Below are 57,671 nucleotides of genomic sequence, written 5' to 3' on the forward strand. Positions count from 1 at the left end.
ATAGAAAAGATAGAAAAGAGTTTATTCTATGGTACTTGTTCCTCAAGAATAAACAAAATGGCAATAGGTTTTCTTAGCCATATTTGAACTCTACCATGAATAAAAAAAGCCGGACTTTCGTCCGGCCATGGTATCGTTCGCAAATATTATTGCTGGCAGGTTGCACCTCTGCAGAGCCTGGGTACTCTTATATCTGCATTTGCTATATACTGCTTTTTTTAACTAATTCCACCAACTATTTTTGGCATCATTACCAAAAATAAATGGCATGGTCGCACAAACAGGCCTTTGCCTGGTATGCTTCGACAGGCAACCCATGACATGTTGAATTTTTGAAGTGCGCAGGCCTGACACCCTGAGCCTGTCGAAGGGTCGCGCGGAGAGGCCTTTGCCCGCTATGCTTCGACAGGCTCAGTATGACAACGCTCTTTAGTATCTAATTTCCCCTTCAGAGTTTCCTTGTGCCACCTGTTTGGCCGGCAAAAGGACAAACATTTGGGTATGCTTAAGTTGTGTAAAACATCAGTTTAGTGTTAACCATGATAAAACACAAAATATTTATTATCAAACAGTTATAAAAATAAAATCCAAAATGTGTTAAGTTATGTTAACCCACTTTACATGAGTCGCCCTGCTCCTAAACTACTTCTTATTCAACGTAACACCCGGCCATTCATCAGTACGGAACGGCGACGCAGGCAGACCCGCGGCATTGTACAAATTACATACCGGGTTAATTCCCCAGGCGTACCTAACTGCTACCGGGTTGCTTACCTGTGTACTGCTTACTACAACTTTATCGCCAACAATCACAGCATCCGCCCAATAAAATTTCTGGTCGGCACCGGCAATGGCAAACCCTTTTAGCGGCTGCCCGTCGGTGGTTTTAAGGCCGTCTCCAAATTTAAAGGAAAGCGTTACTTTATCATCTTTGATGGCATACTTTTGAAATATAGGCCCCGAATAATCAATTTTTTCACCATAGGTTTTAGCAAGGGCGGCCAATGCCAGCCTGCGTCCTACTTCCTGCTTGTTTTTTGGGTGAATATCGTACCCGCCCAAATCAATAGCAACGGCCATGCCTGTATTTGGCAGCGAGCGTGTTTTAAGTTGGGCTTCCCGCAATTCGGCCCAATCTGAGGCTGAGGGCTGCGGTTCGGTGATGTAGTAATTGGCCAGTTGCACAAAATAAAAAGGGAAGTTACCCTCGCCCCACCTGGCACGCCAATCGTTGATCATGGTGGGGAACAATTGACGGTATTGATACGCCCTGCCCGAATTTGATTCGCCCTGGTACCAGATCGCGCCTTTAATAGCGTACTGTATAAAAGGGTTAATCATCGCATTAAACAATACCGAAGGCCGGTTGGGGCTTTTGGGATCGGTTGGAAAAGGCGGCATGTTTTTCATGTTCATACCTATACGATACTGCCAGGCATTGTTTAACGGAATTTGCTGACCATTATCATTAGCCAGGTATAGTAATTTGGCATCACTGTAAAGGCCTCCATTGCCCATGCCATCAAACACGCGGATGGTAATTATATTTTCGCCGGCTTTAACCAGGTTACCGGGTATGGTATACATCCTTGGCGTATTATAAACTGCGGTTTCGCCTACTTTTTCGCCATTGAACCAGGTGATATCGGCATCATCAACCGCGCCCAGGCTTAACTTAACAGGTTTGCCCGCCCAATCATCCGGAACAACTATTTTTTTATGTAACCAAATAACGCCATCAAAATTTGGCAAGGTTTTCTCTAAAATAGATGGCAAAACCATATCGTGCCATTTAGAAACATCCAGATCTGCCGCCAGCCAAACCGGCTTGCCCTGGTTATACCCCGAATCCTTTTCGGCAATAAGGCTTTGCCATTGCTGCGCCTTAAGCACATAAGCTTTTTGGGCTTCTTCTTTATTCTCTGTTTCAACGGTGGTTAAAGGTTCAACAAACTCGGGCATAGTTCGTAAAGCAGTGCCGCTTGTCCAGGCCTCGGCAATAGTTCCGCCCCATGAGGTATGGATTAAGCCTATGGGTATATTTGTTTTACTATAAATTTCCCTTGCAAAAAAATAGGCAACCGACGAAAATTCGGCCACATTTTCGGGTGTGCAGGGCACCCACCCACCTTTGGTTACTTTTGCATCGGCCAAGGGTATACTGCTGGTTATATGCTCAACCTGCAACAGTCGGATATTGGGGTAATTGGCCCCGGCTATTTCTTTTTCATAATTATTAATTTTTCCCCATCCCGCCACCGGCATTTCCATGTTCGACTGGCCAGAGCATAACCACACTTCACCTATCATCACGTTCTTCAACTCCAGCGCCTCTCCATCCGAAATGGTGATGGTAAAAGGCCCTCCATATGATGGGGTTCCAACTTTTATTTTCCAGTTTCCGTCGGGGTCAACGATGGTGCTGTATTTTTTGCCGGACCAGGTTGTTGTTATCACTACCTTTTTACCGGCTTCGGCTTTCCCCCAAATAGCAGCTTTGGTTTTTTGCTGCAAAACCATATTATCGCTAAAAACAGATGGCAGGCTTACTTTGGCACTGCTTAACTGCGCAGCAACCAAAAATGAAAACACGGTTAACAATAATGATTTGAACATAACTTGATTTATGGGAGGTTTACTTTTCCTTGCGGATAAAAATAGCACCTTAATTCAAATTATTTATCAATCGTTAACTTTATTACAAAACAACTGATTGGTATCCTGAAACCAATTCAATCCACCTACGATTAACCATCTGGCGTTTAGCTTATCTCAGCAATTTGTTCTCCCCCTCTATTTCCACGTTTTCCTGTTGTACTATGGCTTTATACTCATAGCTACCTTTCAGGGGTAGTGTAAGTTGAAAGCTGCCATCGGGCTTAATGGGCACCCAGGCGCTGGCAGTCCATTTACCGGCGTATAGGGTTTCAACCTGGCCACGGTAAGGCCTGTAATCAAAACGGGCCAGTTTAACCAAGGGTGTTTTATAGTTTACTATCCGGCCTTTTAATACCACCGGGCCTTTCGCCAATGTAGTACCACCGGTTTCAACAATAACCGCTTCTTTAAAAGCGGGGTTTACATTATCCAGCTTAATAACAACCGGGTTTGGCCAGCGATGATCGTCATAAATACGTTGCGCTTTCACAACCGATACTTCCAATCCTTTACCGGTTTGGGTATACCTGCAGCTTACGTCATCACTTTTATATTCAATTACCTGGCTATTTTGCCCCAAAACGCTTATTCTGGTATCGGGCGTACTGATTGCCGAGCGAATAGTGAAAGTTTTACGCGTACCTTCCTTCCATTCGGCGGCATCGGTTACTATGGCGTAAAGTGTGTGCCCGTCTTTTTGGGTAAACCAAATATTTCCCTCTTTGCTTACAACCCAACTCCGAACATCGTCAATACATTCGCGGTTTATAAAATACCATGCCGACATTTCGCGCAATCGTTCTTCCTGCTCTAATGGTAGTTCGCCGTTAGGTTTTGGGCCAACGTTCAGTAACAGTGATCCGCCTTTAGCCCTGGCTTCTGTCAATAAACCAATCAGCTGGCTGCCCGATTTATAACGCTCATTAGTTGGCTGGTAGCCCCATGCGGTACCCATGGTAATGCATGATAACCATGGTTCGTTGATCATTGCCCCCGGCATAATCTGCTCGGGCGTTTTGATAGCCCCGCGGGTGATCAGCAAATCGGGCTGCAATTTCCAGCAGGTTTGCTTTACAATTTCTTTGGGGTCGCCATCAATAAAAAGGACATCTATTCTGCCGTATTTGGTCATCAGTTCTTCGCATTGCTGCCGGGTATAATCATCATAGGCTTTGCGGGTGGCTGCATCCATTTTAACATCCGTCCGGCTTATTGTAATGTGATGGTCATGCAAAAAACTAAAGTCTTCCGGCGAAAAATAAAAACCCACCTGCAGACCGACCTCGCGCGTGGCATCAACAAATTCTTTCAACAGGTCTTTTTTATAAGGAGTATGGGTGATATTAAAACCGGTAGTTTTGGTATCCCACATGCAAAAACCCGAATGATGTTTAGTGGTAAAAACAATATACTTCATGCCGGCAAGCTTAGCCAATACAGCTATCTGGTGCGGGTCGAATTTTGATGGATCAAAGGTCTTCGGCAATTCGGTAAAATACCGGTTTACATAGTCATCACTTGCCCCTACCAGCGAGTGGCTGATAACCAGGCCTAACTGCCCATCCATACTAAAATGGATAAACAAACCCAAGCCTGTGTTTTTAAGCCAAAGCTCCCGTTCGGGCTTGTTCAGGTTATAATTACTGGCATTGTCGTCTTTCACCAGGTCGTTTTGTGCAATGGCTCCATTGCAACATATCACCAGCACTAACAAATAAAAATATCTTGTCATCAGTAAAAATTAAAAAAGGAAGGGCAACCAAACCCTTCCTTAAACCAATCTATCAATTTATTAACACGAATGCATTATTTATCCCACCACATCCTTGTCAGGAAATCATCTGCACCCTGCCGCGCAATTGCAGCTGCGTACGATGCGGCATTAAGATTTTGCTCGGATATAGGGTACAACATCCTCCTGAATATTTTGCCGCCGGTGGCATTACCTACATAATTAWTAGGCACCAAAGCCGGGTATCCTGTACGCCTGTAAGTAGCAAATACTTCCTGCGCATCCGGGAAAATACCAATCCAAAACTCAGTATATATCTGCGCCAGTTTTTGATCAAGGGTACCGGTAGCGTTAAAAGGATGGTAATTGATGTACGTATTAATCTGCACGTCGCTGATTGCACCTGCGCTGCCGCCTATAACCGCCCACTGGCGCATGGAGGCTGCTATACCATTTTGGTACAATGAAGCTGCCGTAGCAGTGCTATACCATCCTCTTGATGCAGCCTCGGCCAACAGAAAATAGCTCTCGGCCGCGGTAAACACCAAACGGGGAGAATTTAAAAGTAATATTGTTTTTGGATTAGGTTCAGAATAGGTCACAAAGTCGGCCGGTTTGGCGTTCAATCCTGACGACATCCCTTTTTGTATAGCTGATGTAGTATCGGCAGCCCCGCTATTGTACACAATTGATATTACGCCCAGCCGGGGGTCTTTATTGGCTTTAAGGTAGTTGATAAAAACATCCTGATATTTACCGCCTTCGGTATTGGTTGTTCCGTTCTGGGCAATATAGTCATTGTTCCACAGGTCATTTGCCATTGGATTTTTATTGATATCCTGGCCAGAACCAACATAAGGAACTTTGGCGATATCCGCATCGTTTAATATAACACCACCGGCAATAGCTTTAGTTGCCCATGATTGCGCCGAAGTTAAATCAACCTTGGTCATGCGCATAGCACACCTTAACATCAGCGAATAAGCGAATTTTTTCCATTTATCAGTGCTTCCACCGTAAATCAAATCGGCGGCGCCAAAAGTTGCTTTGCTGGCATCAAGCGATGTGGCAGCCTGGTCAAGTTCTTTCAGCATGTCGGCATAGATATCCTTTTGCGCATCATAGGCAGGCTTGTAAATTGATCCGTTATAACCTTGCGCTGCCTGGGAATATGGGATATCGCCATACAAATCAGTAAGCCTGCTAAAGCAATATACCCGCCAGATACGTGCCTCGGCAACCAGGTTAACCTGCGATGCATCAGTACCTGCCGCTTTAATTACTTCAACCAGCTCATTGATCTCGTTAGGATAAGCACTGCTGAACGCGGCTGCGGATTGCTGGCTTTGGGCTAAAACGTATTTACTTCCAAAACCGGCAACATCATTAAAGCTGGTGGTATACTGCATGGTACCCAATAAAAGATCGAGCATCCGGCTTGTGCCATCATATTCGGCTTTAGTGAATATATATTGAGGAACAGCTTTCGACGACGCGTTGGGGTTAACATTAAGGGTATCGAAATTTTTGGTACACGATTGTATAGCGATAATGCCGAGCATGACCAGTAAACAATGGGTATATTTTGTTATATGTCTTTTCATCGTATTCAACTTTAATATTAGAATTTAACTGAAAGGTTTACACCAAGAGAACGGGTACGCGGCAAACCAATGGATTCGAACCCCTGGGTATTGCTGTTGGTAAAACTTTCTTCCGGGTCGAAATTTTTTGTCTTTTTATAGATAGTCCACAGGTTACGTGATACCAGCGAGATACTTGCCGACTGAATATGCACGGCCTTTAAATCGATAGCAGGCAGATTGTATGATAATATAACCTGGCGAAGCTTAACAAAGCTGCCATCATGCAAAAACAAATCTGAATACGTTTTATAGTTGTCATAATAGGTACGCAGGCCGCTAACGGGTACTGTGCGGGTATACGGTGCCCCCTTTTGGTCAACACCATTTAGAACCAGGCCATTTTCGCGACCGGGCAATGTTGATTTCATCAAACCTAAACGGGTTGCATATACTTCCATTACCGAAAACACTTTGTTACCGAATTTACCGTCGAGCAGGAAGCTTAACGAAATCCGTTTGTATCTGAATTCGTTAGTTAAACCCATAGTAAGCGGCGCAACACTTTTACCAAGCGGGGCGTATGGTGCTACAACCGGTAAACCTGTAGTGGCATTAAAAACCACGTCGCCGGCACTGTTTCTTAACATATGGGTACCATATATGGTTCCGAATGACATTCCTTCGGTATTATTTAAAAGCCCCCAGTTGCCCACAGAATTTGCAAGCTGTATGGTAGATAAGCCCGGTGCAAGTTTTACTACCTTGTTATCATTATAAGCAACGTTGTAACTGGTATTCCAGGTAAAGTCCTTTGATTTTATTGGACTGCCGTTCAGCAATACCTCAATACCTTTATTGCTTACCTCGCCTACGTTAAGGATTACATTGTTATAACCCGATGTTGATGATATGGCCGTATTAACAATATCATTTGTGGTTTTACGGTCATACACTGTAACATCCAACCCTAAGCGGTTTTGCAGCATTTGCAGTTCAATCCCTCCCTCTAAAGTTGTTGAAGTATAAGGTTTAAGGTTACTATTTGTAATATTATTGCTTGTTACGTTTTGTAAAGGCTGGCCCGCACTTGGCACGTTACTGTAAGTGAGGTTAATAACATAAGGATCAGGAGCGCCGCCGCCTACCTGGGCCCATGATGCCCTTAATTTTGCCAGGTTAAAAAGCTCTGGCAGTTTAACAGCATCCGAAAGGATGAAACTACCACCTACACTTGGATAAAATATGCTGTTGTTTTTAGCGCTAAGCGTCGAAAACCAATCTTTACGACCGGTAAACGATAAAAACAACAGGCTTTTGTAATCAAAATCGGCCGAACCGAATACCGAATTGGTTACTATTTGAGCATTATAAGGTGTGGTTGACACCGTAGAAAGATTGGTTGAGCTGTAAAAATAAGGTATCACAAACTGCGATCCGTTTAAGGTTTGCTGATTGGTGATATTTTTACGGCTGTTAACACCTCCTAATACCCCTACATTTAAATCACTGATGATTTTGGTTTTATAAGTAGCGGTTACCAGTTCATTTGTTTCAGATACATCCGATTTAATGGCCTGGTATTGCCCGTTTGGCACATAAAGCGTTCCCGTAGGCAGTACGTTAGAATAATTGTAGTTAAAAAAGTCTCTGCTTAGGGTAGCTTTAAATGTAAGGTCCTTTATAGGGGTATAAGAAACAGATCCCTGGCCAATAAAGCGGTTTTTAACATCGTCTTCCTTATACTTATTAATAACAAAGTATCCGTTTGATGCGATGGCCGCGTCATTCCAAACCATCTCATTGCCACTAGCATCGTATCCAGGTTTAAGCCAGCGTACATCAACGGTGTTGGCAACTTCAAGTGGTGTCCAGTTAGGATTACCTAAAGCATCGCCCGCACCTGTTCGGTTATGGCCGGTTTCAATATTGTATTGCGCCAGGGCCTCGATAGAGATTTTATTACTTAGCTTGCTGGTTAATGCCAGGTTAAACGTCTTCCTATCGTAGGTTGTACCCGGCAAAATACCTTTACTGCTCAGGTCGGCTGCCGAGAAACGGTAAGTGATTGCCTCATTGCCGCCTAAAAATGCAAGACTATTGGTATAGGTACTCCCGGTTTGATAAAAGTTTTTAAGGTTATCTTTTTGAGCCGAGTACGGGTGTATTTTACCATCAACGGCCACATAATCTGTCGAACCATCAATTTTTGAGCCCCACGAACGCCTGCCGGTTCCTTGCGCGGTTGCGAGCGTGGTTGGTTTTACACCGCCATCTCCTTGCCCGTATTCATACTGGTAATCCGGAAAAACTGCTACATTATCATAAGTAGCAGTTGAATTAAACTCGATTCCTACTCCTTTTTGAATCCGTCCCTTTTTAGTAGTGATAAGGATAACACCATTTGCTGCCCGCGAACCATATAAAGCCGCTGCCGTACCTCCCTTTAACACACTGATAGACTCGATGTCATCAGGGTTTAAGGCAGCTATACCATCGCCACGGTCAACGTTATTGGTAATACCGTTTACAGTTGGTGCGCCACCGGGTACACTGTTGTCAATTGGCATGCCGTTTACCACGTACAGCGGTTGGTTATCGCCTGCAAGGCCGCCATTACCACGTATAACTATCCGGCTTGAACCACCCGGACCTGTTGATAAACCAGCGGCGTTTACACCGGCGACCTTGCCAGTCAGCGCGTTAGCCACGTTATTTTCGCGGGCCTGGGTAAATTCTGTTCCTTTAACCTCGGTAACCGAGTAGCCTAATGATTTTTTTTGCTTACTAATACCAAGCGCGGTTACTACAACCTCGTTAAGCGTACTGCTATTCTGTTTCAATTTTATTTGAACAGGCGATGTTAAATCAGTTACCGTAACTTCCTCTTTATTATAACCAATATAAGCAACCAATAAGGTTAGTGGTTTCCCTGTAAATTTATCCGGAACTACCAGTTTAAAATTACCCAATACATCAGTTGATGTGCCAATTCTAGGATCGGCTTTCAGATATACCGATGCACCTATAACCGGCAAGCCGTCTTTTTCGTCAACCACCTTACCTATTAACACAGCGGCAACTACAGGCGCCGTATTAACGACAGTTTCTTTTACCGAATAAATAGAGATCTGGCTGTTACTGATTTTACGGTATTCCAGCTGAAAAAATGATAATAATTGTTTCAGGTTATCATCAAGGTTAAACTGCTTAGCGTTGTTAAATAAGCTTACCGGTATAAATTTATTATCCAGCAACCCTTCCTGGTAAGCAATTTGCACATTGAATTGCTTTTTGATATTTTCAAGCGCATCCTTCAACAGCACTTTATTTTCGGCAACCTGCTGCATGGCATAGCCCGGGGCTTTTGTATGAAACCTGTTATTGCTGGTAAGCGCCAGCTGGGCATAGCCGTAAACCGACTGGCCGAGCAACACCAACAAGAAACAGCAACATTTTAAAAAAGTTGAAAAGTCAAATTTTCGCATAAATGAGTTGTTTAGGGGTTAATTTTTTGTGATTGTGATGTTTTTGTCTGTTTGGGTGACCTTTACCGATAACGTAGTTGAGATTGTTTCCAAAAGTTCGTCAACGTTTGATACACTTATCTCTCCTTCAATTTTCAGGTTGGCAATAGCCGGGTCGGTATAATCAATGTGATATCCATAATCGTCGGTCATGACCTCGCCGATTTGTGATAACGTAGCATTGTTAAAAAGTAATTGGTGGTTTGTCCACTGTGTTAATTTCTCGGGCACAGCAAGCTTCTTTTGGGTTACCACCTTCCGGTGGGCGTATTCCACATAATCGCCCGGCTTCATCACCAGCAACTTGTTGTTATGCGATGCCAGGTCAAGGTATTGGAGCATAATTTTACCGCTTACCAGGCCCACATTGGTTTTATTGTGCCTGTTACGTACATTAAAGGAGGTACCTAACACCTCGATATTAACATCGTTGCAATGCACAATAAATCTTTCGGTAGCTTTTATATGGCGGGGATCTTTATTAATATGTTTTACACTAAAAAAGCCTTCACCGCTAATCCAAACTTCTCTCGCCTTTTTATCCCAGTTGTTTGCATATGATAATTTGGAGTTACCATTAAGTATCACTATCGAATTATCGGGCAGGGTAACGGTACGCAATTCGCCAAAAGCGGTAACAACTTCATTTTTTGAGTTGTATTTCAGCATCCAGAAAACTATCCCTGCTGATGATACCAATAAGATCATCGCTGCTACGCGTAGGAAGGTGTTTAAGCGGAATACTTTTTGTTTTACTGCTCTTTTACCGTGTAAAGTACCTTCAATACGGTTCCAAACTTTTTGTTGATTTGCTTCGTTTGTAAAAACATCCTGCTTACGGTAAGCTAATATAATTTGGGCAGCTTCATCAATAATTTCCTTTTGAGCAGGATACATAGCTGTAACCGATTGCCAGAAGTTGGTGTTATTTTTAGTGGGGCTGATAACAAACTGAAGAAAATCGTCATCATCTAAAAAATCCTGTAGGGTATAAGTGCCGTATTTTGCAATCTCCATGCTATATAAGTTTCTGATTTAAACCTTATATACATGAGCATACGGGAATTATCCCTCCTAAATAAAAATAAATTTAATTTGAGTGAATATGGGTACCTAAACAACTGTAAAGGCCAATAACGATGACCAGTTTTGAAGTTTTTAGCGCACCCTGCAGGTTGTTGAATGCTTTATAAAGCAGTTTGTAGGTAGAGTTGATGTTGATTTCCATAATATCGGATATCTCTTCATAGCCCAGCCCTTCGTAAAAACGCAGATAGATGATTTCCTGCTGCCTGGCCGGCAACGTTTTTACTACTGTTTTTATTTTATGCTGAAGTTCGCGTTCCTCTTCATTCGCAATAATCTGGTGATCAAAGGATATCTCGAACGAAAAATTATAATCGGTTTCCGATTCTAAATCGACAAAACGGGATTGTCCCTGCATTTTGCGAAAAATAATACCACGCAACGATTTATACAGGTAATTTTTTACCGATGCCGGCGTGCCAAGCGTTGCCCTGTTTGTCCAAAGTTTAATAAACAAGTCATGAATAGCATCTTCAATAATATTTACGTCGCGGGTAAATTTGTAACCGTAATTATTGAGTACTTTAAAATGGTTGTTGTAAAGCTGTGTGTAGGCATCCCAGCTGCCCTCTTTAAAGGCAAGCCATGTTGCAACATTGTCGTCGTAAATACCTACAATACTTTCGGACATAATTAAGCTAAAATCATCTACTTTTTAAAAAATGAATTTAAGTACAATGTAATAAAATATAACAATAATTTTACAGAAACAACCTATTTAGTTTATTTGCTTATTGGGCTAAGCCAAGGTTTTGACTGGTATTGATAAATTTTGCGAAAATGTAGCCGGGGGAGGGCAGCGCGTTTAAGATATTTTGCTATCCGCCTATTATTACATTAAAGGCGCCTAACATTATTTGGCCACCATGCGCGGTTTTATCACCAAGCCTCGCGGCCGGACTCCCTCCTATAATTACAGAGGCCGACCCTGTAACAATGGAGTCTGGCGGGCCAACGCAAAGTGCCATATCACCTACCCTTGCAGCAGGCACTCCACCAATTAAAACTGTTGGTTCGCCGGGGCCAATAATCGGCCCGCCCACATGTGGTATTGGCACAGCCGCCGGTGTAAGCATGGGGCATTCATGAAAATCTGTAAGTCTGGCAGCTGCTGGCATGTTAGTTAATCATTATCATGGCACTTTTCAGCGTCAGTTGCATTCCGCCCATTAACTCAGCAGTCTCTGCGCCGGTTGCCGAATATTGCATGTCTGCAATTTCTTTAATGTTCATTCCATTCACATTCACATCTCCGCCAGATGCCTGGATATTTATTCCCTGGGTACCTTTTATATTGATTTGCTGACCGGCCTCAAAATTTATATTTTTTTCACTTTTAATCGTAATCCCACCTTCCGCCATAATAATACTATTGCTGTTTTGATCTTTTATAGTTACTTGTTTATCTTTATCACTAATCACCACATTGTTACCGGCAGGGGTAGATAATGTTAGCACCTCATTTTCATCGTCAAACTGTATAGTTATACCCGACCGCGATTTCAGGCCTTTAATAGAATTAATTTGATCGGCGGCAAAAGGGGTTTTTAACTTAGGATTGCTATACATGCTTCCTAAAATAACTGGGTAACGGGGATCTTCATTTAAAAAACCTAATACAACCTCGTCGCCAACCTCGGGCAAAAAGAAGGCACCGGCATCGCTGCTTGAATAAAAATTGGATAATCTTGCCCATAGGCCATTTTCACCTTGATCAAACATAGGTACATTAACCAGGATTCTGAATTGGTTGTCCGGATCGGCACCGATTGCTTTTACCGTTCCGTTAAGCAGGCCATGTGTTGCGGGCAAAAGGCCAGACGCCGACGGCGCTATTACATCGGCTTTTTCGATAAGCCAATCTGCCGGCAGTCCGACAGCAACTTCTGTGAACCAGTTGCCGTCGTTGATATTGTGAGTAACGCCTGAAATAATATGATCACCATTAAACCTGTCACCTAGACCCTGAAGTGTAATATATTTACCAGGCTCCACTAAACAAGTTCCCTGGAATTTAGCGTTGCCTAAAATTTTGGCATAAGCGCTTTTAATAACCTGCGCGTTTGACCAGATTGTTAATTCGGTCGTATTTAGGGCAGCTGTTGTTTGTTGTCTATAGTCAGCTAACTCAACTACCTCAGATAATGCTTTCGACGTAAGGTTACCCGGACCGGCAATACTGTTTACCACGTTGGCCGTATTAACTATCTGCTGTGCATAATCCCATGAATTTGATGTGATACTGCCCAACTGCGATACCGAATTTAAACTGGCATTAAATTCCAATAAGCTTTCTCCGTAACCAACAGTAATAATCGGTGTGGTATCGGCATCAGGTTTTACTACCGATATTTTTCCATTTAAAGCAACCACCAGCAAGCCATTTGCCTCTGCCTGCGAAACAATGTAAGCCCAATCTGTTACATAATACTGAACCTGTTGTGGCCGCACAACATTGGTGGCCGTGATATTGGCCGAGAGGCCATAGCTTGATACAATGGAAGCAATTATATCACTATCTTTTTTATCAACGAAGGTTACGCACTTTCTGCTAACAGTCATTTTAACAGCCACATCCATGCATTCAATTTCCAGTGCCGATCCTACTAAACTGTCTACACGAATTGTTTGCTTTGTTATAATACCCTTAAATATTAAGCTATTGCTCAAGTCATAACCGGCTTCGATAGTGATGGAAGCGCCGGGAACAAAGGTACTTGATGAGCTGGCGTCAAATGTGCCGGTATCTGCCCTGCCATCTAATATTATGATCCTGGCTATCGGGATGCAGTTCACTTTCTTTTCTACGTTAACGGATACTATCATTAATGCATCAGCAATAGGCTTCGCGTCAACATTAATCGCAAACGAAACTATAACACCGCCTGTAACTGCGCTTGAGGTTGCCATTGGCTATTTAATTTAGGTTTTGAGGTAGTTTTGTGATTTTTAAAAACGCTGCAATATAAGATTTTATGTGATGCTTTTTTATGACAACGTCTACCTTGCAATAAACTTTGCTTGCTTTTAATAACGATAATAGCTTTTTCTTTCCACCCCTTTTAATAAATTAAATATCCATAAATATTTAGGTTAGTTATTATCAGCATTACCTCCTCTGCAATGTCTCCCCAGCGCCATCAGCTAACAATACCAACAGTATAAAAAAACTCCGACCTGTTATTCAAGGGCGGAGTTTTTTATTGAATGATATTTTGGTTTAATTATTAAGAGGCCTTTGCCAGTTTGTAACCAGGTTCGGCAGTTAATGTACGCTTTACAGTTGGGATAGCAGGTTCCCGGTATTTTTCTTTCAGTTTTTTAAATATCTGGAAACTAAAGGCGTCCTTCATGGGTAAATTCCATTTGGCAATAGACGCCGGGTGTAATTGTAAACTATCCGTTGGAACCCTTAAGTTCATATGATTGATGTGCGTAAGACCGGTAATTTTATCGGTATCAAATATCACAAAGGTATCAACTGTGTTGCCCCGCGCATCGGTGTAAATTACTGACTCATGTTCGTTAAAAGTTTTCATAGTGTTGGTAGATATATTTTGATAACAAGAAAACAAAGCAAAGGTTTTATAACTATTAATTAATTTAATTTTAAACAAACTTAATTAATTAAGGATACAGTATTAAAACCGTTATCCTTCATCAAAATAAAACAGCTCTTTTCGCATACTGTTGGCGCCCCCTTTGCAACACCTTTCATGCACCTTTATATTACCTTACAGCCGCCTTTTATACACCTGACAATAAACTTAGTGCGGCGGAGATATTTCTGCTATTTTTGTTTAAACCGAAAAACGCAGTTATGAAACGTATTTATTCCCTGGCACTGGCTATTTTTTTTGCCATGAACCTGTTTGCCCAGCAAAGCAAACCTGATACGGCAAAAGAAGACTTTAAAGACGATTGGGCTGCCCTATCGCACTACAAAAAGGAAAACCAACAGTTAGGCGAACCCAAACCCGGCGAAAAACGCGTGGTTTTTTTAGGTAGTTCGATATTTGAGTTCTGGAAGGCCAGGGTGCCCGAATTTTTTTCCGGCCGACCATATCTCGACCGCGGCATTGCCGGTCAAATTTCGCCGCAGTTGTTAATCCGTTTCAGGCAGGATGTAATTGATTTAAAAGCCAAAGCGGTTATTATACTGGCCGGCAGTAACGATATTGCCGCGAATACCGGGCATGTGAGCAACCAAACTATTATGGATAATGTACGCTCGATGGCCGAATTGGCTAAGCTGCATGGTATCAAAGTAATCCTTTGCCAGTACCTCCCGGTATTTGATTATCCATGGCGTAAAGGCCTTAAACCAGCCGATAAGATTATCAGCTTAAATAAAGAAATTAAGGCCTATGCCGAAGCTAATAACTTTACCTTGCTCGACTACTTTTCGCCACTGGCCGACGAGCGCAACGGGCAAAAGGCCGAATTAACAACCGATGGTGTACACCCCAATGTGGCAGGTTATAAAATTATGGCAAAGGTTACCGAAGAAGCCATAGCCAAAGCCTTAAAATAAACACTTGTTTTATAGCCGCTTGCAAATATAATGGCATTTGTGTAGTTTAGAACCACCGGTTGTACTACCGGCAGTTTTAAATACATTGCTACTTACCCTTAAAACATCACATTATGCCTAATCACCTGTCTCCACTCGGAATTTTCCACACTGCTATCAGTATCCTTGCCGTACTTGTTGCACTTTATGCTTTATTTCGCCAGGGGAAAATCGATCCGAAAAGCGGTCCCGGTAAATTATATATCTTGTTTACTATTATCGGTTGCCTTACAGCCCTGCCCATCATGAAAACCGGGCACTTTACCGCGGGCCATGGTTTGGCTGTTATCGTTTTAGCAGCGTTACCTTTGGGCATTTACGCCAAATCAATTAGTTTTTTAGGAAAATCGGCCGAATATGTACAGGTTTTCATCATGTCGCTCACCTTGTTTTTTTCCATGATACCAGCTACCATCGAAACCTTAACCAGATTACCCATCAGTCATCCGCTGGCCGCAGATCCTAATGATCCCGTGGCTAAAATGGGCTTAATGACACTTGTTGCCGTATTTGTAATCGGCGTTTTATACCAGTTATTGAAAATCAGGTCAAAAAGAAAAGCAGCCGGAACACCCGATGTCAATTTAAGCTGATAGCGCAATTTACGCTTGCCTAAACGCAATATTCCTTTCGGCCATTAATGCTTTAAGTATTTGCAGGCCCTTTTTGCCTGTGCCATGTAGTTTCATAAAATCAGCTTCGTGCCAGGCCGACAACTGGTTTATATCCGTTATTCCGGCGTTGGCTAAGGCGCGCTGTGCCGGGCTCGAAAGTTTTTGCAATGGGTTGCTGTTGTTCTTCTCTTTCATCTCCATTAGGTTTAATAATCAAATTTAACACCTGTATTTCTTTACAACACGGTACCGGCGCGACAAATTATCGGGCTGGTTGCGACTATCCGAAATTAATACCCATATTGTAACATGAAAAAATACTACCTGTTAGTGTTCCTGTTTTTTGCCGGCTTAATAGGCTCGGCCATATATCCGCATGATTATTTCACCTGGATATTGGAAGTTTTTCCGGCAATTTTAGGTTTTATCGCCCTGGTTTTAACATTCAACAAATTCAGGTTCAGCTATTTTACCTACATCATGATACTGGCGCATTGCTATGTTTTGTTTATAGGTGGCCATTATACCTACGCGCTGGTGCCACTGTTTGATTGGGTAAAGGATATTTTTCACCAGGCACGTAATAACTACGATAAAGTTGGCCATTTTACCCAGGGCTTTGTACCTGCCTTGATAGCCCGGGAATTATTTATCAGGAAAAATATTATCCAAAAACGCGGTTGGCTGGCCGTACTAACGGTTTGCGTTTGTACCACCATCAGCGTATTATATGAGTTTATAGAGTGGTTTGTATCCGTGGCTTCCGGTTCATCCGGCGATTCATTTTTAGGCACCCAGGGCGATATCTGGGATACGCAATCAGATATGCTTTTCGCGATGATTGGCGCAACCTGTATGGTTATATTTTTTGCAAAACTACAGGATAAGCAGATAAGGGATTTAGATTTGGCAAAGTAAAGGCAACCACAGCTTATTTAATATTTAACCCTAACGGTTGCTATTATTAACGGGCTAACCAGTGTAGGTTGCTTAACATTGCCAGCCTCAAAAAGAAACTAAGCTTAACTACTAATTAAGCGGCGCGTTTTAAATAATGATCAACCAGGCGGGTTAAATCGGTAAGTTCAAACGGTTTGCTTAACCATGCGTCGGCACCGCACGCCTTAGCAATATCTGCCAAATCAGGATAACCGGAAATCAGGATAACAGGGATATGATAGGTTAAAGGGTGCTTTTTGATAGCAACACAAAGCTCGCTGCCAAAGCCGTCTTTTAGCTTATGATCAACCAATACCATATCGGGCATGTGTAATATAACACCCTTTATCGAGTTTTTATCAAAAGAGGCAACGGTTCGATAGCCCTCTTCATGCAGGATCATCTGTATCGCATCAGACAGATCTGCATCGTCTTCAACAACAAATATTTTTTTACTCATAGGTTTATTATAATAGATATACAAAGCTACAGAAGTTTATTTGTAACCATCAATTATAAATTAACAATTTTAAACCCTAAGCAACCATTGTGTTCATTTTTTTACAATGTCATTATCAACAAACAGATGGTAAAAAAAATTTTTAACAGCCAAACAAATCATTGCCATTTTCCTTAAATAACTGACAATTTAAGTTTTTAATAACGGACACTATCCCCTATGAAAATAACAACGTACCCCGGTAAATCATTCCCACTTGGAGCAACATGGGATGGCAAGGGCGTAAATTTTACACTATATTCCGAGAACGCTACCGGCGTTGAACTTTGCCTGTTTCACAGCCCCGAAGACGAAATAGAAACAGAAAGGATCCCGGTTACCGAATATTCCGAACTCATCTGGCACATCTATATTCCCGGTTTAAAACCCGGTCAGCTTTACGGTTACCGGGTAAGCGGCCCCTACGAGCCCGAAAACGGACACCGTTTTAACCCTAATAAGCTTTTGCTTGACCCATATGCCAAAGCCATATCGGGCACCATTAACTGGGACGACTCCCTATTTGGCTACCAGATAGGCAACGATGAAAAAGACCTGAGTTTTAGCGAAACCGATAATGCCGCCTTTGTACCCAAATCGGTAGTTATTGATCATAATTTTGATTGGGAGGGCGATAAAGCCCCCTGTGTAGAGTACTATAACTCGGTGATATACGAAGCCCACGTTAAAGGTTTCACCAACATGCATCCCGAAATCCCGGAAGAGATTAGGGGCACCTATGCCGCCATCGGTCATCCGGTAACTATCAAATATTTAAAAGAGCTGGGCATAACAGCTATCGAACTGATGCCTATTCACCATTTTTTAAATGACAGGCACCTGGTTGAAAAAGGCTTAACCAACTATTGGGGCTATAATACCATCGGCTTTTTTGCACCCGATGCCCGCTACTCATCAAGCGGTGTACGCGGCGAGCAGGTTACCGAGTTTAAAACCATGGTAAAAGAGCTGCACAAAGCGGGCATTGAAGTAATACTTGATGTGGTTTACAACCATACCGGCGAAGGCAGTGAGATGGGGCCTACCCTATCGTTCCGCGGTATTGATAACTGTTGTTACTACCGCCTGGCCGATGATAACCGGTATTATATGGACTACACCGGCACCGGTAACACGCTGAATGCCAACCTGCCCAATGTATTGCGCCTGATGATGGATAGCCTGCGTTACTGGATACTGGAAATGCATGTGGATGGCTTTAGGTTTGACCTTGCCGCTACCCTGGCGCGCGAGTTGCACGAGGTAAACCGGCTGAGCGCTTTTTTTGATATTATACACCAGGATCCCTGCATATCGCAGGTAAAACTGATTGCCGAACCCTGGGATATTGGCGAAGGCGGCTACCAGGTAGGCAAATTTCCACCGGGATGGGCCGAATGGAACGGCAAATATCGCGATAGCATCCGTGATTTCTGGAGTGGTACCGAAAGCTCACTGGCCGAATTTGGCGACAGGATCACCGGCAGCTCCGATCTTTACAAATCATACCGCAGGCCAACTGCCAGCATCAACTTTGTAACCGCCCATGATGGCTTTACACTTAACGACCTGGTAACCTACAACGAAAAACATAACGAAGCCAACGGCGAGGACAATAACGATGGCGAAAGCCATAACCGATCCTGGAACTGCGGGGTTGAGGGCCCAACCGACGACAAAGCCATTAACGAACTGCGCGAAAAACAAAAAAGAAATTTTTTAACCACGCTTTTCTTATCGCAGGGGGTGCCTATGCTGGTGGCCGGCGATGAAATGAGCCGTACTCAAAAAGGTAACAACAACACCTACTGCCAGGATAATGAACTAAGCTGGATAAATTGGGAAACCATGGATAAAGACCTGATGGTATTTACCAGCAAACTGATTAAGCTGAGGAAAGAGCATGCGGCTTTCTCGCGCAAAAGCTGGTTTAAGGGCGAGGTTGAAAAGAAAAGCGGCGTAGCCGATATTGCCTGGTTTTTGCCCGATGGCTCGGAAATGACAGAGGATAACTGGAACCACAATTTTGCCAAATCGGTAGCCGTATTTTTAAACGGATTGGGGCTGCACAGCGTTAATGCCGAAGGAAATAAGGTGGTAGACGATAGTTTCTATATCATATTCAATGCGCATGACCAGCCTTTAAGCTACCAGTTGCCGCCATCAGAATACGCCGACGACTGGGACTTGCTGATAGACAGCAATAAAAACCCCAACGAAGAAACCAAAGGAACATTTAAAGCACATGAAACTATACAGGTTGAAGGGCGGTCGGTAGTACTGCTTCAGCATCAGCTTATCCACAATGGCGAAACAAAACATCATTAACAGAACATTAGGGGTTAATTTTAACAACGATAAATTTGCCACGGTAAACGTTTGGGCACCGGATGCTAAAGAGGTAACACTGCAAACAGGCAATGCGCAACTTAACCTAACCAAACAGGAACGCGGATACTGGACGCTGGATACCGATAAAATAAAAGCAGGCACTACCTATTGGTTTAAGGTGGATGGTAAACAATTGCCCGACCCGGCATCGCTGCTGCAACCCGAAGGCGTACACGGCCCGTCTGAAGCTGTTGATTTAACATCATTCAACTGGACAGACCAGCAATGGCAAAATACGTTATTGAGCGATTATATTATTTACGAATTACACACCGGAACTTTTAGCGCCGAAGGTGATTTTAAGGGCATTGAAGAAAAACTGGATTATTTAATTGACCTGGGGATTACAGCCATCGAAATTATGCCGGTATCGCAGTTCCCCGGCGACCGAAACTGGGGGTACGACGGCGTTTTTCCGTTTGCCACGCAAAACAGCTACGGCGGCCCGCAAGGCATGCAACAATTGGTAAACGCCTGCCACAATAAGGGGCTGGCAGTTATTCTTGATGTAGTTTATAACCACATAGGTCCCGAGGGCAATTATTTTGGCCGGTTTGGTTCCTACTTCACCGATAAATACCACACGCCCTGGGGAGCAGCCATTAATTTTGATGATGCCGGATGCGACGAGGTGCGACGATATTTTATCGAAAATGTGCTCATGTGGTTGCGCGATTTTCACATAGATGCCTTGCGGATGGATGCTGTACATGCTATCAGGGATTTTAGCCCTGTACATATTTTACAGGAGATAACCGAACATGTTGCCCAACTGGCGCAGCAAAGCTGTAAAACGCACTATTTAATTGCCGAATGCGACCTGAATGACGCCCGGTATATTACCCCAGTACAAAAGGGTGGTTATGGCTTTGATGCCCAATGGATAGATGAGTTTCACCACGCCCTGCGGGTTGCAGCAGGCGGCGAGCGCAACGGCTACTATACCGATTTTAATGGCATAGCCGATTTAGCCAATGCCTACCAAAACGGCTATGTATACCATGGCCAATATTCAGAACAGCGGCAAAAAACCTTCGGCACCCAAACCGATGGTATTAACGGGCGGCAGTTTGTGGTATTCTCGCAAAATCACGACCAGGTGGGCAACCGTATGCTGGGCGAACGTTCAAGCCAGCTGTTTAGCTTCGGGATGCAAAAACTGATGGCCGGAGCCGTCATGATAAGCCCGTTTTTACCTATGCTGTTTATGGGCGAGGAATGGAGCGAAACTAACCCTTTCCAGTTTTTTGTAAGCCATACTGATAAAAAGCTGATTGAAGCCGTGCGCAAAGGCCGCAAAGCCGAATTTGCCGATTTTCATGCCGAAGGCGAAGCACCAGACCCGCAGGCTGTAAGCACCCTTGAAAACTCCAAACTCAACTGGACGTTGCCTCACAAAGGTCAACACCAACTAATGCTGAATTATTACAAAACACTCATCAGCCTCAAAAAACAACAGCCTGCATTTAAAAATACCGATCGGAATAATATGAGTGTAAAAGTTGATGAGGCCGCCCAAACACTCATCATCCAGCGATGGACGGATGAGCAGCGGGTGCTTTGTTTACTCAACTTCAGTAAAAAGGATCAGGAACTGAATATAGACGGCAACAACCAACAATGGCAAAAGCTTTTTGATTCTGCCGAGCCAAAATGGAACGGGCCGGTAGCGTCACCGGCAATAATAAATACAGGCGAGATATCGGTACCGCCCGAATCTATATTGATATACACCCAATATTATGCATAACCCGGCTGCAACGTACAGAATTCAGTTCAATAAGGATTTTACCTTTAAGCATTTAGATACCATTATTCCGTATTTGCAGCAATTGGGCATCGGCACGTTGTATGCCTCGCCTATTTTTGAAGCAACGCCGGGCAGCACCCACGGTTATGATGTGGTTAACCCGCTGCGCATCAATCCCGAAATTGGCACGCTGAAGCAACTGGAAAGCATCAGCAAAAAACTTAAAAAATTAAACATCAGCTGGCTGCAGGATATTGTACCCAACCACATGGCCTACCACGCCAATAACCAGTCGCTGATGGATGTGCTGGAAAAAGGGAGGCGATCTGCCTATGCAGATTTTTTTGATATCTCGTGGTCGGCCCGCGTTTATGACGGCCGGGTAATGGTACCGTTTTTAGGCGTTCCGTTTGAGGAGGCCTTGCTGCAGGGCCAAATTAAAATGGTATTTGCCGGCAACGGTTTTGCTTTTGCCTGCGGCGATCAGCAATACCCGTTAAACCTTCGCTCCTACATTACCATACTGGAGTTGGTGCGGCAGCCTACGCAAATCATCAGCGAACTGGTTGAAGAAGCTAAACAGATTCAGCAGGCAGATGGCGATGTATCGTTCGCATTAAGTTTTGCCGAACTTAAAGAACAACTGGCATCGCTGCATAAACAACCCGCAATAAAAAAGATATTCCGGGCCGTTGTAAGCCATATTAATGGCGACAAAGATTTGCTCAGCCAACTGTCCAACCAGCAATATTACCAGCTTTGCTTTTGGCAGGAAACCGAAAAGCAGATCAACTTCCGCAGGTTTTTTACGGTGAACGGCCTTATCTGCCTTAATATGCAATTGCCTAAGGTGTTTGATAAATGCCATGAGCTGGTTAAGGAGTTGTTGGATAAAAATATTATCCAGGGCCTGCGTTTAGATCATATCGACGGCTTATACGACCCCGCAGGGTACCTGCAACGCCTGCGTACTTTTGCGGGCAAAGAAACTTATATAGTAGTTGAAAAGATACTGGAAGATGGCGAGGCCTTGCCCGCAGATTGGCCCATTGAGGGCACTACCGGGTACGACTTCCTGGCCGCCGTGAACAACCTGTTTACCCAGGCCGAAAGTAAAAAGCAATTTGCCGCCTTTTACCGTGATATTACCCGGGATAAGTTACCCGTAAACAAGGCTATCCTAAAAAAGAAATCGCTGATATTATATGAGCACATGGCCGGCGAATTGCAAAACCTTTACCAACTGTTTTGCGACCTGGAGCTGGCCGATGCATCATCCATCAAAGAAAACAATATTAAGCTTATTATAGCCGAATTTTTGATCCGTTGCCCCGTGTACCGTTATTATGGCAATAGTTTTCCTTTAGCTGCAGAAGATCAGCAGGGCATAAAAGACATATTCAAAAACATCCGCGAAGCAAAACCCGAAATTGAAGCAGCCGCCCGTTTGTTAGAAAACGTATTATTGAAAAACGGCAATGCGGATTATAACAGCCGCGCGCTGCAATTTTACCAGCGCTGTATGCAGTTTACTGGCCCCATAATGGCCAAGGGAGTTGAGGACACGCTGATGTACACGTACGACAGGTTTATAGGCCACAACGAGGTTGGCGATACCCCGGAAACCTTTGGCCTGCCGGTTGATGAATTTCATGCTATGATGGTAAACCGGCAACTACGTTGGCCGCTGGCTATAAATGCCACTGCCACGCACGATACCAAACGCGGCGAAGGCGTAAGGGCAAGGCTAAACGCCATCACCGATATGGCGGCCGAATGGATAACCATTGTAAAACACTGGCAAACTATTAACAGCGGGGCCAAAACCAACAACGCACCCGACGACAACGACGAATACCTGCTTTACCAAACCATTACCGGCAGCTACCCCATGCCCGGCGAAGACCACGATGACTTTGCCAACCGCATTGAAGAATACCTGGTAAAAGGCCTGCGCGAAGCCAAACTGCATACCCAGTGGGCCGAGCCCAATGAGATTTATGAGGACGGCACCAAAAAGTTTGTAAACGCCATACTGAAACCCAGGAGCGATTTTATGAAAAGCTTTTTGCCATTTTTGAAAAAGGTTGCAGATTATGGCATTATCAATTCGCTTGCACAAACGGTTTTAAAATTTACCTGCCCCGGTGTGCCGGATGTTTACCAGGGCTGCGAACTTTGGGACCTAAGCATGGTTGACCCCGACAACCGCCGCCCGGTGGACTATAACTTAAGGGCGAAAGCACTGGATGCTATAGCCGGTAATAAAACCGATGTTAAAGCACTTTGGAAAAACCGCTACAACGGCCACATCAAGCTTTGGCTTACCAGCGTATTATTTAACCAACGCAGAGATAATCCGCAGGTATTTAAAAATGGTGATTATATTCCCTTGACAGTTAAGGGCAAATACCAGGACAATATGATAGCATTTGCCCGGAGCAGCCACGATGGTTGGTATATTGTAGCCCTGCCTTTACACCTGGCCCAAATTAACACCGACAGCACCAGGCCACATGAGCTGGATTGGCAAAACACCCGGGTTGTTTTACCGCCTGCTGCACCTTCCCAATGGCGGGCAATAACCGGAGGGAAAACATTTACTGCTATAAACGAAATTGAGGTAAGTACAATATTTAAGCAAATCCCGCTTACCGTACTTAAATCGGTTAAGGGTTGATAACAAAAAGGGAGCGAAATTTTAAAGCAGATCACCCGCCCAACAGGTCATAAATATAAAAGCCGGATGAAAAATAAATCTCCATCCGGCTAAATCACTCTAAAACAATCACCTCTTAATTAAATAGGAAGTATAAACAAATTATATATAGATACTTTAACAAGTACTATTAATTAAATGTTACAACAAAGGTATCTATAATATACAGCAAGCGTGTGATAACCCGGTCATTTTTACGGGATACTGACATTTAATACTAACCGGTATTTAATAGGTTGTATTAACAATAAAGCAACCCTTTGATAAATATATCGGTAAGCAAAAGCTTCTTGCTCCTGATCTCTTCCAGGTGCTCTTTGCGGGGGAAACTGTTTTTCTTTTGAGATACCGGGCCTACCCTGATACCGTGCATGGCATCCAATAAAAGGTCAACCAATTCCTCGGGGTTTTCAATCGGGTTTATGCAGCCTTTTTCCATCTCATTTTTAACAGCATTGGTTAACAAAGTGAGTTCGGCTTTGTGCACCTGCTCAACAATTTCCCAAATGGTATCTGGCAAATTTTGCTCGTTAAGCCTGAAAAAGTCAAAAAAGTTATAATTACTTACAATAAAATCGTGGTGGGTATTGATCTGGAAAACAAAAGCTTCTTTAAGGCTGCCGAATGTATCGGCCTTTTCTTCCAGTTTTTTCAGGTAGTCTACAGCCAGTTTTCGCATTACGGCCATGTACAGCTGGCTTTTATCCGGAAAGTAATAATACAGCAGTGCTTTTGACATTGAAAGGTCGCCGGCAATTTCATTCATCGTGGTTTTTGAATAGCCATAATGTAAAAAACGCTCGTACGATGCCTCTAATATCTTTTCCCTTTTTATGTCCTGATGGTCGTGGGTTGTAGCCATTGCCGTATCAATTATTAAATTCCAGTCAGCATAAAAACTAAATTCCTGACTTTTTAAACAAATCTATCAAAAAATCTATACATAACTGTAGCAACACCCCTTTGATTACGTGTTGTTAAAACAATTTTACATTCGTAGTATTTATGATAGTAATTAACTAACGTTATAAGCATGAATATCATTAACAGACTCCCCCCTGATCTGCTTGAATTTTCTAAACAAATCCCTGCCTTCGTATGGAACCTTATTATAACAGTAACAGCTATCCTGGTAGGTTTACTCATAAAACTTGCAGTTACACGTTTGTTTAGGGTATATGCAAAAAAAGAAGAGACGGATTACTCTTTCTTCAGGTCGGTTATTGTCAACCTGGGCAAGGCCATCACATATTTCATCCCTTTATTCCTGTTTAACCTGTTTATCCCGCTGATGCGGATGGATAAGGCCTACCTTAGTCCGCTTGATAAAACAATCGAGATTTTCCTGACCATATCATTCGCCGGTATCCTGGTACGCTCCATCAGGGTACTCGAAGATTACATCTACCACACGTACGACCTGAACAAGGCCGATAACCTGGTTGAGCGTAAAGTGCGCACGCAAATACAATTTATCCGCAAGTTTTTGGTGGTGCTTATTGTGTTTGTAACCATTGCCATCATACTGCTCAGTTTTGACAGCATGCGCAAAATTGGTACAGGTTTGTTAACGGGAGTTGGTATAGGCGGTATAATTGTAGGTTTTGCGGCGCAAACCTCATTGGGTAACCTGCTGGCCGGCTTCCAGATAGCGTTTACCCAGCCAATCCGTATTGATGATGTGTTGGTGGTGGAAGGCGAATGGGGCCGCGTGGAGGAGATTACGCTAACCTACGTGGTGCTTAACATCTGGGATAAAAGAAGGCTGATACTCCCTATCAACTACTTCATCACCAAGCCCTTTCAAAACTGGACACGCACCTCATCCGAAATTTTGGGCACGGTGTTTTTGTATGTGGATTATACTATTCCGCTGGATGCTATCCGTACGGAGTTTGAGCGGCTGATTAATTTGAGCCCGCTGTGGGATAAAAAAGTGCAGGTGGTACAGGTAACGGATACCAAAGAAAACAACATTGAGGTACGGGTACTCATGAGCGCCCGCAACTCTTCAGAAGCATTTGACCTGCGCTGCTATATCCGCGAAAACCTGGTTGGCTTTATCCAGCAAAACTACCCTGGCAGCTTGCCAAGAATCAGGAACGAGGTTAGTAACCTTGAAAAATATTTGCAGCCTAAAGCCGAGGCTTAAGCTGCTTTTGAAAATTCAATACCGCTGCCAATTACCAGGGCATCTTCTATAGCGCCAACAAACGGGTCGGTTACATTGCTTGCTTTTACAGCATCTTTACGTAACCAAAAGCTGCCAAATGTTGATGCAAATGCCGCCGCGCCGCCAATTAAAGCGCCGGTAGCCGGGTTGCCTCCTGTGGCTTTATACACACTGGCGCCGGCAAGCGCTCCGGACATCATCCTGAACACAACCGAAACCGGTTTAACCCGGTCTTTAGCCGAGGGCAGTTTATCGCCGATGATTTCGCCTGCTGCCAATATTTTCAACGCCAGCGCGACATTTCTGGACTGCATGAACTTTAATGGCGAGTGATCGAGTCGTTTGGTTTGATGATGGCTTAATATATGACTGGCAATAACCGGCGCCGACGCCGACCGCATGCCGGCCAAAGCGCCCAACCCCATAACCTGCCAAAAAGGATGTGATATTCTGAGTTCCATGTTGATGCTTATTATATGATAATAACCATGCATTGCCGATTATGTTCTGTATAAAACAACAAATCACAGGCAGCGCCAACTGTCCTCAACCTTTAGTAAAAGCAAAAAATCTTGATACTTACTACTTGCTACTAAAAAAACTAACTTAATATATCCCTCACCACCTTCCCCTCCACATCGGTAAGCCTGAAACGGCGGCCCTGGAACTGGTAGGTAAGCAATTCGTGGTTGATACCCATCAGGTGCAGTAGCGTGGCCTGGAAATCGTGCACATGCACCGGATCTTTTACAATATTGTAGCTAAAATCATCCGTTTCGCCATAGCTGATGCCGTGTTTTACGCCGGCACCGGCCATCCACATAGTAAAGCAGCGCGGGTGATGATCGCGGCCATAATTGTCGGCACTTAGCTTGCCCTGCGAGTATGCTGTGCGGCCAAATTCGCCGCCCCAGATAACCAGGGTATCATCCAGCATACCGCGTTGTTTCAGGTCTTTAATCAGCGCAGCGGTGGCCTGGTCGGTGGCCTTACATTGGCCGGCTATGCCCGATGGCAGATTGCTATGCTGATCCCAGCCCTGGTGGTATAGCTGCACAAACTTCACATCTTTTTCCAGCAGTTTTCGCGCCAGCAGGCAATTGGCAGCATAGGTGCCGGGGTCTTTACTATCGGGGCCGTACATGTCAAAAATTTCTTTGGGCTCGTTGGCGGTGCTCATTACCTCGGGTACCGAGGTTTGCATGCGGGCAGCCATTTCATACTGCGCTATGCGGGCATCAACTTCCGGATCGGCATAGGCGGCGTTTTGGAGGTTGTTCAGTTTTGACAGGTATTCCAGCATTTCCTTTCTATCTGCGCCATCATAGCCTTCGGGGTTATTCAGGAACAAAACAGGGTCTTTACCCGAACCAAACTGCACTCCCTGGAACTTGGATGGCAGGAAACCGTTACCCCATAGCCGGGCATACAAAGGCTGGTCTTTAGGTGCGTTTTTTGAAACCAGCACAATAAAAGTAGGCAGGTTTTGATTATCCGATCCTAAACCATAGCTAATCCAGGAGCCTATCGATGGCCTGCCCGGTAGCTGGTTTCCGGTTTGCAGGAAAGTTATAGCCGGATCGTGATTTATAGCTTCAGAATACAGCGATTTTACAATACACAACTCATCTACCACCTGCGCGGTAAAGGGCATCAATTCGCTCATCCAGATTTGGCTTTGGCCATGCCGGTTAAATTTACAAAATGATGGGGCCAGTGGCAGCACACTCTGGTTGGCGCTCATCCCGGTAAGCCTTTGCCCCTGCCGTACCGAATCGGGCAGGTTTTGGCCAAGCATGGTAGCCAGTTTGGGCTTATAATCAAAAGTTTCAAATTGCGATGGGCCGCCCGCCTGGAAAAGGTATACTACCCTTTTGGCCTTCGGTGCAATTTGCGGCAGGGCGCTCAAAATATCATCCTCCAGGCTGCCCTGGCGTTTAAGCGGGCTGCCAAAAACACTGTTGCCAAACAACGATCCAACGGCAAGCGCACCCAAACCCAGTGATGTTTTGGTTAAAAAATTGCGCCTGTCCATCTTCCGGTGAAGCTCATTAAACTCCGGCGTATGCAGCCTGAATTCCTCATCATGGTGAAAATCTGACATGGTGTTTTATCTTTTGGTTAATGATGCGTCTGAATTTAAAATGGCACTCGCCACCACGGTATTGGCGGCTATTAAAGCGCCATCCAGTTTTTTATCTACCTGGTATTGGCCGGCGGTAAGCCAGCCCTTTTGTTTCTCGGGGTGTGTTTTAAACTTCTTGAGTTCTACCTGTTGCAGGGCCATTAACAGGCTTACTTCGTCGGCTGTGGGGTTTCGGCTGGTTAGTTTGCGGTAGGCGGTGGTTATAGCTGCCTTGCCATCAGCGTTTCGGGTCATTTGCTCGCCCAAAACTTTGGCGGCCTCCACAAACGTAGGATCATTCAGGGTTACCAAAGCCTGCAATGGCGTATTGGTTTTTTGCCTGCGGATAATACAATAGCTGCGCGATGGCGCATCAAAAGTAGCCAATGTTGGGTTGGGGACAGATCGTTTTACGATAACGTACAAACTGCGCCGGTACACCGCCTTGCCTGTATCCGGCGTATAGGTGGTATTGTTAATCTCCCATAAACCGGCAGGCTGGTATGGTTTTATACTTTTACCGCCTATTTGGGTATTTAACAACCCGCTGGCAAATAAGGCATTGTCGCGGATCATCTCGGCAGGCATCCGGTACGCCGGGCCGTGCGACAGGTAACGATTTTCGGGATCTTTCTCGGCGGCCTCTTTTGCCGGCCGCGAATCCTGGCGGTACGTAGCCGACATCACGATGAGTTTGTTCAAAGCTTTCATATCCCAGCCTTGCTCAACAAAGGTTGTGGCCAGCCAGTCAAGCAATTCGGGGTGGCTTGGCATTTCGCCCTGGTTGCCAAAGTCTTCGCTGGTTTTCACCAGGCCGGTTCCAAAAAAGTTTTGCCACAAACGGTTTACCGCTACCCTTGCAACCAACGGATTATCGGCATTGGTAGCCCATTGCGCCAGGCCATACCTGTTTTTAGGCAAATCAGCAGCAAATGGCAGTATCGCCTCGGGCGTGTTGGGAAAAACCTGTTCGCCGGGCATATCGTAATTGCCGCGGTTAAGCAGGTATGAGTTTTTCGGCTTAGCCATTTCCTGCATCACCATCAACTCGGCCACGTTTTCGGTCGAATCGGATAAAGTAGTGCGCAAAGCGGTTAACTTTTTTGTTTCGACCAACATCAGCGGGTCAACGGCGGTAAGGTAGTAGGCTTTTAGCTTACCAATATCATCGGCACCCAGGGCATCCTTGCTTTTTGCAGCCACCTGCTGCCAGCTATCCTTTTGCGCCAGTATTTTCACCTCGAAAGCGGTAAGGGTCCGGTTGTACACCACAATATCATCTACCTTGCCATCTTTAAAACCACGCCCGCGTTCCCAGGCGCCAACCTGTAAACCGGGCTGGCCGTCGCCCATAAATAAAATATCCTTGGTAAGCTGATCCATGGTGGTTTCCATTTTCATTTCGCTGCCATCCAGGTACAATTTAAAACCGGCGGCAATTGCCGATCCATCATAGGTAGCAGTAAGCTGCATCCATTTATCGCGGGGCACATCGTCAACGGTAACCAGGGTTATAGCATTTGAAGGCCCTGTGTGGGCCATGTTGAGTTCCAGCTTATTGTTTTTGAGGTATAAATGATAGCCCCTGAAATTGTACAGCCGTTCGGAGTTACCTTTATGGAAAATAACACCTTCGCCCAACTGTTTAGGAATGTTAACCCAAATACCGATGCTAAAGGGCTGCGATTTGCGGAAGACGCCAATCTTATTCAAATCCAGCCAGGTATCGCCATTTAAGGCCAATGCCTTACCATCGCCCTTAGCCTCAAATAAAGGTGCATCGCCGGCCTGGCCGCCTTCGCGTTTCATGGTGCCCAAATCTTTAGGGTTTACGCTGCTTGCCAGGTCACTCCTATCAAAATTGAAACTGGCCTGCAAGCCATTGGCAGGGATTTTTTCGGTGGCCAGTTCTTTATACCTACCATCGGCAAGCCATTTATCAAAATCAGCTATAGCCTTACTTTCTGTTTGGGCTATGGTGTTTTTTTGCAGCGCGATGTTGTCATTAATAAAAGTAAGTATTTTTTCCTTTTGAGCCGTTGGCAGCATTAATGTTGGCGTTGGCAAGGCATCGTCCCAGGATATTTGCCCCGCCTCTTTTACGTTATTAAAAAAGCTGAACAGCTGGTAGTAATTTTTTTGCGATATCGGGTCGAATTTATGGTCATGACATTTGGCGCAGCCTACAGTCATGCCTAATACAGCGCTGCCAAAGGTATTGGTACGGTCAATCACATATTCCGTTTGGTACTCCTCCTCAACAACGCCCCCCTCCATATTTTGCTGGTGATTGCGGTTAAAAGCGGTAGCAATGATCATATCTTTTGTAGGGTGCGGCATCAAATCGCCGGCCAATTGCCACTGGATAAATTTATCGTAGCTAAAGTTGCTGTTAAAAGCCTTAATTACCCAATCGCGATAGGGCGACATATCCCTTATCCTATCTACCGTGTACCCATGCGAATCGGCAAAACGGGCGGCATCCAGCCAGTCTACAGCCATTTTTTCGCCATAATGGGGCGATGCCAGCAGGCGGTCTACCTGTTTTTCATAGGCATTGGACGATGCATCTTTTAAATAATCATCAATCTCTTTAAGCGTTGGCGGCAGGCCGGTAAGGTCAAGCGAAAGCCTGCGTAATAGCAATTCTTTATCGGCTTCTTTAGATGGCAGCAGATTTTGCCGTTTAAGCCTGTCCAGCACAAAGTTGTCAATAGGGTTATTCACAAGGCCGTCAACCACCGGTACAGCCGCCTTTACCGGTTTTACAAAGGCCCAATGGGGTTTGTATACAGCCCCTGTTTTTATCCATTTTATAATTACAGCCTTTTCATAAGCCGACAATGTATGGTGCGATTCGGGAGCAGGCATCAGGTAGGTTGAATCGGTTGATAAAATGCGTTTTACCATCTCGCTATGCTGCAGGTCGCCGGGTTTAATGGCTACCACGCCTATATCGTCGGGTATTTCGGCGTAGGCATTTGCAGCTATGTCCAACCTTAAACCCGCCTTTTGTTTGTTTTTATCGGGACCATGGCAGGCAAAGCATTTGTTGGATAGTATGGGCTTTACATCAATGTTATAATCAACCGTTGGCGGCAGGGCATCGTATGCTTTTTGCACATCGGCGGGCAAATCCACAGCCGATGAATAAAAAAATAAACCGCTGCCTGTTACCATTACGGCACTCAGCGTTACTAAAAAAGACCTCAGCATCATACAATTTATCAGGTTTGATAATCTGGATAAAGCTACGCGGAGCCGCCGAATAAAAATTTCACAAAGGCCACATCAATTTGCACAAATCCGACTTTTACGGGTCATTCTGACGATAAATTCATTAAATTGCATCCCCTTACAGGTATGAACAAAAGCGTTTTAAGATCGACATTCAATTTACTGAACATTGATCATGTAGAGCTGAACAAAAACTGGAACTATAAAAACGTGACCAGTACATTTTACCGGCTTTATTATATCGACGGCGGTGAAGGTGTGCTATATAATGCCGATAGCAGCATTAAACTGGAGCCCGGCTTTATATACCTGGTGCCGAGTTTTACCACCTGCAATTATTATTGCGACAACTATTTAAGCCAGTACTACATCTGCTTTGCCGAGGAATCTGCTGACGGGGCTTCGCTGTTTTCATCAAACCGTAAAATATTCAAGTTAAAAGCCGCCGATAATGCCCTGGCATGTTTTAAACGAATACTACAACTAAACCCTAACAGGAGTTTGTATATATCCTACAATCCCAAAGTTTACGAGAAGCGCCCGGTGCAAAAAAACTTTGAGGAATTGAACCAACTGATGCATGCATCGGCTTATATGGAAACTTACGGCTTGCTTTTGCAATTGGTATCGATGTTTTTAAAACCGGATGTTTTTTTGATGGAAGATAAAAGCATCATCCACTCCAAAATATCTGATGCTATCAATTATATACAAACCAACCTGCACCAAAACATTACGGTTGCCCAACTGGCCAAACGCGCCAACCATAATGCCGATTATTTTTCGCGCCTTTTTTTTGAGAACACCGGCGAACGGCCCTTAACCTACATTCAATCAAAACGCATTGAACGCGCGCAATTGTTGCTTACCACAACCAGTTTGCCTTTTTATGAAATAGCCGCCGAAACGGGTTTTGAGAGCCTCGCCTATTTTTCGAGGGTGTTCAGGAATATTACCGGGCAAACACCCGGATCATATAAAAAAAACAGCCTGGTGATGTAACAGTCTTCCTCATTTCGCTATTAAATTCTGATTAATGCAAATAAAATATTAGTTTTAAAACTGTTTGCCTAAACATTGGGCGCAAATTGAAAATTTGATTCTTTATGATAGGAGTAGAACCCGCTGTCACCATTTTTCTTACAACCCAACTGCGTAAAAGTTTAAAAGACCGGGGCATCGTTAGCGAATGGGATAAATATCTTTTGTATGTATTGTATGGCGCAATAGCCATAATGATGGGAAGCATTTTTCTTGAAAAAGAAGGACTCATCAGGTGGGTAGGCCACGCAACATTGGTCTGGCTAATTTCATTGCCTTTTACAAGACCTGAATTTAAAGAAAACAGATCTATCATTAACTGGGTGCTTCCTTTTGCTGCTGCTGTTATTGTTAGCGACCTTATATTACTGGTTGTACCCCAATTTCATGAGGATCACGATGAACTTTTTCAAAACTTTATAAACTTTACGGTTCTCTGGCTTTTTGCCATGTGGTGGATAAACCGCAAACAAGCCAAAGCACTTGAAACAGAACGAATAAAGCGCCGCAATGAAGAAGAACAAAACCGCATGATGGCTGCCATGAAAGTTAACCTGGAAAGCGAAGTAAAGCAACGTACCGCCGAACTAACCAACCAGAAGGAAGAACTGCAGCACGCCCTATCCGAACTGAGAAGCACGCAGGCGCAACTGGTACAGCAGGAAAAAATGGCATCGCTGGGCGAGCTTACCGCAGGTATAGCCCATGAAATTCAAAACCCGCTTAATTTTGTAAATAACTTTAGCGAAGTGAGTATTGAATTACTGGACGAACTTAAAGATGAGGTGCTAAGCAAGCTGCCCGACGATATTAAACAGGAAGCGGATGATATTATAAGCGATATTACCCAAAATCTAACCAAAATAAACCAACACGGCAAACGCGCTGATGCCATAGTAAAAGGGATGCTGCAGCACTCACGTACTACTACAGGTAAAAAAGAGCCAACCGATATTAATGCGCTTGCCGATGAATACCTGCGCTTAAGCTACCATGGTTTACGGGCCAAAGACAAAATGTTTAACGCCGGCATGAAAACCAGTTTCGATGAAAACATTGGTAAAATTGATGCCATTCCGCAGGATCTGGGGCGGGTATTACTAAACCTGTTTAACAATTCGTTTTACTCAGTAGCCGAAAAGAAAAAGCAAAATATTGCCGGCTACGAGCCAACTGTAACCGTGGTTACCAAAAAATTGGCAAACGCTGTTGAAATTACCGTAAGCGATAATGGTACGGGCATCCCTCAAAAGGTATTGGACAAAATATACCAGCCATTTTTTACCACCAAACCAACCGGGCAGGGAACCGGCCTTGGCCTATCCATGAGTTATGATATCATTACAAAAGGGCATGGCGGCGATTTGAAGGTAGAAACGGCCGAAGGTGAGTTTGCCAGGTTTATTATCACTATTCCGGATGTAAAAGCTAATTAATGGCAAAACAGCCGCAATAATCGCGTTTTAGCTGCCTGTTAAATCAATACAAAACCTAAATTTGAAACGAGAATAAAACTATGAAAATACTTGTTGTTGATGACGAGGCTGATGTACAACCATTGTTTTTGCAACGCTTTCGCAAAGAGATAAAAAATGGCGAAATCGAATTTAATTTCGCGCAATCGGGCGAGGAAGCCATGTCATTTTTGGCAATTAATCATTCTGAAGTGATCCTGATCCTGTCTGATATTAACATGCCTGGCATGACAGGGTTAGAATTGCTTGACAAAATAAGGCATACCTACGAAAAACCGCCACCGGTGGTCATGATGATTACCGCTTATGGCGATGATGAAAACTACCAAAGATCGATGGAACTGGGCGCTAATGACTTTTTAACCAAGCCCCTTGATTTTAATAATTTAAAAGAAAAACTAAAACACATAGAACAATAATGGCCAAAATACTGGTGGTTGATGATGAATTGGACCTGGAATTATTGATAAAACAAAAATTCAGGAAAAAGATCCGTGAAAAAGTATACGATTTTGTATTTGCCCACAATGGTTTTGAAGCGCTGGTAAAACTTGCCGAAGACCCGGAGATTGATATGATTTTGAGTGATATCAATATGCCCGAAATGGACGGCCTTACACTGCTTACCAAACTGCCCGAAGCCAACCCTATTTTAAAAGCTGTAATGGTATCGGCCTACAGCGATATGGATAATATCCGCACTGCCATGAACCGCGGCGCATTTGACTTTGTGGTTAAACCGGTAAATTTCGACGACCTGGATATCACCATCGAAAAAACTTTGATGCATGTGCTGGAGTTGAAAAAAACCATGCAGGCCATTAAAGAGAATAACATTCTGAGAATGTATGTTGATGAGAACGTGCTTAACTTTATGACCCATAAGGAGTTTGAAACAAGCCTGCTGAGCAACGAAACTGTTGATGCCACTGTTTTATTCATCGATATCTGCGGCTTCACGGCTATATCCGAACATGTACCGGCCAATGCCGTTGTAAGTTTAATAAACAAGCTTTTTGATATGATGGTGCAGGAAATTATAGCGCAAACCGGCCATATAGATAAGTTTATGGGCGATGCTGTGATGGCTGTTTTCCGCGGAGAGTACCACCTTGACCGTGCCATTGATGCAGCCCTTGCCGTACGCGAAAAAATGCACAGCACCGAAACCATAGTTTACGGCGATAAAACATTTAAACCCGATGTATCCATCGGCATCAACTCCGGCGAAATGATATCAGGCAACATTGGTTCTGCCTCCCTGAAGCGCCTTGATTATACCGTAATTGGCGATGCCGTAAACCTGGCCCAACGCCTTCAAGGTGTAGCCAAGGCCAACCAGATTGTTGTTACCGAAGAGGTTTATCAAAAAGCCAAAGAATCTTTCGAGCTCAAAAAAATTGGCGAAGTGACGTTGAAGAACAAAGCGAAACCGGTGGAGATTTATGAGGTAGTGAGTTAGTAGCAAGTATCAAGTACATAGTATCAAGAAACTGCCTCCGCGGTCATCTACTTTGTGTATACAATTTTTAGAAGTATATCACTAAACAAAAACGATGTCATTTCAAAGGAACCGACGATGGATTGGGTGAAGGGGGTGAGGAGAAGCTATCTCTTAAGCGCCCCGCTCTTTTCCATCCCAGGATCTATCGAAATGACATTTTCGTTAACACTATACCTACAACCTGAAATTAAGCGAGATATAAGGGTACCAGCCTTCGTCTGAATGGCCCGCAAGCAGCTGCAATACCGTTAGGCTTGCGGGTGCAAAATAGAGACCTCCGCCTGCGCCTGTGTGCCATTTATCAGAATGTTCGCCACTGATCCATACCCGGCCTGTATCGTAAAAACCGGTGATGCCCAATTGTCCCGGTAAAATATAACTGGCTATATCGGCAATTTTTACCCTGCTTTGCAGGTTATTGAAAAACATATTTTGGCCCGCAAACCTGTTTTGCAGGTATCCTAAAAGGTTCCCCTGGCCACCCAGGAACATGGATTGATAAAAGGCCGGTTTGCCAAAGCTGATGCCTCCGCCTACGCGGTCGGATAGTACGATATTTCCTTTGGCATCCAGTGGCACGTAGTACGTAAACTCGGGTTTAATTTGTACAAACGCCTTTGAATAGGTGTTAAGCCCTTCATAACCCGCCAAAGTAACTTCAAAATAATACCCTTTAAATGGCAATACGTTGTTATTGCGTTTATTGCTGGTAAAATTCAGCATCAAACCCAGGTGAAATTTGTTTTTATTTACGCTTGTACTATCATAAGAATTGATGAGTGATGGCTGCGAAATAAACCTGCCTGCATTATCGTCGGGGTTATAGTGATAAAACTGGGCAGACGGGCCTGCACTTAAAAAGCTCCCTTTACCGGTTTGCCAGCGCAAAGCGGCATCAAATTCAAGGGTATTAAACCTCGCCCTGTAATATTTACGATATCCCTCGTTTTTAACCAATACGGTTTCATTTCCGCGGCCAAAAAAGTTGGTGGTATTATCGGGCGCCAGGATATTGGCTTTCATTACAAAATCGGCTTTGCCAACAACCTGCGACCATTCGCCGCTGTAATTAGCCCTAAACGCGTTGGTGGCAAATGCGTGGCTAATCAGCAACTGTTGCCGGGTAGCATATGGCAGCTTACGAAAACCATCATACCCTGTATACTTAAAGCCCAATCCTAACAGAAAGCCATCATCGGCATTAATTGCGGCTGTTGCCAGCGGCATCCAAACGTTATATAAATTAGTTGGCCTAAACCTGGTGGCATTGGTATCGGCCGACAAGCGGTTGCTTAAACGATTGGTTTTGCCGGTGAAAGTAATACTATCTTTTGAGCCGTAAACAGGTATGGTACTTACCGAGTTTTTGATATCGTAAGTTTTATGGCCGGTACTATCAACAAACCTTAATTTTATAGGCGATGTACTGTTATCAACCACAATATGATCATCACCCCCCGAAACATAAATCCTGATCTCCTCAGTAACGGCCGGATCATAGGCTATATCCATATATGATCCTTTTACATCGTCGCTTTTATTAAGCTTATCAATTTTAACCCGCAGGGTTTTATCCGGGGCACCGGTGATAGTGAGCAGTTCGTCTTTATTGGTTACATGAATATCAACAATCCGGTTTATAAAATAAAAATACTGGCTCATAGCCGCCGGAATGTTATCCCTGCGTTTTTTTAGTATCGCCAGCAGTTCGGCATGCCGTAACCGGTAATTTTCTTTAGGGAGCAATTTTAGGCCAGCCTCCAAAACGTCGTCTGTTTCGGCCTTAACAAAATCATTAACAATATTCATCCATTGCGCATAGGTAAACTGTACATCGGGTATGCCATTCAAGAATTTTGTTTTGAAGATAGAATACTTTACGTTGGGAATATCGGCCGTAAAATCACCCAAAACAGGATCTATCCAGGGTAGCGCGGCAATGGATGGCAACAAGCCCTGGTTAACGTGAAATACCTGGTCCCTATCCCGCGGTACCGGTATATAAGCTTTTTGTTTACCACTGATATCGCCTGCCCATCGCCATTGATCTTCATGACGGTCCCAGTCGCCTATCAACAGATCGAGCATCCGGGCGCGCAAAAACATTTCGCCATCTATCCTGCTGTCATAACTTTTATTGAGCGCCCTCTCCATTTTAAGGGTATTGTCTGACGTTCCGGCGGGCTCGCGCTCTTCCAGCAAACATATCAGGCCGGTAAAAACTTTGCTGTACTGGCCCAGGGCATCATCATCTGCAACTACGCCTATTACAGGGTTGGCATGCGGCACATGAGCGGCTTCGGCCAGCGGCGGCACAATCAGCGCCGAATAAGGGTGCTGGCCACTAAACTCATCTCCTATCCAGTCAACAGCAAAAGTGCCTTGCAAATTTTCGGGCAGCAGTTTATCCGGGGCTTTCTCTACGCTGCGAAGCACCCACTCTTTACCATCTTTATCTTCCAGCCGCAGCGATTTTGATTCCATCCCCCCACCCTGTTTTAACGGCGAAAGGCCTCCTTTAAATTTTGATAGCCGGATAATGGGCAACTTTACCGGTTGGGCCCAGTCTTTACGGAAATTCTCGCCAAACAGCCAGCGATGGATCCCGCTTACCTGATCGTATTCCGGATGTGCACTTATAATTATGCTGTCGCCGGTCATCCGGGCTTTATCTGCGCGCGTGCTGCTGGTTATTTGTGCATTACATGCTAAGGAGCCCGCAACTAATAATAGGATCAATAGTAGTTTTTTCAACATGATAGTGTAGGTATTGTCGCCAATCTCCGTTTAAGTTACGAATTGAACTTAACAATCCGGAAAAAAATTGGAGGTAGTTTGTTATAGCAAAACTACAAAATCCGAGCCCAATCATAAGTTGCTAAAAATCAACAAATTAAAAAAAATGGCGAAATATACGTAACGATATTTCGCCATTTGATTAAAATATTGTTTTTATTTCGGTAAAGGATAAGTACCCAGGCAGCTTATAGGCCTCGTTTGAAGCACAGCCAGGACTGGGCCACTTAATATTTCAGGTTCGGAAAGTCTACCTGGGCCTGTTTAAACTGGGTTTCCCATTCGTCTTTCCAGCCGAAGGCGATGGTGGCCTGCGCTTTCAGATTAGCGCCGGCAGCACCGCTCCAAAAATGGATAAACTCGCCCCAATTAAGGTCGTGGGCGTATTCTTTACCATTTTTAGGATAGTATTTGGCCAGCAGGTCGAAATATTTGTTCAGTAATTGAGCCTTGCCATATTTGGAATAGATTGGATAGAACCAGTTTTTGAACCATTGCACATGCGGCACCGGGAAATCATCATACTGCGATTGCATTTGTTCATAAACCCGGCCTGCTTCATCCTTCATACCAATGTTCATGAGCACATCGTAGTTGTAAATCTCCATAAATTTGCTGTCGCCCCAAAGCGCATCAGACGGAGAACCTTTAACGCCGTGGCTGGCACCACTAACAATATGCCCGGTTTCGTGAATGGGCATGCCTATTTGCTGGCCGGTAGGCGCTGTCCAATCGTCAAGGCCGCAATCTATGGTATTCCGGTAATCGTGGCTATCGTCAAAATACGAAGCGGGATGGCCACCACCATAGGTGCCTTTATGAAAAACGCAGTATAGCTTTGTAGAATCGCCAAATAAGCCGTAAGTTTTTTTGGCATAGGCCCAAACTGCCGACATCGTTTTATATGGCCAGGTAACCGACGTTTCCATGTTATCGTCGTAATAAACAGCAGTATTTTTATCATAATAAACCAGGTGCAGCAAAAGCTTATGCTCAAACCAATGTTCCTGCCATGTTTTAGGCGGTGCACCTATTTTATTGGTATCGGGTTTAATAACAGTTACCGGCGCAGGGGCAACATTGTTTTTTGATTTACCGCATGAATTATGCACCGTGGCTGCTGTTATTAACATGCACAACAGTATTATTTTTTTAAATTTCATAGTAGTGTAATGAAGGGTAGTCTTTAGTCGAAAGTCTTAAGCTCTAAGTCAGAAAAGAATAAATTTACCTTAAGACTTAGTACTATTAAATTAACAGTAATTAATGTTTACAAGAAATTGAGAACCACAAGAACTTTATAAACACCTAGGCCTTATATAAAGGCAGATACAAGGATTAAAAAATGGGACCAGCCATTACAGCCGGCCCCGGATTCATAGGTATAGAAAAAATCTTAGGTGCGGTTACCAACCGGTATTTTGTACCAATTGCTTATCGCTATCCACATCATTTTGCGGTATGGGGTAAAGGTAATTCCTTTTTTCAAAAACACGGTTTTCAAATGTTACCACGTTATAAAACTCAGGCGGATTGGTGCTGATGTTTAACGCCTTAAACGGACCGTTATCGGTTGTTTCGGCAATTTTCCAACGACGGGTATCAAAGAAACGGGTATTTTCAAAAGCAAGCTCCACACGGCGCTCTTTCCTGATGGCTTCCCTAACGGCAGCCTGCCCTGCCGGTGCCGGCAGGGTTGGGCTACCGTATTCGGGGATGCCTGCACGGTTCCTGATCAGGTTAACATATTTTAAAATATCGGCATTGCCTGGCGACGCTTCATTTAATGCCTCGGCGTAGTTCAAATAAATTTCGGCCAGCCTTAACATTACCCACGAGCGGCCGCCTGTGCGCCAATCGCCTATCGGCTCGTTTTTGCGCACAATATAGCCCGTTGGCGAATAATCATTACCACCTGTTTGCTTGCCCGAGTTACCGGTGTTATAGGTTTGGGTAATAACCTCACCGCTATTGCTGTTTAGCCATTTGCTGCCGTTATAGGTAATGCCTACATAAAAGCGCGGCTCGCGGTTTGTCCACTGGTTATAGGTACTCCGGGCCTGGCTATCGTAGGGGGCCTGAAAATTCGAGAAACCCGAAGTAACATATCCCGAGCCGTTATCGGTTATTGAACGGCCATTTGCCATAAAATAGGCATCAACCATGGTTTGCGTAGCGCCTAAGCCACCGCTTCCCCGCACCTCATCGGCATATCCGGAGTGGTAAGGTGTGGTTTCATATTGCCTGTTGGTTACACCGGCATCAATCCGGGCGTAAATAATCTCTTTGTTCCAATCAACCAGCATTACGTCACGGCATGACAGGTATGGGCTAAAGTTACCCGAAGCATCGTTTTCGCGGTATAAATCAAACGTACCCGGTACAAACTGATCAAGGAAAGCCTTTGCCGCATCGGCTGCTTTTTGCCATTTGGTGGCATCGTAAGTTTGGTTAATAAGCTTTTTACCATCGGCATTTACCATACCGGCATAGTCTGTATTGCCATTAAACAACGGGCTGGCAGCATACAACAACACCTGCGATTTTACTGCGGTTGCAAAAGCTTTATTAATACGGCCAAGGTTATTGTTATTTGCGGCTTTCAAAGGCAAATCGGCAATGGCAGCGTCAAGCTCGGTGGTAACATAGGTTACGCACTCATCAAACGAGTTGCGGGGTAATTGTACATCGGCAAATGAAGCATCAGGGGCTATTGTTTTATCGCCGGTGATAACAACAGGGCCGTAAATGCGCATCAGCCAAAAGTAATAGATGGCCCTTAACGCCCTTGCTTCGGCTTTGTATTGCGTTTTTAGCGAGACGGGCATGTCAGAAACCTTATCTACATTATCCATAAAGATACCGGCCGAGCGGATACCGCGGTAATAGGTTGTCCAAAAACCGCTTATAAAACCGCTTGATGCATCGTAATTACCGTTGTTGATGTTTTGGGTGGCCACAAAACCCCAGTCGTACTCCGCTTCGTCAGATCCGCCTGTCCATTCACCAATGCTGTTGTCTGATCCGGGAAAACGTTGTGATGCTTCATCGGGTATGGCGGAGTATACATTGGCTAAAAACTTCTCGGCTGTATTACGGTTTTTAAAGGTTTCATCAAGGGTAAGCCTGTCATCGGGCACCTGGTCTAAAAAGCCTTTTTTGCATGATGAGCTAACAGTTAACATACATGCCAGCGTTAAGGCTACTATAATTCGTTTCATTTTATTATCTTGAATTAAATGTTACTTCTGTTAATTAAATTGAGCGCTCAGGCCTAATGATATGGTTTTAACATTTGGATATGCAGTACCATTTCCCGTATTCAACTCGGGGTCCCAAAGTTTAAACTTACTGAAGGTAAGCAGGTTGTAACCCATAATATAAATACGCGGGTTGCTCATGCCAATTTTACTCAACGAAGCTTTGGAGAAGGTGTAACCAAAATCAAGCGTTTTAAGGCGGATAAACTGTACATCTTTTACCCACCATGAGCTATGCTGCGTGTTGTTGGTATTGTCGCCATCGCCATAAGCTAAGCGGGGATAAAATACATCCTGGCGCGGGCTTGCTTCTGTCCACCTGTCGGTGATGTTGGCATAGGCGTTACTGATGCCGCCATTGGTTGAAAATGGCTGAATAGCATTACCCGATATATACCGCGATGCATGCCCGGTTCCAACAAAAAACGCGCCCAGGTTAAAGCCTTTGTAAGCTACGTTAAAGCCTAAACCATAGGTAAGGAATGGAACATCGCCTTTGCTTATTTCTGTTTTATCATAAGCGTTAATGATACCATCGTTATTTAAATCTTTGTATTTGATATCGCCTGGTTTAATGCTGGCTTTTGCGCCAGGGGTAGCACTGCTGTTTATCTCTTGCTGGGTGGTAAACAAACCTTCGGCTATGTAACCAAAATCTGCCAGCACGTTATGACCACGCTGATCATTCCATGGATATTTGGGGGTAGGCTGATCGTTTTCAATTACAACATCTTTATTGTAGGTGATGTTGCCACGTAAATTTAATACAACTTTACCTACGTTAATGCGCTGTTCGATGGTTGCATCAAAGCCTTTGTTATTAACTATACCAAGGTTGGCGTAGGGTGACGATGACAAACCAACATATCCGGGTACCGCAGCCCTTTGTAAAAAGATACCTGTACGGTGCTCTTTAAACAAATCGAAGGTAAGTGAAAACGAATCGTGCAGGGCGCGGATATCCAAACCAAGATCTTGTTTATGAGACCGCGACCAGCTTACATCAACCCCATAATCGGTTATGCTGATACCGCTTATACCGTTGGTATTGCCCAAACCGTACGTGAAACCCGATGAGCCATCAGACAACAAAGTAAGATAACCGAAACGACGGCCTAAACCAATATCGCCACTACCCACAATACCGTTGCTGTAACGGAATTTGAAGAACGATATAGCGTCCTTTAAAGGCTCAAAAAAGTGTTCTTCAGACACCAGCCATCCCACACCAAATGCGGGGAAGTACCCATAACGTTTTTCGGGCGCAAAGTTTTCCGATCCGTTGTACCCCACATTAAACTCGGCAAAATACCTGTCGGCAAATGAATAGGTTGCCCTTGCCGCCAAACTGCGGATGCGGTAAGGAATTGAGGTAGCAAAACTACCGGCAGGAAAATCCGACCGGTCTTCCTGGTTAAATAACAATAAGCCACCTACACGATGTTTGCCAAAGGCATGATCATAGTTAAAAGACGACTCGGTATAAATTTTATTTGATCCGCCGCTGGATGCGTTGTAGCTGAGGTAATTTCCGTTACCTGTATACGTGCGTACCAGGTTTAAAGTACCATCGGCATTATAGGGCGTATTTTGGTCGGGGTACCAGGTATCTTCGCGCTTTTGGCGTAAAATACTGTTGCTGTTGCTGGCATCAAACGCAAATAAGGTATTGAATGATAAACCCGGCAGCCAAAAGCCAAAATCCTGTGTAAGCCTGATGTTGGAGTACAGTTGGTTAGTAAAAGTTGTGCTGTATCCGCGCCTGGTTAAATCGGCATAAGGGTTACGCTGGTCGCCGTTAGGGTTTACGCCCGGAACATAGCCGCCCGGATACTCAATAGGGAATACTACCGGCGATACGATCATGGCCTGGCCAAAAATATCGCTTGCCGATATTGCAGGATAATTGCCCTTGCCTACATAGCCCTGAACGCCTAATGCCACCTTGGTGGTTTTGGTGATATCAACATCTACGTTACTGGTAAAGTTATACCGGCTGTAATCGATATTTGAATTATAGGTAGATAGCTTATCTGTTTTTAAAAGCCCGCCCTCGTTGTAATAACTTGCAGATATGTAATACCTTGAATTTGGCCCGCCACCCGTCATATTCACATTGGCCCGCCTGTTGCGGCTGGTGTTTTTAAATACAGCATCAATCCAGTTAATATTGGGATAAAGCAATGGATCTACATTGTTTTGCGTGTTTTGAATATACTGCTGCGAGTATTTGGCAACGCCACCCCTGGTGATGTTGGCTTCATTTACAGCATTCATGTAAGTAATGCCATCGGCCATTTCGGGCTTGCGGGTAAATGAGGTAAATCCTTCATAATAGTCTGCATCTATCTTCGGCTTGCCCACTTTGCCCCTTTTGGTTTGCACCAAAATAACGCCGTTTGCACCACGCACACCATACACGGCTGTTGCGGAGGCATCTTTCAGGATGGTAAATGATTGAATATCCTGCGGATCGAGGTTATTGATTGACCGGGTAACACCATCAACCAATACCAGCGGCCCAGTGTTGTTATTGGTAAACGTAGATATACCACGAATCCAGATATCAGCCTGGTTGCTACCCGGTTCGCCCGAGCGCTGAACACCAACAATACCCGATAGGCGGCCGGCCAGCATCGTGCTGATATCTGCAACCGGTTGTTTAAGCTCACCCACATCAACTGTTGATTGCGCGCCAACCAAACTCACCTTGCGCTGTGTACCATAGGCAACCACCGCAACTTCTTTTAACTCGTTTTGCGGCATAGGTACCATTTTAACATCAATAACTTTGCTGTCCTTCGCCGTTATTTCCTGGTTTTGATAGCCAATAAATGCAAACACCACAATCTCTGCGTCATTATTAACCTGTATCTGGTATTTACCGCTGTTATCGGTAATACCGCCACGGTCGGTCCCTTTAATCCTTACGGTTACGCCGGGCAATGGTTCGCCTTTTTCGTCAACAACCTTACCTGTTAAAATACGCTGTACTGCCTGGATAGGTTCGGGGGTTATTTCCACGTACCTTATTAATATCTCATCACCAAGCACCGTGTATTTATAGGGTGTTTGCTTTAGTGCATTATCCAGCACTTTGCCCAACTCCTGGTTAGATACTTTTGCCGATATTTTCATTTTACTATTAGCCACTGTACCGTTGTAAGTAAACTTTACACCAGAAGCAGCAGAAATATTATCAAGCGCTTTGCTTAATGTAATATTTTTTAAATTGACGCTTACGTGCTTCTTCAGTACATCCTGGCCTTTTGCAAAACTTGCCGCCATTGATAAACTTGTGCTGCACAAAACCGCTATAATTACTGTGCTAATCCTCATAAAAAGCATATACTTGTGTCCCCTATTGCGGGATACATTAATTTTCATATATTCACTTCAATAAAAATGTTAAAAAAACAGCAGGTACCTCCGGGGCTTCCAATCCATTGGGGTAATGCTTTTGACTATGACGTTTTTTGATTATCAGTACAATGCCCCCTTGCCCGGGGCATTACTGATTTATAGAGCGTAAGAATTTTAACTCAAATGTCTCCTCCTCCTTTAATGATCCATAAATTATCTTTGCTGATGAGCGATGCGTGAACAACCAGCGCCATTTTCTTTAAAAACTGCACAGGACTTTCACCCGGCTTTATCCGCCCAAAAAACAGCGTGTTCTTCACGTCGCCAACTACCTGTATTTTCATGTTAAAGTTTCTGCTCACATCTTCGGCAATATCCTTCACCAATACATTGCGGTATTCGTAATACCCGTTGCGCCTGCCCATTACCGCCGCCAAATCAGGAATTGGCAATACTTTGGTTGTTTTTTTGAGTTTATTATACACCACCATGTTAGTAGGCGATAGTAAAACACCCGAACCACCATCGGTAAATGAAACCTTACCTGTTACCAATGCAACCACAATTTCTTTATGCGATTTAAATGACGAGATATTAAAGGTGGTACCCAAAACCCTGGTACTGGTTGTGCCTGTGTGTACTATAAACGGATGGTGCTTATCTTTGGCGATATCAAAAAAGGCCTCGCCCTCAAAGCTAATCTCCCTGGTTGTGCCCACAAAGGCCACAGGATAAGTAACCGAGCTTCCGGAACTCAACCAAATCACCGATCCGTCTGCCAGGTTAATTATTTTGCGTTCGCCCGGCTTGGTAAATACGGTGTTGTTTTGCGGCTTTACTGGTTTGCTGCTGTTATTCCAAAGCAGCCCTACGCAAACGGCCAGTATAACAGAGGCGGCGGCAGCTATTTTATAAAAGTAATTTTTTGTTGTYGGTTCGGCAGCTTTGGCGGCCTTTATGCGTTGCTGTAAACCGTCAAATATCCGTGCTTTGGCCTCATCCTCTTCCAGCTGGCTTTCATATGGCCACTCAAAATCTTCCTCGCCTTTGGCCCGGTACCACAGCAACAATTCGTCCCGCTCGGCTGGTGTAGCCGTTCCGTCAAGGTATTTTTTTATTAAGTACTTCTGATAAAGCTCGTCCATATTAAGCAGCAATTAAAAGGGAGTACACTAAAAAGACATTTACCCTTAGTGCATTTAAAAAAAAGTGATAAAAAGCATTTTTAAATAAAAAAGCAGCGGCTAATCAGCGTAAACGCATAAGGCAAATTGAAATGATTGTAATTAAGCGCAATGTGAGTGAACAATTAGTGTTATGTTAATCATGCAATGACGGATATTCCGAAGTTGAAAGTTTTAAGTTCTAAGTCAAAAAGGATAAATTGGGCTTTTGACTTAAGACTTAGTACTATTAACTTAACACTAATGGTGCTTAAGGAAAATAATGAGCAGCATAATTTCCTTTAAATTTAAGCGCAGCACCTTAAGGGCTTTTGTAAGGTGGGCTTCTACCGTTTTTTCGGCAATATTCATCTCGGCGGCTATTTCCTGGGCCGACAGGCCTTGCTGGCGGCTGTATTTATATACCTGCCGGCATTTTTCGGGCAATTGCTCAACTATGCCGTTAACGTACTCTTCTAAAAATTTGGCATGCACCAAATCTTCGGGTAAGTCGGCCATCATTGTTTTTGCTATCCCGTCAATGATCTGGGCTTGCCGGTTCCTGGTATATACACTTTTAAAAACCGAAAATTTGATTGCCGTGGCCAGGTATGAGCTTAAGGTTTCTATTTTAAGGGTGCCTTTGCGGTTCCATAAACTAAAAAAAACCTCCTGTACAATTTCTTCAGCGGCATATTTATCTTTGGTATAGCTATATGCCAGGGCAACCAGCCTTTTCCAGTAGCGGTTATAAATTTCAGTAAATGCAAACTCTTTACCTTCGGCAAGAAGATTGAGCAACTCATTATCAGCAAAACCTATGGTCGAGTTCATTACGTATTACCAAACTTATTGCCTAAATTATTAATAATTTGTTAAGAATACCGCATATTTTTTGTTTTTCCAATCGGTTGACCGCGAAAAGCTTAACATTTAATATTTGCAAAAAATTCCAGACCCCTTTTATTTGCCTGTTTTTTTAATGTTGATACCAACACGGTTACAAACTGCAATTGGCCATAAAGTAAAAAAGCCACCTTGTATACCACAAGGCAGCCTATTAACTTATTATTAACTGGTTTAGTTTAAAGCAATGGTTTCGGCAATTCGCCTGTCGCCGGTTCCGCCAACATATTTATAGTTTAAGGTGAACGTTTTGGTGGCGGGATCATAAACGCAAACGCCATTATTTTGGATGGTTTGGTTTGCCGCGCCGGCTGCAGATGTTACCGTAACTGTATTATCGCTGTTGACTTTCAAATTCATAAAGTAATTGCTGCCGCCCAAATCGGCAGCTTCGCAACGTACAGTATTGCCATCAATGGTAGTTAATGATTTGGCACGTGCGCTCCATGTTCTGTCGCTGGCCGGGTTGGGGAATGCAATTGAGCCGTTAGCTGTGTAATCGCCCTGGTATTTGCTGGCTACATTAATAATATAATATACCGCTTTATAATAGTTGATGGCCTGGCCCTGGGCATCTTTTATGGCAACAGGCAACATGTATTTTGTGCCAAGTACCAGGTTTGCAGTGGTAACATTAATAACATAACTGGCCGTCAGTTGCCCCGCCGGGATGTTAACGGTGTTACTGGGGATGGTAAAGTCGGCTGCGGGCAGCGGTACATAAGTATCGTATTTTGATTCAGACGGATCGGGAAGGCTGCCGGCATTTGCTACCGCCGCGGTACTATCGGCAATATAAAGCGACCTGTGTAACGTATTTAACTGCGTTACAACCGAATTGTCAACAGCCATGGTAACCGTTACCGCATTGGTTAAAGGCTTTACTGCCGACACCAGCACAGTGGTAGCCAATGGTTGCGGCGTTGAACTGATAAACTGTGAAATATTATATTTAAAGCCCCCGTTTTCGAATGACGCAGGACCGGCGTGGGCGGCAATAGGTAATTCTATCGACGTTGCCATCTTTTTATAATCGTAATTATCTGCAACTTTTGAGCAGGAATTTAAAAGTACCGTAAGCACCATAATGGCCAAAGAAAGTTTAGTAAAGTTTTTTTTCATGGGTTAACTGTAAATTTTATGGATTTGTGATTTGCCTTATTTATAGGGGAGTACATTAAACAGGCCTATACCCTTAGTTACCTGAACAAAAAGCTGTAAATAATTTATCGGGATCGAAAATTCGCACCCGGCAGGTAAAAAGGATGCCCGGACGGCAGAAGAACACGGCTATAGTGGGATGCCGGAAATTAAGGCTTGCAATATAAAAAGCCGCTAGGTACGCGGGAGCGCACTGCAAATGTTTGAATAAGAAGAGCCCCAAATTAGAGGCCCTTCTCACCTATCAATTAAATAACAAAAGAATTGTTGCCCGCTTTTAATATATATTGCTTTGCCTTCCACACCAGTATGCCGCTGGTTGTATGCGGTAAATTGACATGTATTTGCCAGTGGCCCTTTTCAAATTTATAGCCGGCAAAAACCTTTCCGTTTGGATGGGGAATTTCGCCGCTGATATCCTTCAAAGTGCCTAAATGCGGTTCTATCTTTATTTTGGCAAAACCCGGCGCATAGCTATCGATACCTAAAACCGTTCTGAAAAACTCAATGTTGGGGCTTGCTCCCCAGGCGTGACAATCTGAACGGGTAGTGTTCACATCAGAATACTCGGCCCAGGTAGTAAGGCCCATGGCTATATTCTGGCGGTAAATACCCATCCAGTTCATGTAATCGTTACCCAAACCTGCCTTTACCAGCGCCTGGTTAAGGTAATATTTAAAGTAAACCGAGCATTGGGTTAAACTGGTGTCCTTAAGCAATCCTTTCGCCACCGCAGGTATGTAGGCGTTGCCCACCGTGCCGGTAAGTATGGCCAAAGCATTAACATGCTGCGAAAAGCCTTTTCTTTCCCTGGTATCGGCATACAATTTTCTGCCGGCGTCCCAGTATTTACGCTGTATGGTAGCCTTTAGCTGGGCGGCTTTTTTATTGTATAAAACGGCATAGTCATGCAAACCTATTTTGGCTTCCATTTCTGCCGCCCATTGGTATGCCCATAGCAGTTGCAGGTCATAAATAGCGGCGCTGCCATCTTTGCCTTTCACCTCGCCCCACATGTTACCGGCCCAGTCAACAAACGCCCAGTAAGGGGTGTCTTTTAACGAGCCATCGGCCTGTTGGTATTTACTAAAAAAATCGAGTACGCCTCTTTCGCCCTGCAGCTTATTCTTAATAAAATCGTTATCGCCACGGTACATCCAGTAATCATGCAGCATACAGATATACCATAACGAAAACGTAGATATCACCTGTGTACCTCTTGATGGATAGCAACTGGCAGTTACACCTTCGGGTAAGCGCGAATGGTCCATCTGGTTAAGTGCATTGCGCGCCAGCCGGTTATCGCTGGTGTTGTAGTACGATATCATGGCCTGTATACGTGTATCGCCAATGTATTGCAACTGCTCGTAATACGGGCAGTCGGTATAAGTTTCCCAGGCATTAAGCCTTACGGTGCGCCAGCCAATATCCAGCATTTGCTTCATTTCGGTATTATCCGTATTCAATACCGATGCGCGTTTAAAAGGATAACCCGTAAAAGTGCCGTACAGGTCATCAACTACCAATGGATCGTTCTTGGTTTGTATGATGAGCCTAATGTAACGATAGGTGCGAAAATTAAGCGTGGTGAAGGATTGCCCCTGGCTACCATCGCCAATCAGGCTGTCTATCCTGGCTACAAACTCCTTGCCCTCCACATCATTACGGTTACCTTTAATAACGCCCTTGCTGCCTTTTGCGTAAAGTGACTCGGCGTAACCGAGCGATATGCCTGCATCCTTGCCGCCGCTAAAATTTAACGTTACATAGGCATTGGTTTCAAAAGTTTGATCGAGCACCAGCGTAGCCGTAGTGTTTGCGGGGATGGTTAACGGCGTCTTTTTTTCCGGAAAGCCTGGCGCAACGGTTACACCATCTGCTCTTCGCAATTGAACAAGGCGCTGGTAGGTCATTTCCCTTGGGGGCAGGGACGATGGCACCAATGCCCATTCTATGCCCCAGGCTGTGCCTTTTAGCCTTCCGTCGGCCACTTTAACGGCGGCAAACCAGGCGCTGTCATCGTAACCAGTGGCCGTCCAATCGCCTTTAACGGCCTGCCGCATATCAACCATCTCTCCCCTGCTGGCAGCAAAAAAATACCCTGGTACAGGCTGATGCCCTATATCGCGCATGCATTTCCAGGTATTGTTGGTGTTTAATATCTCTTCCTTCGCCGAATTACCCTGTAAAATAAAACCTGTGCGTACGCTTATTTGCGCCGCGGGGCTGTATTGGGCCTCATTCCAAACAAGCGCAGCTATGGTGTTTTTCCCTGCCGACAGATATGGTGCCAGATCAACCGTTTCATAATTCCAATAATAGGTATCGCCCCGTGCCGGCCCCAATGATATTAACTTACCATTAACATACAATTTATAACGGTTATCTGCTGATATGTGCACGATGAAAGTTGCGGGTTTACCGGCAACATCAATGGTTTTACGAAAGTAATAAATGCCGTAGTTTACGCCATTGTCGCCAGGCAAAGCTATCCAGGCTGCATTCCATTGCCTTGGGGCGGCATTGCTAACCGACGATTGCGCATGGACGTACTCTGCCGGCAATAAGCCCAGGGCAAATACTATGGTAACAAAAAAAAGTTTCATTATGGTTTATCTGATTGATTGAACAATAATATACATTTACTGCATAAAAAACAAAATAAATCGTTTTAGCATTAAATTATATTTTGACGGGAAAACCACTGCATAATACAGAGGGTAATTACCCGGCACCGGTTTAAATCAGGCGTAAAGCCAACACAAAGGCTTTCATTTAAAACCTTTGTGTTGGTGAGCCGGTAAAATTCAGACGGCGTTTTTTAGCGACGAGTTCCTGATTTTTAAATCCGTTTTCAGGATAATCGATTGCAGCTTAGGCGATGATGAGCGGTCGTTAAGCTTTTCTAACAACACGGTTATCACATTATCAGCTATTTCCTCAACCGGTTGCGCTATGGCTGTTATAGGCGGCGAGTGGAGTTTAAACACATCGTAGTCATCAAAGGAGATAACAGCTATATCCGTGGGTGCTTTAAGGCCCATTTCATGCATGATCTTTAATCCGCAGGTGCCTATATGGTTGGTGCCGAAAAGGATGGCGTCTACGTCGGGATTGCCTTTAAAAAAATCGCGAAGCGGGCCCATAATCTGCTCTTCATCCTGGTTAAAGACGATCTCTTTCACAATCGTTGGCCTAAGTCCGTTGCTTTTCATAGCGTCCTGGTAACCCCTTACCCTATCCATCATTTGGGTTTGGTGCGATGCGAAGGTTACAAAGGCTATATTTTTAAATCCCTGATCCATTAAATGCCTGGTGGCATTATAGGTACTGAAAAGATTATCAACCTCAATAATATCGGTTTTAACTCCGGGCAGGTGCCTGTCGAACAAAACCACGGGCATCCCATCTTTTATCAGCGATTCAATATCCTCTTCTATCCCCTCAGGCGGAGCCATGATATACCCATCTACATGCCTGTCGCGAAACATGTTAATCAGGTCCTGGGTTTTGCTGGTATCATTATCGGTACTGCAATAAATAATTTTGTAGCCGTTTTTGTAGGCACGGTCTTCAATCAGGCGCGCTATACTTGCAAAGAAGGGGTTGGAGATATCTTCAACCATCAACCCAATGGTATTTGATTTGCCGGTTCGTAAACTTTTGGCCAGGGAGTTTGGCTTATACCCTACTTCGGCCACATATTTCATCACTTTTTCAACCAGGTCGGCACCTATACGTTTTTCCTGGGCCCGGCCGTTTAAAATAAAGGATATCGTAGTTTTTGATACGTTTAACGCGTTCGCGATATCAACGATAGATAATTTCTTTTTCACCCGTTTATATTAGTTATTTCAAATATCGGGGAATATATTAAATTATAAGAGTATAGCCAAAAGTTAATCGATTTATTTTGATAGTAAATCGATTAACTGAAAAGGATTTGCCCGAAAAGTACAAATGAAATTGGCCTCTATGCCGACCGCTTATTTAATTTTGGATAGCTAAAACCAAACGCAAATATAACAAGGTAACAAATAATAGGCAAATAATATGCAGTAGCCACGTTGTGGTTGGCGATAAGGCCCATTGCCAGTGGGAATAAACCACCGCCAACAACGCCCATCACAATAAATGATGATCCTTGTTTCGTTTTAGCGCCCAGGTCTTTAAGTCCTAAACTAAATATAGTAGGGAACATGATACTAAAAAAGAAGTTGATAAATAGCAATGCGATGAACGATGGCCAGCCAAAGCCTTGCGCCACGATTATACACATGATGACATTGGCACCGGCAAATATAGATAACAACTTATAAGGTTTAATAAAGCGCATCAAAGCTGTGCCTGCAAAGCGGCCTATCATCATCATTACCATACTACCCGAGAAAAACAATGCCGATTTTGAATCTGAAAAATGCATTACCTCGGATCCGTAATTTATGAAAAATGCCCAGGTGCCACCTTGCGCTGCCACGTTAAATAATTGTGCAACTACGGCAAAAAGAAAGTGTTTTTGCTTAAACAGCTTAACATCGGCCTCATCGGCCCCAGCTACTGCATAAGCGTCATCGGCAATAACATGAGGATCTATCACCGGCGGAATTTTGATAAAAGAAAAAAATACTGCGACTGCTGCTACAACAAATCCAATGATGATATATAAATATTTTACAAGTACAAGGTCATTAGAATGCTCTTGACCTCCTTTTAATATCAAGCTGCCAATAACCGGACCAATGACACCACCTACCCCGTTAAAAGCCTGAGCAAAATTTATTCGTTGGTCGCTGGTTCTTTGATCACCAAGTGCTGCTATAAATGGATGTGCTACAGTTTCTAAAGTAGCCATCCCGCAGGCCAATATGAATAAAGCAATCCTAAAAAAGGTAAATGACTCGGAATTTGCGGCCGGAACAAACAAGAAAGCGCCTATTGCATAAAAACTTAGCCCCATTAATACGCCAGCCTTGTAGCCAAACCGCTTCATAAATAATCCGGCAGGAATACCCATAAAAAAATACGCGTCAAATATGGATAGCTGAACATACGCCGACCGCGATTTTGATATATGCAATACGTTTTGAAAATGTTTATTTAAACTATCGCCAAGCGTCATGGATACGCCCCACATTAAAAACAGGGAGGTTACAAATATTAATACCACAAGGTACTTGCGTTCGGTAAATTTTGCTGGAATGCTCATTATTCAGGATTAATCAGTTTTTCGATTGGTGGCCGTAAATTAATTGAAATGTTTGAAAATGTAGGATACTAAATCGATTTATTTTTTGTTTGATTTTACCAGATTGATACCCGCCTAACATTTACTCTATAGGATCGTTATAAGGCTGTACCAATAATTCCGGGCTATCGTTACCCAATACATCGGCATCAAACTCTATTTTAATGCTTTTCGACTCGCCCCGCATCAAACTAAAATAGTTATCGTTCATCAAGGCCGGTAATATCTGCTCGCCGTTGCTTTTCCTCACCGCCTGCGCCCGTATAGCAAATGCTGCCGCCGGGGATGATGCCGGGTTGGTAATAGTGGCATTGATATAGTATTTGCCATCGGCCTTAGTTATTTTCGAGGTTATTTTCAGGTTTACTTTGGGCAGGTTGTTGAGCGCGGTAAAATCGGTACGCTTGTTGCCACGCCAGTAAAAGTTATCAGATATCAGTTTACCTACTTTATCGGTTAGTTTTAGTTTGATAAAGTGTACCTCGCTTAAACCGTTGCTTTTAGGCTCGCCGCCATACACTTCAAAATCCCACAGCGAGTAACCCCAGCCCGAGCCACGGTGTATGCCCTGCATTTTAACATAGCGGGCCTTGGTTTCGTCAAAAGTAAGCTGCTGTACGCCGGTGTGGCCATCCTCTGTTTCATACACATCGCGCCATTGTTTGGCATCGTTGGATACCTGGATTTTAAAGGCTTTGCCATAAGCTTCTTCCCAGTTTAGTTTTACACCGTTCACTACCTGTTCGCTGCCCAGATCAACATAAATCCACTCATTGTCGTTTTGCCTGCTGGCCCAGCGGCTGCCGCTGTTGCCGTCGGTTGCCAAAACGGCTTCCATGTTTTCAAACGATGATGCTACAGTAGGTTTGTTTAATGCCAGGTTGGTATGCTCTTCTTTAAAGTTGATGGTAAAGCAGTTTACAGCCGCGTTGGCAATAGCATCTATTGTTTTGGTTTGATAGTAATCGCTTACAGGTTTACCGTCGGTGTTGTAAACCACCACTTCGGCTGTCAGGTCGCTCACATTACTGCCTGTGGTATTAATAACCTTAACCGAGTTATTTACCGGGTTCCATTGAATGTGTAGCGGCTCGCATGCTTTTTTGGCTCCCCAGTAGGCGCCTGTGAGGTCGTAATAATAATCATATGTTTGCCATACCAGCGATGGGTAGGCCGATTGGCTCATCCAGGTCATGATGCCCGATGCATCTTCCCACATGTTATCTTCCCAGCCCTCGTACATCGCCTTATTGGTTTCGATGTTGAGCAGCTGCGCTTTGCGGCAATAATCCTGAATGCCGGTTGCTGTACCATAGCGTTTGTTAATACCATCATCATACCTGTCCGGCCCGGCATTGCCTGCCGATGGACCAAAGAAATGCAGGTTCCACATTTCGTTACGGGGCCAGAGCTTGTCCTTAGGCATAAATTTTTTAAAGCTGTCGTAATTGGTAAAAACAGCAGTACCAATCTCGCTACGCAGGCCCCAGCCCGGCGATCCGCCAAAACCATTCGGAAACCGGCTGAAATACCAACGGGGGTCAAAGTTAGTCCAGGGGCCGCTGCCGGTTAAACTGCCGGCGTGCGAGTTGGGTTGATAACGCCTGTCGCCCCCATCATAATTGCTGATATCTTCGGCCAGCCAACCGTTTAATGGCGGCATGGGGGTGCCTTCGTTATCGCCGCACCACATGGCTATGGACGGGTGATTGCGGAAACGTTTAATTTTCTCAATGGCGTTAACATTAAAATTATTGACATCATTGGGCAGGTTGGGGATAGAGTTGAGCCAAAAATCGTCCCATATCATCATACCGTATTTATCGCAGGCATCATAAAATTCATCATCGGTGGTCGATCCTATCCAGTTGCGCACGATGTTAAAGTTCATTTCCCGGTGCAGCTTTAGCTTGGTATCGTACCCGTTGCCGCGGCAGCGCAGCATGTACTCGGCCATGCCCCAGTTACCGCCTTTTAAAAACACTTTGGTACTGTTTACAAAAACATGCAGCACATTGCCTACGGTATCGTAACTATATTTTTTGATGCCGAATTTGATGGTCTGGCTATCAGATACCTCATCGCCCAGTTTAAGGCTTAGCTTGCAGGTGTATAAATTGGGTTCGCCATAACCGTTTGGCCACCATAGTTTGGGGCTGTTGATGGCTAACTGCTCAAAGCGTTTTTTATCCAGCTTAATCTCCGCAGTACTATTACCGCCCACAAAAACCTTTTGCGAAAACTCAATATTGCCCGGCTGAATAGTGCCTGTTAATACCCCGGTTTGAAATTTGGATGTGCTGTTTTTTACACCGACCGCTATCGAGACATCGGCCCTTGCATTGGTAGGCAATTCGGTGCGGATCCAGGGATCCTGTAAAGTAATGCCGCCCGTATTGCTCAGGTATACCTTATCGGTTATGCCCGAATTTAATCCCGGTACATAAGGCATCCAATCCCAGCTGGCCGATGGGATATAGGTTGGGCTTGCATAATTAACCAATGGATTAATTGGGCAGTACACCAATACGGCTAAAACGTTTGAGCTACTTTTGCTCACTAAACCCGTAACATCAAAATTACCGCGCTGCATAAAGCCATCCAAAACACCAATTTGTTTACCATTCAGGTAGATCTCGGCTTTGCGGTTGATGCCCTTAAAGTTTAACCAGATCTTTTCTTTGGTATAACTTGCCGGGATATTAAACTCGGTACGATACCAAAAGTTGCGATCGTATTTGGCTTTATCAACCTTGTAAATATTATCGCCAAAGTTGGGGTCTTTCTCCAGCCCGGCTACCACGTAGGCATTAAAAACGGTACCCGGTACCACGCCTTTAACCCAACTGCCTGCATCGTAACCGGGTTTGTAAATATTGGCGCTATCGGCACCTACTTCGGCCTGGGCTTTTACTTTCCAGCTGGTTTGCGGGTTGGCACTGCCGAGGTAAACCATATCCTGTGCCGATGCCCCGGCACAGGCGGCAACACAGATCATGAAAATTGATCGCTTTAAAAACGGGTAAAAATTAAAAGGCATTATGTGGTGATATTTAGTTTAAAAAGAAACGTTATTGCGGGTTTTAAAATCCGGGGTTCTGAAGGGAAAATGATATACTAAAGAGCGCTGTCATGCTGAGCCTGTCGAAGCATCGTGGGCAAAGGCATCTACGCGCGACCCTTCGACAGGCTCAGGGTGACAGGCCCGTYCGCCTCAAAAACATAACATATCAGGGGTAACTTGTCGAAGCACGCGGGCAAAGGCCTCTGCGCACGAGTCTTCGACAGGCTCAGCATGACAGGCCCTCCCACCTCAAAAACCCAAAACATCATGGTTAAGCAAGAAGTGATAACGTTCATTTTTTTTTAGTTTGATGTTTTTTTTGAAAGCGAAAACGGTTTATCATCAGCAGCCAACCCACGATTCATGTTAGGCTTATCCCCCATTTCAAAACGGAGGATACCGCCGGCCATAATATCGCCGTGTTTAATAAAATTGTGCGTATAAGGCTTGCCGTTGAGCGTGGCCGATTGGATGTACACGTTTTGCTTGCTGTTGTTATTGGCCTCGATGATGAACTTTTTACCGTCCTCCAGCGTGATGGTCATTTTTTTGAAGGCGGGGCTGCCAATCACATACTCATCAGTGCCGGGGCAAACGCTGTAGATACCCGCCGCGCTCAGCACATACCATGACGACATCTGGCCTTCGTCCTCATCGCCGGGGTAGCCATTTTCGCCGGCATTGTACATTTTATCCATCACCTCGCGTAAATGCTGCTGGGCTTTCCAGGGCTGGCCGGCGTAGTTATACATGTACAACAGGTGATGAATAGGCTCGTTGCCCTGGGCGTACTGGCCCATTTTAAAGGCGGCCATTTCGGTCATCTCGTGAATTACCTGGCCGTAGCCTCCAACTTTAATGGTACCCGGCTCAGTAAATACGGAATCGATCTTATCAGTAAAATTTTTATCGCCGCCCATCAGGTTAATCAAACCCTGCACATCCTGGAAAACCGACCAGGTCCAGTGCCAGGCGTTACCCTCGGTATAGGGGCCGCCCCAATCCATCGGGTCAAAGGGCTCTATCCATTTGCCTTTGGCGTCTTTGGCACGCATAAAGCGTGTTTTGGGGTCGAACAGGTTTTTGT

Annotated in this window: 38 protein-coding genes (1 of these 38 running past the window's edge); 11 read left to right on the forward strand and 27 right to left on the reverse strand. The window is 44.3% G+C overall.

Going from position 1 to position 57,671, the window contains the following annotated elements; genetic code table 11:
- Positions 1-642: 642 nt before the first annotated feature.
- From AC1DU2_RS23825 to AC1DU2_RS23865, 9 genes are all read right to left on the reverse strand, one after another.
- On the reverse strand, positions 643-2,616 hold the full coding sequence (locus tag AC1DU2_RS23825; RefSeq protein WP_477387426.1) for a sialate O-acetylesterase: 1,974 nt from the start codon (positions 2,614-2,616) through the stop codon (positions 643-645).
- A gap of 151 nt (positions 2,617-2,767) precedes the next feature.
- Positions 2,768-4,390 carry an alpha-L-fucosidase gene (locus AC1DU2_RS23830; RefSeq protein WP_477387428.1) on the reverse strand — a complete coding sequence of 541 codons (1,623 nt, stop codon included), beginning with the start codon at positions 4,388-4,390 and terminating at the stop codon, positions 2,768-2,770.
- A 74-nt stretch (positions 4,391-4,464) separates the two neighbouring features.
- The gene (locus tag AC1DU2_RS23835) at positions 4,465-5,994 is read right to left on the reverse strand and encodes a SusD/RagB family nutrient-binding outer membrane lipoprotein (protein ID WP_477387430.1); all 1,530 of its coding nucleotides are present in this window, start codon (positions 5,992-5,994) and stop codon (positions 4,465-4,467) included.
- Positions 5,995-6,011: 17 nt separating this feature from the next.
- Positions 6,012-9,461: a SusC/RagA family TonB-linked outer membrane protein gene (locus tag AC1DU2_RS23840; RefSeq protein ID WP_477387433.1), complete on the reverse strand. Its 3,450-nt coding sequence runs from the start codon at positions 9,459-9,461 to the stop codon at positions 6,012-6,014.
- An 18-nt stretch (positions 9,462-9,479) separates the two neighbouring features.
- Positions 9,480-10,517, reverse strand: a complete 1,038-nt coding sequence (locus AC1DU2_RS23845) for a FecR family protein (RefSeq protein ID WP_477387435.1) — start codon at positions 10,515-10,517, stop codon at positions 9,480-9,482.
- A 73-nt stretch (positions 10,518-10,590) separates the two neighbouring features.
- A complete protein-coding gene (locus AC1DU2_RS23850) occupies positions 10,591-11,217 on the reverse strand; it encodes an RNA polymerase sigma factor (RefSeq protein WP_477361216.1) in 627 nt (208 codons plus the stop codon).
- Between the two features lie 187 nt (positions 11,218-11,404).
- Positions 11,405-11,704 (reverse strand): PAAR domain-containing protein, encoded by a 300-nt coding sequence (locus tag AC1DU2_RS23855; protein WP_477387437.1) that lies wholly within the window; start codon positions 11,702-11,704, stop codon positions 11,405-11,407.
- 1 nt (position 11,705) lies between these two features.
- Positions 11,706-13,496: a type VI secretion system tip protein VgrG gene (vgrG, locus tag AC1DU2_RS23860; protein ID WP_477387439.1), complete on the reverse strand. Its 1,791-nt coding sequence runs from the start codon at positions 13,494-13,496 to the stop codon at positions 11,706-11,708.
- A gap of 317 nt (positions 13,497-13,813) precedes the next feature.
- Entirely contained in the window at positions 13,814-14,125 is a 312-nt protein-coding gene (locus AC1DU2_RS23865) for a hypothetical protein (protein ID WP_477387441.1), read from the reverse strand.
- 281 nt (positions 14,126-14,406) lie between these two features.
- On the opposite strand from AC1DU2_RS23865, the gene AC1DU2_RS23870 reads away from it, so the two are divergent.
- Positions 14,407-15,120 (forward strand): SGNH/GDSL hydrolase family protein, encoded by a 714-nt coding sequence (locus AC1DU2_RS23870; protein WP_477387443.1) that lies wholly within the window; start codon positions 14,407-14,409, stop codon positions 15,118-15,120.
- A 113-nt stretch (positions 15,121-15,233) separates the two neighbouring features.
- On the forward strand, positions 15,234-15,752 hold the full coding sequence (locus AC1DU2_RS23875; RefSeq protein WP_477387445.1) for a DUF2306 domain-containing protein: 519 nt from the start codon (positions 15,234-15,236) through the stop codon (positions 15,750-15,752).
- A 9-nt stretch (positions 15,753-15,761) separates the two neighbouring features.
- On the opposite strand, the gene AC1DU2_RS23880 is transcribed toward AC1DU2_RS23875, so the two are convergent.
- Positions 15,762-15,968 (reverse strand): helix-hairpin-helix domain-containing protein, encoded by a 207-nt coding sequence (locus AC1DU2_RS23880; protein WP_477387447.1) that lies wholly within the window; start codon positions 15,966-15,968, stop codon positions 15,762-15,764.
- A gap of 114 nt (positions 15,969-16,082) precedes the next feature.
- Here AC1DU2_RS23880 and AC1DU2_RS23885 point away from each other — a divergent pair, with 114 nt between their 5' ends.
- A complete protein-coding gene (locus tag AC1DU2_RS23885) occupies positions 16,083-16,691 on the forward strand; it encodes a DUF2238 domain-containing protein (RefSeq protein WP_477387449.1) in 609 nt (202 codons plus the stop codon).
- A gap of 115 nt (positions 16,692-16,806) precedes the next feature.
- On the opposite strand, the gene AC1DU2_RS23890 is transcribed toward AC1DU2_RS23885, so the two are convergent.
- Positions 16,807-17,172 (reverse strand): response regulator, encoded by a 366-nt coding sequence (locus AC1DU2_RS23890; protein WP_477361234.1) that lies wholly within the window; start codon positions 17,170-17,172, stop codon positions 16,807-16,809.
- 219 nt (positions 17,173-17,391) lie between these two features.
- Here AC1DU2_RS23890 and glgX point away from each other — a divergent pair, with 219 nt between their 5' ends.
- Genes glgX through treY form a run of 3 tightly spaced genes read left to right on the forward strand, consistent with a single transcriptional unit; the run spans position 17,392 to position 24,032 of the window.
- Positions 17,392-19,539, forward strand: a complete 2,148-nt coding sequence (gene glgX, locus AC1DU2_RS23895) for a glycogen debranching protein GlgX (protein ID WP_477387451.1) — start codon at positions 17,392-17,394, stop codon at positions 19,537-19,539.
- A complete protein-coding gene (treZ, locus tag AC1DU2_RS23900) occupies positions 19,517-21,352 on the forward strand; it encodes a malto-oligosyltrehalose trehalohydrolase (protein WP_477387453.1) in 1,836 nt (611 codons plus the stop codon). Before glgX ends, treZ begins: the two co-directional genes overlap by 23 nt.
- Positions 21,345-24,032, forward strand: coding sequence for a malto-oligosyltrehalose synthase (treY, locus tag AC1DU2_RS23905; RefSeq protein WP_477387455.1), 2,688 nt, complete (start codon positions 21,345-21,347; stop codon positions 24,030-24,032). The genes treZ and treY overlap by 8 nt, the downstream gene beginning before the upstream one ends.
- A gap of 280 nt (positions 24,033-24,312) precedes the next feature.
- On the opposite strand, the gene AC1DU2_RS23910 is transcribed toward treY, so the two are convergent.
- Complete coding sequence (locus AC1DU2_RS23910; RefSeq protein ID WP_477361242.1) at positions 24,313-24,933, reverse strand: TetR/AcrR family transcriptional regulator; 621 nt, start codon at positions 24,931-24,933, stop codon at positions 24,313-24,315.
- A gap of 171 nt (positions 24,934-25,104) precedes the next feature.
- On the opposite strand from AC1DU2_RS23910, the gene AC1DU2_RS23915 reads away from it, so the two are divergent.
- On the forward strand, positions 25,105-26,223 hold the full coding sequence (locus AC1DU2_RS23915) for a mechanosensitive ion channel family protein (protein WP_477361244.1): 1,119 nt from the start codon (positions 25,105-25,107) through the stop codon (positions 26,221-26,223).
- On the opposite strand, the gene AC1DU2_RS23920 is transcribed toward AC1DU2_RS23915, so the two are convergent.
- From AC1DU2_RS23920 to AC1DU2_RS23930, 3 genes are all read right to left on the reverse strand, one after another.
- Positions 26,220-26,705, reverse strand: a complete 486-nt coding sequence (locus AC1DU2_RS23920) for a DUF4126 domain-containing protein (protein WP_477387457.1) — start codon at positions 26,703-26,705, stop codon at positions 26,220-26,222. The two genes, AC1DU2_RS23915 and AC1DU2_RS23920, sit on opposite strands and share 4 nt — an antisense overlap.
- Before the next feature lie 140 nt (positions 26,706-26,845).
- On the reverse strand, positions 26,846-28,348 hold the full coding sequence (locus tag AC1DU2_RS23925) for a DUF1501 domain-containing protein (RefSeq protein WP_477387459.1): 1,503 nt from the start codon (positions 28,346-28,348) through the stop codon (positions 26,846-26,848).
- 6 nt (positions 28,349-28,354) lie between these two features.
- Complete coding sequence (locus AC1DU2_RS23930; protein ID WP_477387461.1) at positions 28,355-31,588, reverse strand: DUF1553 domain-containing protein; 3,234 nt, start codon at positions 31,586-31,588, stop codon at positions 28,355-28,357.
- A 144-nt stretch (positions 31,589-31,732) separates the two neighbouring features.
- Here AC1DU2_RS23930 and AC1DU2_RS23935 point away from each other — a divergent pair, with 144 nt between their 5' ends.
- The 4 genes from AC1DU2_RS23935 (at position 31,733) to AC1DU2_RS23950 (ending at position 35,584) form a co-directional block, all read left to right on the forward strand.
- Entirely contained in the window at positions 31,733-32,608 is an 876-nt protein-coding gene (locus AC1DU2_RS23935; RefSeq protein ID WP_477387463.1) for a helix-turn-helix domain-containing protein, read from the forward strand.
- Positions 32,609-32,712: 104 nt separating this feature from the next.
- A complete protein-coding gene (locus AC1DU2_RS23940) occupies positions 32,713-34,083 on the forward strand; it encodes a sensor histidine kinase (protein ID WP_477387465.1) in 1,371 nt (456 codons plus the stop codon).
- Between the two features lie 80 nt (positions 34,084-34,163).
- Entirely contained in the window at positions 34,164-34,541 is a 378-nt protein-coding gene (locus AC1DU2_RS23945) for a response regulator (RefSeq protein WP_477361256.1), read from the forward strand.
- Entirely contained in the window at positions 34,541-35,584 is a 1,044-nt protein-coding gene (locus tag AC1DU2_RS23950; protein ID WP_477361258.1) for an adenylate/guanylate cyclase domain-containing protein, read from the forward strand. The genes AC1DU2_RS23945 and AC1DU2_RS23950 overlap by 1 nt, the downstream gene beginning before the upstream one ends.
- A 216-nt stretch (positions 35,585-35,800) precedes the next feature.
- Here AC1DU2_RS23950 and AC1DU2_RS23955 read toward each other — a convergent pair whose 3' ends face one another.
- The 12 genes from AC1DU2_RS23955 to AC1DU2_RS24010 all read right to left on the reverse strand — a co-directional run.
- Entirely contained in the window at positions 35,801-38,383 is a 2,583-nt protein-coding gene (locus AC1DU2_RS23955; protein ID WP_477387467.1) for a BamA/TamA family outer membrane protein, read from the reverse strand.
- Between the two features lie 266 nt (positions 38,384-38,649).
- Positions 38,650-39,585 carry a hypothetical protein gene (locus AC1DU2_RS23960; RefSeq protein WP_477387469.1) on the reverse strand — a complete coding sequence of 312 codons (936 nt, stop codon included), beginning with the start codon at positions 39,583-39,585 and terminating at the stop codon, positions 38,650-38,652.
- A gap of 243 nt (positions 39,586-39,828) precedes the next feature.
- Positions 39,829-41,643 carry a RagB/SusD family nutrient uptake outer membrane protein gene (locus AC1DU2_RS23965; RefSeq protein WP_477387471.1) on the reverse strand — a complete coding sequence of 605 codons (1,815 nt, stop codon included), beginning with the start codon at positions 41,641-41,643 and terminating at the stop codon, positions 39,829-39,831.
- 30 nt (positions 41,644-41,673) lie between these two features.
- Positions 41,674-45,021, reverse strand: a complete 3,348-nt coding sequence (locus AC1DU2_RS23970; protein WP_477387473.1) for a SusC/RagA family TonB-linked outer membrane protein — start codon at positions 45,019-45,021, stop codon at positions 41,674-41,676.
- Between the two features lie 203 nt (positions 45,022-45,224).
- Entirely contained in the window at positions 45,225-46,190 is a 966-nt protein-coding gene (locus AC1DU2_RS23975) for a FecR family protein (protein WP_477387475.1), read from the reverse strand.
- Positions 46,191-46,469: 279 nt separating this feature from the next.
- Positions 46,470-47,042 (reverse strand): RNA polymerase sigma-70 factor, encoded by a 573-nt coding sequence (locus tag AC1DU2_RS23980; RefSeq protein ID WP_477387477.1) that lies wholly within the window; start codon positions 47,040-47,042, stop codon positions 46,470-46,472.
- A gap of 246 nt (positions 47,043-47,288) precedes the next feature.
- Positions 47,289-48,236, reverse strand: a complete 948-nt coding sequence (locus AC1DU2_RS23985; RefSeq protein ID WP_477387479.1) for a BT_3987 domain-containing protein — start codon at positions 48,234-48,236, stop codon at positions 47,289-47,291.
- 287 nt (positions 48,237-48,523) lie between these two features.
- Positions 48,524-50,881, reverse strand: coding sequence for an alpha-L-rhamnosidase-related protein (locus AC1DU2_RS23990; protein WP_477387481.1), 2,358 nt, complete (start codon positions 50,879-50,881; stop codon positions 48,524-48,526).
- Positions 50,882-51,082: 201 nt separating this feature from the next.
- Complete coding sequence (locus AC1DU2_RS23995; RefSeq protein ID WP_477361276.1) at positions 51,083-52,111, reverse strand: LacI family DNA-binding transcriptional regulator; 1,029 nt, start codon at positions 52,109-52,111, stop codon at positions 51,083-51,085.
- A gap of 137 nt (positions 52,112-52,248) precedes the next feature.
- Positions 52,249-53,481, reverse strand: coding sequence for an L-fucose:H+ symporter permease (gene fucP, locus AC1DU2_RS24000; RefSeq protein ID WP_477387483.1), 1,233 nt, complete (start codon positions 53,479-53,481; stop codon positions 52,249-52,251).
- A gap of 121 nt (positions 53,482-53,602) precedes the next feature.
- A complete protein-coding gene (locus AC1DU2_RS24005; RefSeq protein ID WP_477387485.1) occupies positions 53,603-56,560 on the reverse strand; it encodes a galactose-binding domain-containing protein in 2,958 nt (985 codons plus the stop codon).
- A gap of 326 nt (positions 56,561-56,886) precedes the next feature.
- Positions 56,887-57,671, reverse strand: partial view of a GH92 family glycosyl hydrolase gene (locus AC1DU2_RS24010; protein ID WP_477387487.1) — the final stretch only. 1,498 nt of this gene lie beyond the right edge of the window; the window shows 785 of its 2,283 coding nt (coding positions 1,499-2,283); its start codon lies off the right edge, out of view; its stop codon occupies positions 56,887-56,889.

This window comes from Mucilaginibacter sp. P4_C11 (assembly GCF_056402115.1).

Excerpts from the sequence above, each read along its gene's own strand:
- AC1DU2_RS23825 (WP_477387426.1), bottom strand. The coding sequence starts at position 2,616 with ATGTTCAAATCATTATTGTTAACCGTGTTTTCATTTTTGGTTGCTGCG.
- AC1DU2_RS23830 (WP_477387428.1), bottom strand. The coding sequence starts at position 4,390 with ATGACAAGATATTTTTATTTGTTAGTGCTGGTGATATGTTGCAATGGA.
- AC1DU2_RS23840 (WP_477387433.1), bottom strand. The coding sequence starts at position 9,461 with ATGCGAAAATTTGACTTTTCAACTTTTTTAAAATGTTGCTGTTTCTTG.
- AC1DU2_RS23845 (WP_477387435.1), bottom strand. The coding sequence starts at position 10,517 with ATGGAGATTGCAAAATACGGCACTTATACCCTACAGGATTTTTTAGAT.
- AC1DU2_RS23850 (WP_477361216.1), bottom strand. The coding sequence starts at position 11,217 with ATGTCCGAAAGTATTGTAGGTATTTACGACGACAATGTTGCAACATGG.
- AC1DU2_RS23855 (WP_477387437.1), bottom strand. The coding sequence starts at position 11,704 with ATGCCAGCAGCTGCCAGACTTACAGATTTTCATGAATGCCCCATGCTT.
- vgrG (WP_477387439.1), bottom strand. The coding sequence starts at position 13,496 with ATGGCAACCTCAAGCGCAGTTACAGGCGGTGTTATAGTTTCGTTTGCG.
- AC1DU2_RS23865 (WP_477387441.1), bottom strand. The coding sequence starts at position 14,125 with ATGAAAACTTTTAACGAACATGAGTCAGTAATTTACACCGATGCGCGG.
- AC1DU2_RS23870 (WP_477387443.1), top strand. The coding sequence starts at position 14,407 with ATGAAACGTATTTATTCCCTGGCACTGGCTATTTTTTTTGCCATGAAC.
- AC1DU2_RS23875 (WP_477387445.1), top strand. The coding sequence starts at position 15,234 with ATGCCTAATCACCTGTCTCCACTCGGAATTTTCCACACTGCTATCAGT.
- AC1DU2_RS23880 (WP_477387447.1), bottom strand. The coding sequence starts at position 15,968 with ATGAAAGAGAAGAACAACAGCAACCCATTGCAAAAACTTTCGAGCCCG.
- AC1DU2_RS23885 (WP_477387449.1), top strand. The coding sequence starts at position 16,083 with ATGAAAAAATACTACCTGTTAGTGTTCCTGTTTTTTGCCGGCTTAATA.
- AC1DU2_RS23890 (WP_477361234.1), bottom strand. The coding sequence starts at position 17,172 with ATGAGTAAAAAAATATTTGTTGTTGAAGACGATGCAGATCTGTCTGAT.
- glgX (WP_477387451.1), top strand. The coding sequence starts at position 17,392 with ATGAAAATAACAACGTACCCCGGTAAATCATTCCCACTTGGAGCAACA.
- treZ (WP_477387453.1), top strand. The coding sequence starts at position 19,517 with ATGGCGAAACAAAACATCATTAACAGAACATTAGGGGTTAATTTTAAC.
- treY (WP_477387455.1), top strand. The coding sequence starts at position 21,345 with ATGCATAACCCGGCTGCAACGTACAGAATTCAGTTCAATAAGGATTTT.
- AC1DU2_RS23910 (WP_477361242.1), bottom strand. The coding sequence starts at position 24,933 with ATGGCTACAACCCACGACCATCAGGACATAAAAAGGGAAAAGATATTA.
- AC1DU2_RS23915 (WP_477361244.1), top strand. The coding sequence starts at position 25,105 with ATGAATATCATTAACAGACTCCCCCCTGATCTGCTTGAATTTTCTAAA.
- AC1DU2_RS23920 (WP_477387457.1), bottom strand. The coding sequence starts at position 26,705 with ATGGAACTCAGAATATCACATCCTTTTTGGCAGGTTATGGGGTTGGGC.
- AC1DU2_RS23925 (WP_477387459.1), bottom strand. The coding sequence starts at position 28,348 with ATGTCAGATTTTCACCATGATGAGGAATTCAGGCTGCATACGCCGGAG.
- AC1DU2_RS23930 (WP_477387461.1), bottom strand. The coding sequence starts at position 31,588 with ATGATGCTGAGGTCTTTTTTAGTAACGCTGAGTGCCGTAATGGTAACA.
- AC1DU2_RS23935 (WP_477387463.1), top strand. The coding sequence starts at position 31,733 with ATGAACAAAAGCGTTTTAAGATCGACATTCAATTTACTGAACATTGAT.
- AC1DU2_RS23940 (WP_477387465.1), top strand. The coding sequence starts at position 32,713 with ATGATAGGAGTAGAACCCGCTGTCACCATTTTTCTTACAACCCAACTG.
- AC1DU2_RS23945 (WP_477361256.1), top strand. The coding sequence starts at position 34,164 with ATGAAAATACTTGTTGTTGATGACGAGGCTGATGTACAACCATTGTTT.
- AC1DU2_RS23950 (WP_477361258.1), top strand. The coding sequence starts at position 34,541 with ATGGCCAAAATACTGGTGGTTGATGATGAATTGGACCTGGAATTATTG.
- AC1DU2_RS23955 (WP_477387467.1), bottom strand. The coding sequence starts at position 38,383 with ATGTTGAAAAAACTACTATTGATCCTATTATTAGTTGCGGGCTCCTTA.
- AC1DU2_RS23960 (WP_477387469.1), bottom strand. The coding sequence starts at position 39,585 with ATGAAATTTAAAAAAATAATACTGTTGTGCATGTTAATAACAGCAGCC.
- AC1DU2_RS23965 (WP_477387471.1), bottom strand. The coding sequence starts at position 41,643 with ATGAAACGAATTATAGTAGCCTTAACGCTGGCATGTATGTTAACTGTT.
- AC1DU2_RS23970 (WP_477387473.1), bottom strand. The coding sequence starts at position 45,021 with ATGAGGATTAGCACAGTAATTATAGCGGTTTTGTGCAGCACAAGTTTA.
- AC1DU2_RS23980 (WP_477387477.1), bottom strand. The coding sequence starts at position 47,042 with ATGAACTCGACCATAGGTTTTGCTGATAATGAGTTGCTCAATCTTCTT.
- AC1DU2_RS23985 (WP_477387479.1), bottom strand. The coding sequence starts at position 48,236 with ATGAAAAAAAACTTTACTAAACTTTCTTTGGCCATTATGGTGCTTACG.
- AC1DU2_RS23990 (WP_477387481.1), bottom strand. The coding sequence starts at position 50,881 with ATGAAACTTTTTTTTGTTACCATAGTATTTGCCCTGGGCTTATTGCCG.
- fucP (WP_477387483.1), bottom strand. The coding sequence starts at position 53,481 with ATGAGCATTCCAGCAAAATTTACCGAACGCAAGTACCTTGTGGTATTA.
- AC1DU2_RS24005 (WP_477387485.1), bottom strand. The coding sequence starts at position 56,560 with ATGCCTTTTAATTTTTACCCGTTTTTAAAGCGATCAATTTTCATGATC.